Raw genomic sequence first — 57,671 nt, 5'->3', positions numbered from 1 at the left:
GGAAAAAATGGTGTGGGGAAAAGTACGTTATTTAAATGTTTGCTAAGAGTGTTGGAGCCAAGTTTGGGAAGTGTTAAAATCAATGATCGTTCGATTCAACAGTGCTCAAGAAACGAGCTTTCTCAGTTGATTTCATATATTCCGCAAAAACAACGAGGTATTTTTCATTTTACTGTATTTGAAATGGTCTTAATGGGCACAACTGCTAGATTAAAAAATTATCAGCAACCTGGAACAGCTGAAAATGAGTTGGCAGAAGCGGCCTTAGTCGCACTCAATATCACGCATTTAAAGAATCGTATTTTTTCAGAAATAAGTGGAGGAGAGCAACAACTTGTGATCATTGCTCGTTCAGTGGCTCAGCAGAGTAAAATCATTATTATGGATGAGCCTTGTGCTAATCTTGATTACGGCAATCAGATAATGGTCTTAGAAATGATTCAAACACTAGCAACGCAAGGTTATTTGATTATTCAATCGACCCATGATCCCAATCACGCACTTCAATATGCTGACTATGTCTTAGTTTTACAAGAGGGTCAACTATTACAAGGAATACCCAAAACGATTTTAACGAGCCAACAGTTAGAGGCCATTTATCGTGTACCGATCACTGTACATACAATAGCTTCAACTGAAAAAAGAATCTGTTTGCCAACAAAAAAATAAATCGATTGAAATAGAAAGGATAGAATTTTAATGAAAAGAAAGATAAATTTGCTTTTAGTATTAGGATTAGCACTAGTTACAACGATTGGTTGCACTACTAACGAAAAAAAAGCCAATGAAACTGAAAAAACGCAAACAGCTATTCGTTCCGAAAACAAACAGTCAGATGGGACACGCACTTTTGTTGATTCTGCTGGGCGTGAGGTAATCATCCCAACACAGATCAATAAAATAGCCCCTTCTGGACCACTGGCTCAAATTGTATTGTATACTAGCTCCCCTGATTTACTTGTTGGTTTAGCCAGCCCTTTTTCGTCAGAAGCGAAAGAATTTATTGATAAAAAATATCAGAAATTACCAGAATTTGGACAATTTTACGGAAAAAATGCTAGCTTAAATATGGAAGCTTTGAGTGCTGCTGAACCAGATGTCATTATCGATATCGGTGAGGCAAAAAAAACAGTCAAAGAAGATATGGATAAATTGCAAGAGCAAATCAATATTCCCACGCTTTTCATTGAAGCAAATTTAAAAAATATGCCAGAAACCTACCAGAAATTAGGTGAATTATTAGGAAACACACAAACAACAGAAAAACTTGCTTCCTATTGTCAACAGGTTATAGAAAAAGCTGATAGTGTTCGTTCTTCACTAAAAGAATCAGAGCAAAAAAGTATCTATTATGCAGCCGGAAATGCTGGACTAAACACAAATGCTGAAGGGTCATTTCATGCTCAAGTAATTGATGAGATTGGCGCAAAAAATGCGGCAACAGGTGTTGATGTTGTGTCAAAAGGTGGCGGAACCGTTATTTCGATGGAACAGCTAATTCAATGGCAACCAGATTATATTTTAGCTGAGACAAAAGCTGTCTATGATCAAATCAAAACGGATGAGTCTTGGCAAGAATTAACAGCGGTCAAAGCAGGCAAGGTTTATCAAGTACCAACTGCACCCTATAACTTCATTAGTTCACCGCCGTCTGTCAATCGGATCATTGGCATTCAGTGGTTGGGGGCGTTAGTTTACCCTGAACAATACAAACTAAATATGGAAGAGACCGTTAACGAGTTTTACAAGCTATTCTACCATGTTGAACCGACAGCAGAACAAGTCAAAATGATTCTGACAAATGCACAATAAAGAGACAAAGTACTGGGAGGGATTTTATGCAAATCAAAACAGAATTACCAGAAATAGTTGCGGAGTTCGATGATGCTAGACGTCAAGGTTTTATTCAAGTAAAAGAACTAAAAGAACAAGGAGTACCGGTTGTTGGTGTGTATTGTACTTTCATGCCAGAAGAAATCGTCTTAGCAGCTGATGCTGTCCAAATCAGCCTCTGTTCGACATCAGATGAAACGATTTCAGCTGCAGAAGAGGATCTACCTAGAAATCTTTGTCCGTTGATCAAATCCAGTTATGGTTTTGGGAAAACGGATAAATGCCCATTTTTCTATTTTTCCGATTTAGTTGTAGGGGAAACAACTTGTGATGGAAAGAAAAAAATGTATGAATACATGGAAGAATTCAAACCACTGTATTTAATGAATTTACCAAACGCACGAAATTCAGAGGCAGCGTTTGGCTTATGGAAAGATGAAATCATTCGCTTTAAAGAAAAATTAGAGTCATTTCTTGATGTGGAGATCACAGAAGAACGCATTCAAGAAGCGGTTCGTCTAAAAAATAGAGAACGAGCAGCTAGAAAAAAGTTTTATGGACTGGGGAAACTAAATCCGCCTGCAATTGAAGGCTCAGAAATTTTTAAAGTGATGTATGGCGCAAATTATACTTTTGAAAAGGAAAGTCTGATCCAAAAATTAGAGGATACAACTGCAAAAATCATCGCACAATATCCCGAAAACCATCAGCCAAATGGAAAACCTAGAATTTTAATCACTGGTTCACCAATGGGGGGTGTAACGGAAAAAGTGATTCGTGCAGTCGAAGAAAATGGTGGAACCATCGTAGGATTTGAAAATTGTACAGTAGCTAAGGCTGTTGAACGGCTAGTCGATGAAGAGAATGAAGACGTTTATGAAGCCCTAGCAGAGAAATATATCGATATTGGGTGTGCCTGTATGTCTAATAATACCAGTCGCTTTGATTTATTAAGCCAAATGATCGATGACTATCAAGTGGATGGGGTTTTAGATATGGTGCTACAATCCTGCCATCCATATTCGATCGAAGCATTGAAGGTTCGGCGTTTTTGCCAATCTGAAAAAAATGTACCGTATTTATATTTAGAAACAGACTATTCTACAGCAGATATCGAGCAAATCAATACGCGAGTGACAGCTTTTATCGAAATGTTAGAGGCACGCTCATCATGAAAGTAATTGGTCTTGATAGTGGATCGACGACAACGAAAGGCGTTCTTTTTGAACAAAACAATCTGGTGAAAAAATACTTGGTACTAACTTCAGGTGACCCTAAACGAGCAGCTGCAGAAGTTGTGACAAAACTAAGTGGAAATGAACCCTGTAAATTGATTACAACAGGCTATGGTCGCAAACTGTTAAAAGCTGATAAAGCAGTTACGGAAATCACTTGTCATGCTAAAGGGGCATCCTATCTAAGTCCTGGAATTCAAAATGTGATCGATATCGGTGGGCAAGATAGTAAGGTGATCAGAATGAACACTGACGGGCATGTCTTAGATTTTAACATGAATGATAAATGTGCCGCTGGAACAGGACGCTTTGTTGAAGTACTGATGCGGACATTAGGGGAAAGCATCGATCTGATTGATCCCTTTGTGGCCTTAGCTGAACCAGTAAAAATCAATAGTATGTGCACCGTATTCGCAGAATCAGAAGTCATTAGCTTGATTGGAAAAGGCGAAAAAAGAGAAAATATCGCTTTAGGAGTCTTGCATTCGATCGCAGCTCGTATTAGTAATCAACATCGACAGATCAATCCTGATCAAGGTCCGATTTTTTTTTCTGGCGGTTTGTCTCATAGTAAGAAAGTTGTAGATTTAGTTGCTGAATATACTCAAAAAGAAGTATACTATGATCAAGAACTATCTCAATATGCAGGCTCGATTGGGGCTGCATTGATCGGTATTCAACAAAAGTGAATAAAAAATATTTTTTTTGCTAAATAATAATTTTTAGACTAAAGTTTTATGGTATAATCATAGTGATAAAAAGCTATAATTATAACAGAAATTGAGGTGTAAAGAAAAAATGTATTCATTCGTTGTAAATGGTAAGACAGAGACCTGTGACACGAATAAAAAGTTAATGGACTTTCTTCGTGAAGATTTAAGGTTGACTGGGACAAAAGATGGTTGTAATCAAGGTTCTTGTGGTGCTTGTTCAGTATTAGTAAATGGAAGGGTTTCCAAAGCGTGTTTATTTAGCTTAGAAAAGGTAGATGGAAAAGAAATTGTCACGATCGAAGGATTGGACCAACATCAAAAAGATGTTTATGCCTATGCTTTTGCTAAGACTGGCGCTGTTCAATGCGGTTATTGTATTCCTGGTATTGTTATTTCAGCTCACGGATTATTGAACAAAAAAACAGAACCTAGTGATGAAGACGTTCGCAAAGCGATTCGTGGGAACATCTGCCGTTGTACAGGGTATGTCAAAATTGTTGAAGCAATTCAACTAGCAGCTAAAATGTTTCGTGAAAAATTGAGCATTCCAGAAGAGCCGTCAAATGGAAAGTTAGGAGAAGACTTCAAACGAGTAGATGCTGTTGAAAAAACCTTAGGAACAGGACAATATGTAGATGACATCACAATTGAAGGAATGCTTCATGCATCGGCTGTCCGCAGTGCCTATCCAAGAGCGAAAGTGTTGAAAATCGACACGAGTAAAGCCGTTGAACATCCAGAATGTGTATCAGTGCTGACAGCAAAAGATGTTCCTGGAAACAATAAAATCGGTCATTTAGAATTTATTTCTGATTGGGACGTTATGATATCAGTTGGGGATACTACGCGTTATGTTGGGGATGCAGTGGCCTTGGTTGTTTCTACAACAAGAGAAGCTTTGGAAGAAATCAAAGAATTAGTAGAAGTTACCTATGAAGAACTGACACCAATAACTTCATGTGAGGCCGCATTAGTAGAAGATGCACCGTTGATTCATGAAAAAGGCAATATTTTATCTCATGAACATCTTATTCGAGGTAATGCGGATGAGCAGTTGGCGGCATCTGGATATGTTGTAACCCAACATTATTCAGTTCCGATCAATGAGCATGCATTTATGGAACCTGAATGTGCCATTGCAATGCCTGAAGGTGAGGACGGTATTTTACTGTATAGTGCAGGTCAAAGTATCTATGATGAACAACGAGAAGTTGCTCGTATGTTAGGGGTGAAAAAGGAGAATATTCATGTCCAAGCGAAATTAGTCGGCGGCGGTTTTGGCGGAAAAGAAGATATGAGTGTGCAGCATCATGCTGCTCTTGCGGCTTGGTGTTTACAAAAACCAGTCAAAGTTTTACTTAGCCGACAAGAAAGCTTAATGATCCATCCAAAACGTCATGGCATGGAGATGGACTTCACGACAGGTTGTGATGCACAAGGAAATCTAACGGCTATGAAAGCTGTCATATATGCAGATACGGGAGCCTATGCTTCTTTAGGTGGTCCTGTTCTTCAACGAGCATGCACACATGCGGCAGGTCCTTATAAATACCAAGACATCGATGTCGAAGGGTATGCAGTGTATACAAACAATCCACCAGCTGGTGCCTTCAGAGGGTTTGGGGTTTGCCAAACAGCTTTTGCAATTGAAAATAATCTTAATCTTTTAGCCGAAAAAGTCGGTATTTCTCAATGGGCTATTCGCTATAAAAATGCAGTAGAACCTGGAGATTCTTTACCAAATGGTCAATTGGTTTCAAAAAATGCCGCATTGAAAGAAACGTTATTGGCTGTTAAGGATGCCTATGAAAATGCTGAAATTGCTGGGATTTCTTGTTTCTTTAAAAATAGCGGGATCGGTGTTGGATTATCAGATGTTGGTCGTTGCATTGTTTCAGTTGAAGACGGTAAGGTTCATGTTAGAACTAGTGCGGCATGTATTGGGCAAGGGATGGCGACCGTGACAACACAAGTTGCGTGTGAAACCTTGGATCTACCGCCAGAAATGATTATTGCCGAAGCACCAGATACGCGGCGAACGCCAGATTCCGGTACAACAACAGCCTCTCGCCAATCCTTATTTACAGGTGAAGCAACCAGAAGAGCAGCGATGCAACTACGCTATGAACTTGATATGGGGCGTGCGTTGTCTGATTTAGAAGGACAAGAGTTTTATGGAGAATATTCAGCTAAAACAGATCCTTTGATTAACGATAAGAAGAGTCCTGTTAGTCATGCTGGCTATGGTTATGCAGCAGAAGTTGCGATTCTAGATGAAAAAGGCAAAGTCGAAAAATTTGTGGCAGCATATGATATGGGGCAAGTCGTCAATCCTAAGGCAGCAGAAGGGCAAATCGAAGGTGGGATCGTAATGGGGATGGGTTACGCTTTGACCGAGAAATTTGTCATGGAAGATGGTTATGTCAAAGCAAAATACGCTACGCTAGGCTTGCTAAATGCTGCTCAAGTGCCACCAATCGAAACAATTTTAGTTCAAGCGGACAATATTCATGATGGCTTGGCTTATGGAATCAAAGGTGTGGGAGAATTAGCGACGATCCCGACAGCACCAGCTTTGGCCGGTGCTTACTATGCACTTGATGGAAAACTAAGACCCACATTACCTATGGAAGATACCTTTTATCAAAAGAAAAAGAAATAACTGAATGATTCTGTGAGGTGCTGTAAAAAAACGATACACAAAGGCGCAAAAAACGCATCCGATAAAGACAATTGGGTGCGTTTTTGTTTTTAATGATCGATGAAATCAAAAGGAGTAAACCAATGCTGAAAGTAAGTGCAATCATTATGGCTTCAGGATGTTCTGTACGAATGGGAACGAATAAACTCTTTCTTGATTATCAAGGGGAGACTTTTTTGGAGCGGACGTTAAACCTCACTAAAAAAATGCCTTTTTTTGAACGGATTTTAGTTATTTCACCTGAAAACTTGCTGGGATTAAAGCTACCGACTAATCTAAAGGTCGTTCAGAATACAGAAGCGCAGAAAGGGCAAAGTGCAAGCGTTCGTTTAGGAACAAAAGCGGCTACTGGAGAAGGCTATCTTTATTTAACGGTCGATCAACCACGATTAACGCAAGCGTTGCTTGAATCCCTTTTTTCAGCATACTCTAAAGAAAGCATCGTTTTTCCAATTGATCAAAGGGAAGCACCATGTAGTCCTATGTTTTTTGGTGAAGCATTTCGTTCTGAATTACTAAAGGTAACAGGGGGTTCTGGTGGGCGAGTTGTTCGGAATAATCATCCAGAAGCTTGGCGAAAAATTCGTGTAGATAGGCCTGAATGTTTGGTCGATATCGATACGCCAGCAGAATATCAGACCTTAATCAATCAAAGCGTTTGTCACGGTAGGAAGGGATAGAAAGATGAAACAATCTGTGTATCTAAATCATGCAGCCACTTCAAATCACAAATTTGAAGCGACCATTCAATCATTATGTCAATACTTAGAAAAAAATAATAATATAAATACGAATCGTGGTTCACAAAATATCGATGAACTTGAAGTGGTTTTTGAGGCTCGCCAATTGTTGGCGGAATTTTTCCATGCACCTGATCCAGCACATATTATTTTTACGGCAAATGCAACGACTTCACTAAATATGGTGCTAAATGGTCTGTTAAAACCAGGGGATCATGTCTTAACAACTGAAGTAGAACATAACGCCGTGACTAGACCGTTGTACCTGTTAGAGCAACGACAGAATATTTCAGTGACACGTATTCCTTGTAAATCAGATGGCAGACTTGATCCAGAGATAATTGAATCACTGATTCGTCCGGAAACAAAAGTCATAGTGATGACACACGCATCCAACGTATTAGGGACGATTTTACCTGTGAAAGAATGCTTTGAAATTGCAAAAGCACACGGTATCCTCACAGTTTTAGATAGTGCACAAACTGCGGGTTTTTTAGCAATTGATATAGAGGAGATGTTGATCGATGTTTTGGCATTTACAGGACACAAGAGTCTAATGGGGCTTTCTGGCATTGGGGGATTTGCTCTAGCACAAAATATGGAGCACAAAATCAAGCCATGGATGAGTGGTGGTACAGGCAGTGCCTCATTATCACTTGCGCAGCCTGATTTTTTACCAGATAAATTTGAACCGGGCACACAAAATATGTTAGGAATTTTAAGTTTGAGGAGTTCACTTGAATCGATAAAAGCACTTGGACTAAACAAAATCGCAGATCATGAGCGCGCCTTGACCGCGCGATTTTTGACGGGATTAAAAAAATTACCTGTAACAATTTTAGGATGTACAGAAGCAAATCAAAGGGTACCCGTTGTTTCAATCAGGTCAGCAAGGGTTGATTCTGGAGAACTTTCTCAGCAATTATTTGATCGCTATCAGATTGTCACACGATCGGGATTACATTGTTCTCCGTTGGCACACCAAACTGCTGGAACGCTAAAAACCGGAGCAGTTCGTTTTAGTTTTGGGTGGAATACGACCCTAGATGAAATCGAGTACACTTTAAAAGCCTTAAAGGAAATTTTGTCAGAATAGAGATGAAGGAGAAAGACGATGGATTTTTTATCACAATGTACGTCAGGTGGATGTGGTGCAAAGATCGGACCAAATGAATTAGCTGGTTTTTTAGGAGGCGTGCCCAAATTCTCTGATGAAAAGTTACTAGTCGATTTTAATGCATCTGATGATGCAGCGGTTTATCAAGTATCAGAAGATCTTGCACTGATATCAACAGTGGATTTTTTTTCACCGATGGTCGAAGATCCCCGCACTTTTGGCAGGATTGCCGCAGCAAATGCACTGAGCGATGTTTACGCAATGGGAGGAGAAGTGTTGTTTGCATTGAACTTAGTTTGTTTTCCAGAGAAAATGGCAAAACAAAAGCTTTCGGAAATCCTGATTGGCGGTGCTGAGAAATTAAAAGAAGCACAGGCTTCACTGGCTGGAGGGCATTCGATTTATGATCATGAACCTAAATATGGATTAGCCGTTACAGGACAAGTGGACCCAAAAAAAATCATTCATAATAATACGCCAAAAGTCGGCGATATTTTGATTCTTACCAAAGCCTTGGGGGTGGGACTAGTTCAATCTGCTGTTAGAGGAGGAGTAGCGTGTAAAACATCAGAAAAGGCAGCAATCGCTTCGATGGAACGACTAAATAAATATGCGGCTGAAAAGATGCGTGATTTTCCTGTTCATGCGTGTACAGATGTGACCGGTTTTGGCTTATTAGTGCATGCATCTGAAATGGCGGGGGCAGATGTGACGCTTGTGATTGATCCAGAACAATTACCACTTTTACCGCACGCCTATCATTATGCAGAAGAGTTTTTAGCAACAGCGGCCGGACAAAGAAATCGTCAATTTTTGGAAACTAAAATTGATTTGACCAACACTACGCCAGCATTTCAGGAGATTTTATTTGATCCTCAGACCTCAGGCGGATTACTAATCAGTGTCGCTGCAAATAAGGCTGTGGAATGTCTTGCAGCAATCCAAAAAGATGATCCAGTAGCGGCGATTATCGGGGAAGTTTGCCAGAAAGAATCAGATCAGTCGATTATTATTGTATGAGAAAGAAGGAGCAGCAATGAAAAAAATCAATGCTTTAGGCAAACCCTGTCCAATTCCAGTGATTGAAGCAAAAAAAGCAATTCGGGAAATCAAAAATGATGGTGGCCTTATTGAGATTACCGTGGATAATGAAGTTTCTGTGAAAAATATCGAGAAAATGGCTACGGGATTGGGGCTTAAAACAACTAGCCAAGCACTTAAAAACGATGAATTCACAGTTGAAATTGTCGTTCCAAAAAATCAAGATCAATTAAATCAAACAGCATCAGATAGTGAATTAGTCGTTGCGTTTGGACGTAAAACTATGGGGGACGGTGATCCAGATTTAGGAGCAATGCTATTAAAAAGTTATATTTATTCTTTGACTGAACTAGATACACCACCAGAGCATCTCTTGTTCTTTAATAGTGGGGCATTTTTGACGAATCAAGGCTCCAATACGTTGAATGACTTAAAATTATTAGTAGATAAAGGCACACAGATCAGTACATGTGGCGCCTGTTTAGATTTTTACCAAATCAAAGAAACGTTAGCGGTCGGTGAAATCACAAATATGTATGGGATTACAGAAGTAATGGCGCAGGCAAAAAAAGTCATCAATTTCTAAAAACGAGGTGGAAAAATGGAGTATCTTTTCACGTTTCAAAATACCCATTATGCGGTTCATAGTGAAAAAATCTTACTTAATAAAAAAATACCTGTTTCAGTTATGGCACTGCCGACAAGCTTAGGTGATTTTTGTGGCATTTGTTTAAGATTGGCGAGAGAAGATTTTGAACAAGGGCGAGTGCATTTAACGAATGCTAAGATACCGATCGAAGGGATATTTATAATTGAAGGAAACAACAATGAAAGGAAGTATGTCCCATGGAAACCTTGAGCGACTGTTTTGATTTTCAAGGCCAACAAGTCATTTCATTGATCGGCAGTGGTGGAAAAACAAGCTTGATGTGGTATCTTGCTGAGTATTATCGTGATCAAACTATTTTAGTCAGCACAACGACGAAAATTGGTTATCCAGTTGAACGATCGTATGATTATTTTTATAGTGAAGACTTTTCAACACTAGGTAAAGATGGACATGGAATCACATTAGCAGGTTGTTTGGCTGCCGATGGTCATAAATTGAGTGCATTGCCTCATGCTGTCTTCCAACAATCACTTGAGCATTTTGACAAGGTATTTTTAGAGGCGGATGGTTCCAAGCAATTACCCTTAAAAGGCTGGGAAACCTTTGAGCCTGTTGTGGTGCCTGAAACAACTGTTACGATCGGTTTGGTCCCCATCTCTGTTGTGGGAAAAGCTATTGATGACAGAACGATCCATCGTTTGCCGCTTTTTCTGCGTGCTACAGGGGCAACTCAAGGCGCAAAAATCCATGAAGAAACATTAGCTGAAATCATTACTAGTCCCACAGGTTTATGGGAGAAAAGTCAGGGACAACGGATTCTTTGTATCAATCAGGTGGAAACACCAACCCAATTAAAGCAGGCGAAAAAAGTCTTATCCTTATTACCACAAATGTTGTTAAAACGCTTGAGTAAAGTGATTGCCTGCAATATTCAATCGAAAGAAGGCATTGTCTTATGGGAAAAATAAAACAATCGATTTCTGAAACAATCATAGCTGTAAGAGGTGGTGGCGATTTGGCAACAGGCGTGATTCAAAAATTAGTTCATGCCGGTTTTAAAGTCGTCATTTTAGAAACAGCCAAACCTTTAGCAATCCGCCGTACTGTGGCCTTGTGTACGGCTATTTTCCAAGGAAAGCAGCAGGTAGAAGACCTAGAAGCCATTTTAGTAGCTGATGTCTCGGAATGTTCTACAATCTGGGCTGACGGGCAGATCCCTATGCTGGTTGATCCCACAGCAAGTTCATTATCTGAGTTACAACCAACCGTTTTGGTAGATGCAATTTTAGCTAAAAAAAATTTAGGAACGAACAGAACAATGGCGCCGATAACAATTGCTTTAGGACCAGGTTTTTCAGCATCAGAAGAGGTTGATGTTGTAGTTGAAACGATGAGAGGACATTATTTAGGACGCTTGTATTTTGAAGGGCGTGCTATCCCGAATACTGGTACACCAGGTGAAATTGGTGGAAAGAGTACGGAACGCGTCATCCATTCGCCAGCCTCAGGAGCTGTCAAACACATAAAAAAACTCGGTGATGTCGTAAAAAAAGGCGAAGTACTTTTTTATGTTGGAAAAGTAGCTGTACAATCACCATTAGATGGTGTTCTGAGAGGGATGATTTCAGATCAAGTATCCTGTCAAACGGGACTAAAATGTGGCGATGTCGATCCTCGTCCTATTGACCAAGTAGATTGCTTTACGATATCAGATAAAGCACGAGCGTTAGGTGGTGCAGTTTTGGAAGCAGTTCTTTGGTTGGGACGTGAAAAAAACTTGTTTTAGCACGGATGAAACCGACTTGCTAAAAATTATTTTTTTTACCTAAAAAATATTGTTTTAAAGTGGTAGTTTATGTTATAGTATAAGTGAAGTTTTTACATGATTTTGAATTAAAAAAAGAAAGCGTTTTAGCGATTTTTTTAATATGTGAAAAAGGTAATTTGTATTAAGAGATCCTTAACAGGTAAGACAGATGCGTAGTTTTATTGATATTAAGTATGAGAAGAATGAAAAGGGTTACAAATCAATCTTTTTATACTTTAAAATATTATGTAAAAAAGTTGAGAGGATGAGTAAATATGGCATTGGTTAAAATCATTTATGCGAGCATGACAGGAAACACCGAGGAGATTTCAGAAATCATAGAAAGTACCGTACAAGAAGCGGGATTTGATGTAGAAAGAGAAGAGTGTTCAGAAGTAGATGTTGACTTTTTTGATGATGCAGATGCTTGCGTGCTTGCTACTTATACTTATGGCGATGGTGAATTGCCATTTGAATTTGAGGATTTCTATGATGACTTGGAGGAAAAGGATTTAACTGGAAAAATTTTTGGCGTTGTTGGTTCTGGAGATCGTGAGTATGGTGATTTGTTCTGCAAATCAGCCCATGATTTTGTAGCGGCTTTAGAAAAATCTGGTGCAAAAAAAGTTGCCGAAACAGTTGAAATTGAAAATAATGCAGAAGATGAAGATGTTGAAGCATTAAAAAAATTCGTTCAGGAACTAACGGCTGGGTTATAGAGATAAGCAGATATCATATGAAAGAAGGAAAAATGAATGAGGCTATTCATTAACGGTAATCCATATGTATAAGATAACCAAAAAGGTTCATATTTCCAAAAATGAATATGATTTTTGGATCGAAGCTCCTCGAATCGCAGCAAAAGCACAACCAGGGCAATTTGTCATTCTCCGTATCAATGAAGTTGGCGAACGGATTCCTTTGACGATTGCAGATACAGACCCTTCTAGCGGCAGTATTCGTTTGGTGTTTCAAGTAATCGGTAAAACAACTGCTGAACTTGGTACTCTAAAGGTTGGCGATGCTATTTTAGATTTGACAGGACCACTTGGCATGCCGACCGAAATAAAAAATTACGGGACCGTAATGATCGTAGGCGGTGGGGTTGGTATCGCTGCAATTTTTCCAATTGTTAAAGAATTGAAAAAAGCGGGGAATCGAGTTATTACGATTCTTGGTGCCAAAACAGCAGAATTAGTGATTCTTCAAGACGAGTGTCGTGAATATTCCGATGAGTTGATCATTACAACAGATGACGGCACGCTTGGTATGAAAGGACTCGTAACTGAAGCAATGGAACAAGTGATTGCTAGAGAAACAGTCAATTGTAGCTGGGCGATTGGTCCTAGCATCATGATGAAATTTTGTACGATGACTGCCACAAATCACGAATTACCGATTTACGTTTCATTAAACCCAATCATGATCGATGGAACAGGTATGTGTGGTGGTTGCCGGGTAACGATCGATGGAAGTATTAAATTTGCTTGTGTTGACGGTCCAGAATTTAAAGGAACTGAGGTCAATTGGGAAGAGTTTATCAGTCGTATGAAACAATATAAGACTGAGGAAGAAAATAGTTTAACAGATTACCAAAAAGCGCAGGTGGGAAATCATGGCTAGAAGAAGCAGAACAAAAACACCCATTACTGAACAAGATCCTGCTCTTCGCAAAACAAATTTCTCTGAAGTTTGTTTAGGCTATACAATCGAAGAAGGACAAGCAGAAGCAATTAGGTGTTTACAATGTAAAAATGCCCCTTGTATCACCAGTTGTCCTGTGATGATCGATATTCCTGGATTTATCCTTGCAATCAAAGAAGGTCATATGCAAGAAGCCGCTGATGTATTAGGAAAATATACAAATCTTCCAGCTATTTGCGGTCGAGTTTGCCCTCAGGAAAAACAATGTGAGCAAGTTTGTAAATTAGGGATGGCGAAAAATTTTGAACCAGTCGCAATTGGCAAACTTGAACGTTTGGTTGCTGACTGGGCTTTAGAAAACCAAGATTTTTCTAAACAGGTTCAAAGTGATCAACCAAAAATCGGGCGAATCGCTGTGATCGGCTCTGGTCCATCGGGCTTAACGGTTGCAGGAGATTTAGCCAAAATGAACTATGAGGTCATTGTTTATGAAGCACTACATGATTCTGGCGGTGTCTTGACGTATGGTATTCCAGAATTTAGATTACCTAAAAGAATCGTAAAAAAAGAGATTGAAAGTATTGAAGCGTTAGGTGTAACGATCGAGACAAATATTGTCGTTGGAAAAACGATCACGATGGATGAGATCATGAACGATTTTGATGCTTGTTATATTTCTGTTGGTGCAGGAGCACCTAATTTTATGGGAATTCCGGGTACAGCGCTAAATGGCGTCTATTCTTCTAGCGAATATTTAACACGGATCAATTTGATGCATAGCTATGAATTTCCCAAATATGATACACCGATGAAACAATCGAAAAATGTTGTCGTGATCGGTGGTGGGAATGTAGCGATGGATGCCGCACGCTCAGCTAAACGTTTAGGTGCTGAACATGTCAGCATTGTCTACCGCAGATCACTGGAGGAGCTGCCAGCACGTATTGAAGAATATCACCACTCTGTTGAGGAAGATATTATGTATCATTGGTTGACCAACCCTATCGAATATATAAATAATGGTACCGGTGATTTAACTGGTGTGAAATGCGTCAAAATGGAACTTGGTGAACCAGATGAGTCTGGAAGACGTCGCCCTGTTCCAATCAAAAATAGTGAGTTTATTATCGAAGCTGACACAGTGATCGAAGCAATCGGTCAAGGGTCCAATAAAGTCTTATTATCCACTTTCCCAGAACTTACATTAACAAAATGGGGTTACATTGAGGCGGATCCAAAAACGGGAGCAACATCGATTCCCGGCGTCTTTGCCGGCGGAGATATTGTTACAGGTGCAGCAACAGTGATTTTAGCCATGGGTGCTGGAAAAGTTGCTGCTGTAGAAATCGACAAGTATGTACGAGAAAAAAAGAAAACGCCCGTAACAACAAAAGTTTGAGGAAAGATAAAAGGTGAGAAAAATGAAAAAAACGAAGACAATGGACGGAAATACAGCCGCAGCGTATATTTCCTATGCCTTTACTGAAGTAGCAGCGATTTATCCAATCACACCAAGTTCTACGATGGCAGAATTAGTCGATGAATGGGCAGAAACTGGCTTGAAAAATGTCTATGGACAAAAAGTCCAAGTCATTGAAATGCAATCAGAAGCTGGAGCTGCAGGTGTTGTTCATGGTTCATTAAAAACAGGTGCTCTAACAACAACCTATACAGCTTCACAAGGTTTGCTATTGATGATCCCTAATATGTATAAAATAGCTGGTGAACTTTTACCAGGTGTTTTCCATGTAGCAGCAAGAGCGATCACGACAAGTGCTTTGAGTATTTTTGGGGACCATGGGGATGTTATGGCAACTCGCCAAACTGGTTTTTGTATGTTGGCCGAATCCAGTGTACAAGAAGTGATGGATCTTTCCGCAGTGGCACATTTAGCTAGTATCGAAGGTAGCTTACCTTTCGTCAATTTCTTTGATGGCTTTAGAACGAGTCATGAATTACAAAAAATCGAAGTATTGGATTACGCTGATTTAAAAGGAATGCTGGATCAAGATGCAGTGGACCGCTTTAGAAAAAGGGGGATGAACCCAAATCATCCGACAGTTTCGGGAACAGCTCAAAATCCAGATATTCATTTTCAACAAAGAGAAACAGTGAATGCCAATTATGAAGCAATGCCAAGAATCGTTCAAAAGTATATGAATCAAATCAATGAATTACGTGGTACGAATTATGATCTTACAGACTATTATGGTGCGGATGATGCAACAGAAGTCATTATTTCCATGGGATCAGCCTCACCAGTTATTCAACAAACGGTGGATTATTTAAATGAGCAAGGTCGTAAAGTTGGCTTAATTAATATCCATTTATATCGTCCATTTCCAACAGAAAATCTATTAGAAAAATTACCAAAAACAGTGGAAAAAGTTGCGGTTCTGGATAGAACAAAAGAAGCTGGAGCTGACGGAGAACCATTGCTTTTAGATGTTCAAAGCGCGTTATATCAACATGAAAATCGTCCGATCGTAATTGGTGGGCGTTATGGATTAGGCTCAAAAGATGTGACACCTAATCAAATCAAAGCGGTCTATGATCATCTATTATTACCATTTGCTGAATTGAAACAACGTTTTACGATCGGAATCGTAGACGATGTGACCTATCGCTCATTGCCGCAAGGCGAGGTGTTAGATTTAACCCCTAATTCAACATTCCAAGCAAAATTCTGGGGCTTTGGATCAGACGGAACAGTTGGTGCCAATAAACAGGCAATCAAGATTATCGGTGATAACACTGATTTATATGCTCAAGCTTATTTTAGTTATGATTCTAAGAAATCAGGCGGCTTGACTCTTTCTCATTTACGTTTTGGAGAAGAACCGATCACTTCAACTTATTTAGTAGAACAAGCAGATTTTATTGCCTGTCATAATGCTTCTTATATTCACAATTATGATTTATTAAAAGGCTTGAAAGACGGCGGGACGTTTTTATTGAATACGATTTGGGACAAGGAAAAAGTCTATCGATTACTTCCAGCGAAGCTAAAACAATACATTGCAAAACATAATATTCAATTTTATATTATCAATGCTGTTGAATTAGCGCGAGAAGTTGGGTTGGGTCGCAGAATCAATACGGTAATGTCTACTGCGTTTTTTGAAGTAACGGATATTATGACGCGGGAAGAGTACATGCCTTTACTAAAAGCAGAAGTTCAAAAAACGTATGGCAAAAAATCAAAAGAGATCGTCGATAAAAACTACCAAGCAATTGATAGAACTTTTGATTCACTTCAAAAAATCGAAGTACCATCAGAATGGGCAACGATCGTCATTGAACCTGAGAAAAAAGATTTAAACTTACCTAAATATGTTACGAATATCCTACAACCAATCAATCGCCAAGAAGGAAATGAATTAACGGTTGGTGATTTAATCGATAATGGTATGAAAACAGGTGAAATGCCAATGGGCACAGCAGCCTATGAAAAACGTGGGATTGCTTTAGAAGTGCCGGAATGGCAGATGGATAAATGTACCATGTGTAATGAATGTGCTTTTGTTTGTCCACATGCAGCGATTCGCCCATTTTTAGCAGATGAAGCTGAGATGGAAGAAGCACCAGAAGGATTTGTTGCTAGAGAAATGCGCGGTGCTGACGGTTTGATGTATCGGATTCAAGTTTCATTAGAAGATTGTACAGGTTGTGGTTTGTGTGTTCAAGCCTGTCCCGTCAAAGAAAAAGCCATTCTAATGAAACCTTATGAAGAACAAAAAGAACAAGCAATCAACTGGGCCTTTGCAATGACTTTGCAGCAAAAAGAAAACCCAGTTCGAAAATTATCGGTCAAAGGCTCTCAATTCAATCAGCCATTGATGGAATTTTCAGGTGCGTGTGAAGGGTGTGGCGAAACACCGTATATCAAACTACTAACTCAGTTATTTGGGGATCGTATGATGATGGCCAATGCAACAGGTTGTTCTTCTATTTGGGGTGGGTCATCTCCAGTAACACCTTATACGACCAATGAATGCGGTCAAGGTCCTGCTTGGAGTAATTCGCTGTTTGAAGACAATGCTGAATACGGCTACGGCATGTATGTAGCCAATAAAACAAAACGGCAATATTTAGCGGATCAAGTGCAAGAAGCAGTCGATAAAAAACTAGGAACAGAGGAGCTTCATGCTTTAATGGAAGATTGGTTAGAGCATTATTTGGAAGGTGAAGGTACACAACAACGGGCAACTAAACTTGCAGCCGCCTTGAGCGAAGAGTATCAAACCAATCCACTTTTAGAAAAAATCTATAAACAAAGTGATTTACTTGTAAAAACCAGTCAGTGGATCGTCGGTGGTGATGGTTGGGCTTATGACATTGGTTTTAGTGGGATCGATCACGTTTTAGCAAGTGGAGCTGACGTCAATATTTTTGTTATGGATAATGAAGTCTATGCTAATACGGGTGGTCAAACATCTAAAGCTACACCAGCGGCAGCTATCGCAAAATTCTCAGCTGGTGGAAAACAAACATCTAAAAAAGATCTAGGCATGATGGCGATGACTTACGGAAATGTTTACGTTGCCCAAATTGCATTAGGTGCTAATTCCATGCAGACAATCAAAGCCATTGACGAAGCGGAACGCTACCCTGGACCATCATTGATCATTGGCTACACACCTTGTATTAACCATGGTGTTAAAGGTGGAATGATCGAAACATTGGCATTAGCGAAAGAAGCTGTTGAGTCAGGTTATTGGCAATTGTATCGTTATAATCCACAACTTATTGAAAAAGGCAAAGATCCAATGGTCATTGACTACAAAAAAGCCGATTTCTCTAAAATACGTGATTTCCTTGAAAAACAAACTCGTTTCTCTGCACTTCATACGATTAAAGACAATCAAGAAGTTGTAGAAGATCTTTTAACGAAAACAAAAGATGATGCAGAAGACCGTTCTGAAAACTATGTTAAATTAGTGAGTCAGATAAAGAAATAAAAATAGGGTCGGACAAATGACCTTAGAAGGTAAAGTCAGAGCTTCAAGAAGTTAAGGGAATCGAAAGACAGTCGACCTTTTAGGTGCTTATTAAAATCAGGAGTATGAAACAAAACTAATGTTTAGTTTTGTTTCATACTCCTTTTTAGATAATGCTAAAAATAGATAGAGGGATAGAAACCAGCTAACTACATAGGATTGATAAAGTAATCAGGTAGTAGGAGATAAATAAATCTTTTAACAAAAAAAAAGAAACTTAGTTCAATTTACTAATTGATAACGCTATCATTTCTGATATTATAATAAGTAAAGAGGTCTGACCTCTTAGAAGGGGTGGAGAGAGAATTATGGAAGAAAAAGTATTTTTGCCAAATATCAAAGTACACGCTGGAGAAATATCCAGCAAAGTTATTGTTTGTGGTGATCCAGGGCGTGCTAAACAAATTGCAGAGTTATTAGATGATGCACAAGAACTATCATTTGCAAGGGAATATCGGATTTTTAATGGGGTTTATCATGGAACTAACGTGACAATTGCCAGTCATGGAGTAGGTTGCCCAGGCGCAGCAGTTTGTTTTGAAGAGTTGATCAAAGCGGGAGCAAAAGAAATCATTCGTGTAGGAACAGCTGGTTCATATGTAGAGGAATTACCACCAGGTAGTCTGATTGTTGCTGATTCGGCAGTTCGCGAAGACGGTTTAACTTACCAATTAGTTCCTAGAGGAATGCCAGCTGTGGGGGATCTTTCTTTAGTACAGAAAGTAGAAAAAAATGCTGCAACGAAAGACATTCGCTTTAAAAGAGGAACGATTGTCACCTTAGATGTTTTTTATTCAGGAGCGGTGACATTTCCTCATATGGAATACAAAGCAGCAGGAGCACTGGGAGCTGAGATGGAGCTAGCCTCATTGTATATCATAGCAAGGATGCGTGGAGTAGCAGCGGCAGGGATCTTTGCTTTAGATGGTTATGCGTTTGCTGATATGAATGACTATAATCCTCACACTGAAGTTGTTGGAAAAGCAGTAGAGGCTGAAATTACGATTGCTTTAGAAGCTTTATGTGATGATTAATTGATTTCAACTCATTATTTTTTCTGAATATGCTATAATTTATAGACAATTATTCAGGAGGATCTAATGACAAATTTTAAAATTAAAAAACAGACATTAGCGCAAGCGACGTATCAAAAATTAAAAACATTAATAGAAAGTAAAGAGTTATCGGAAGGGGAAAAACTTTCCTCAGAGTTAAAACTGTCTAAAATGTTAGATGTAAGCAGACCTATTTTAAGAGAAGCTTTATTACGACTAGAGACGGAAGGTTACATTGTGAGAAAACATGGTGTTGGTACTTTCGTATTAGACAGTAAACCAAATTTACGCTCAGGATTAGAAAAACTCGATAGTATTACTGAATTTGTGACAGAACGTGATTATCAAATTGGCACAAAAATTACAGAAACGTTGCGCGCAGTTCAAGATAAAAAGATTGTTTCTGCTTTAGCATTGGAAGCTGATCAAGAATTGGTTTATTTTCAACGAGTCCGCACAGCAGACGGTGTTGCCTTTTCAATTGATGATGTGTATATTCCAGAAAAATATTTAGATGAGCAATTGCTGGAAGTACAGTCAAAAGAATCAATGTTAGAATATTTTGATCATGTTTTACAGCATAAAATCAAGAAGTCTGATTGTTTGCTTTATGCTGAAAATGCTGACCAAAAAACCGCAAAACAGCTAGAGATTGAAGAAAATCAAGCAGTTCAAATAATGGAACAAACCTTCTTTAATACCTTGAATCAGCCGGTTTTTTATTGTAAAACGACCGTTTCAAATACTATCTTACAGTTTTATTTTGTTCGTAACCGATAATTTAAAGAGGATTATCAATGAAAACACCACTTAAAAAAGTTGTATTAGAAACAGCTTTAACGGCTTATGAAAACGGACTAATGGCAGGAACCAGCGGCAACTTCAGTGCGATTGATCGAGAAGCTGGAGTGATGGTGATCACGCCAAGCAGTATTCCTTATAGAGAACTTCAAGAAGATGATATGAGTGTCATTGATCTGGAAGGATTACTGATTTCAGGAATGAAACCGTCTTCAGAATGGCAAATGCATTTAGAAATCTATCGAACTTCGCAAAAAACAGGGGCAATTGCCCACACCCATTCTCCTTTTGCAACAGCATTCGCTGTATTGAATGAAGTCATTCCAACGGTTTTGATTGAAATGGCTTTGTTAGGAGGCGCAATTCCGGTGGCGCCCTTTGCAATGCCTGGTTCAATTGAATTAGGGGTTGCCGTAGCGGAAACATTGAATAAATATGAAGTAAATGCTTGTCTGTTGGAAAGTCATGGTGCATTAGCCATTGGAACAACGATGGAACAGGCTTATACAAATGCTGTCTATTTAGAAGATGTTGCTAAGATTTATCATTATGCACGAGCTGTGGGACAGCCGAAAATTGTGAAAGAAACAGCCATTAATCAAATGTTGGCTAGTATGAAGGGGTAGATAGCATGTTGCAAGTAGAATCAGTCCGTTATTTAAAAGAAGAGAACCAAATTATTATTTTAGATCAAACCTTATTACCAACAAAAGAAGAATATCTAACTATCTCAACAATCGAATCACTTTGGGAAGCAATCGTTAAATTACAAGTACGCGGAGCACCTGCGATTGGTATCGCAGCAGCTTATGGAGCCGCAATGGCTGCCCAGAAGTTGGATGTAACGTCTTATGAAGCATTCAATCAGGAGTATCAAGCAATTACAGCTTATCTAGCTAGTTCAAGACCAACAGCTGTTAATTTATTTTGGGCCTTGAATCGAATGGAGCAGATCGTTAAAGATCATTCGCACCAAAGTGTAGCGCAATTAAAAGTGCAATTGATAGAAGAAGCTGATTTAATAAAAAAAGAAGATGCCCAAATGTGTAAACAAATTGGGGAACATGCGCTAACTTTATTGGAGGATGGCCAAACGGTTCTAACGCATTGTAATGCTGGGGCCATTGCAACGGCGCAATATGGAACCGCTTTAGCTCCAATTTATTTAGCGAAAGAACGTGGTATGACACTGCGAGTCTATGCTGACGAAACACGGCCACTGCTACAAGGAGCACGTTTGACTACTTGGGAATTGATGAAAGCTGGGATTGATGTCACATTGATTACCGATAATATGGCGGCGATGGTCATGCAGCAAGGGAAAATCGATGCCGTTATTGTTGGGTGTGATCGGATTGCGGCCAACGGAGATGCGGCGAATAAAATTGGAACATACGGTGTTGCTGTTTTAGCTGAAAAACATGGGATTCCATTTTACGTTGCAGGTCCAACTTCAACAATTGATATGGACACTAAAACAGGTTCAGAGATTCCAATCGAAGAGCGTGAAGCAATTGAAATTACAAACGGTTTTGGCAAACAAACGGCGCCAGATGGTGTAAAAGTCTACAATCCAGCATTTGACGTTACGCCACATGAATTAATTACAGCGATCATTACTGAAAAAGGGGTTATCGAACGGCCTGATGAAGCTAAAATGCGGGCGATGTTTGGTGAATAAAAGGAGTTAGAGAAGATGACAATCTATTTATTGATCAATATACTTGGTGTAATACTATTTATGGGTCTCGCTTGGTTATGTTCAAAAGATCGCAAAACAATTCACTGGCGGTCGATTATTGTATTAGTGTTGCTAAATATTTTTCTAGCCTGGTTTTTAACCTCATTTTCGGCTGGACGTTTTGCCATTGAAAAAGTCGCGGATGGTTTTAATTGGTTGATCGAAACCTCATTTTCTGGTATCGGTTTTGCGTTTTCTAGTATGGTGAATGTCAAAAATATGGATGTTGTTGTTAGTGCTTTGATGCCGATTTTATTAGTGGTACCCCTATTTGATATTTTAACGTATATTGGGCTACTGCCATTTATCATTAAATGGCTAGGCAAAGGGTTATCTAAACTGACCGGGCAACCAAAATTTGAATCTTTCTTTGCTGTTGAGATGATGTTTTTAGGAAACACAGAAGCTTTAGCAGTTTCTAGTGGTCAGTTAAAACGGCTGAAAAGTGCGCGAATTCTGACGATCTCAATGATGTCGATGAGTTGTGTCTCTGCAGCGATGATTGGCGTCTATCTTCAAATGTTGCCAGCCCAATTTGTGCTAACCGCTATTCCGCTAAATATTATCAATGCGATGATCGTAACAAGTGTCTTAAATCCAGTGACGATTACAGAAGAAGAAGATACGATTTATAAAATCGAAAAAACAGATCGTGAACCATTTTTCTCATTTTTAGGGAATTCTATTTTAGAAGCAGGGAAACTGATTTTGATTATTACAGCGATGATTATTTCATTCGTAGCCTTAGCAGCATTGATTGATAAAATTTTAGCACTGTTTCCAGGTGGTCTGTCTTTAAGTAAAATTTTAGGTGTGTTTATGACACCCTTTGCCTTTGTTTTAGGGTTACCTTTGAATGAAGCCTTTGAAGCAGCTCAATTTATGGGGACAAAATTAGTCACAAATGAGTTTGTAGCAATGGCGGAATTGAACCCGCAGTTAGCCTCTTTAAGCAAACACATGGCTGCTGTACTAAGCACATTTTTAGTGTCATTTGCGAATTTTTCTACGATAGGTATGATTTTAGGGTGTCTAAATGGTATCTTAAAGAAAGAGGTTTCAGATGAAGTATCAAAAAATGTTCCTTATATGTTATTATCAGGAGTGTTAGTGTCATTATTAAGTGCAGGCATGGTCGGTTTGTTTATTTGGTAAAAACATTTTGTCGATTAGAAACAGTATGACAAAAAAATAAAATCGCACGTGCATGTGAATCTGAACAATAAGGAGAGTTTATATGTTTCAATGGAAAAAACTTAGCAAAGCAGACCTAAAACGTGAAATCTTGGCTGGAACAACGTCATTTTTCGCCATTTCGTACATCATAATGGTAAATACAATGATATTAGCTGAGGCAGGCATGCCAAAAGAACTGACAGTCTTTGGAACGATCTTTATCTCGATTATCGGGTCGATTTTGATGGGATTCATTGCAGATGCACCAATCGTTTTAACGACGGGAATGGGTGTGAATTCTTTCTTTACGTACACCTTGGTTCTGTCTTTAGGCTTGACTTGGCAACAAGCTCTAGCTGTTAGTTTTTGTGCTGGTATCGTCTATCTACTGGTTGCTTTCACGAAGTTAAGTAAGCTGTTTGCAGAAGTTGTTCCTGAAACGTTAAAAACTGGAATCACTGTGGGGATTGGTTTTTTTCTAGTGCTGATTGGATTAGAAAAAGGGCATCTTATTGTTCGAGGTGAACATACTTTTACTCAATTGGCTTCATTAAGTGATAGTTTGACATTACTAACCTTGTTTTCGTTGATTTTAACTGTTTGTCTTTTTTTGAAAGGGATTCAAGGTAGTTTTTTCATCGGGATTGTTGTGGTGACGATCATTGCCAATCTCATGGGTTTAGTGGATTCAACCGAGCATTTTTCATTGAGTAGTTTAAAGAATTATACTCAAATTTTTTCAAAATTAGATTTTAGCACATTCTTTTCTAAAAGCTTTTTACTAGGAGTGTTTGCTTTATCAATGATTTTGATCTTTGAATCGATGGGATTACTGAAAGGCTTGATGCCTGAAGCAGATGAAAAAAAATATTTACGAGCGTATCGTGTGACAGGATTTATTACGCTGTTATCTGGTATCTTTGGCACAAGTCCAACTGTAGCAGCGGCGGAAAGCGCTACTGGGATCGAAGAAGGTGGTAAAACTGGAATCACGTCGATTACCAGCGGTGTTTGTTTCTTTTTAGCGTTATTAGCGCTCCCATTCCTTTCTTATATTCCTGACTCAGCACTGGCGCCAGCAATCATTATTACGGGGTTCTTGATGATTCAACAAATCAAAACACTGCATTTTGACGATTTCAGTGATTACTTTCCAGCGATGTTGATGATTGTCTTGATTCCTTTTACGATGAACATTTCTGACGGAATGGCCTTTGGGTTTGTAGCATATCCTTTGACGAAATGGATTGCTGGTAAAAAATCTGAACTTTCACTGCCAATGTGGCTGATTTCGGGATTATTCTTAATCTATTTGATTGTTAACGTATTAATCTAAACTAAAAACTTGCTCACCACATGTTCAGATGTGGCAAGCAAGTTTTTTTATCCAATAATAATTTTTTCAGATGGATATTCATACCCAATATCCCGAGTTTCTTTTGGTACAAACAACATTAAAGTATACAACATACCAATACGCCCAATAAACATTAATAGTGCAATCATTAGCTTACCAACAGTCGTTAAATCAGAGGTGATTCCTAATGATAAGCCTGTCGTACCAAAAGCTGAAGCCACTTCAACAATAATGGCGATCAGTGGATGGTCTTCAGTTGCTGTTAAAAATAAAACAGCGAAGAAGCACATGATCAAGGAAAGCATAAAGACAACGATTGATTTTTTTACATCATCATCATCGATCCGCCGTCCAAAAACATTGATCTTATCTTCGCTCTTTAAAAAGGCATACAGATATAAGCCAATGATAGCAACGGTTGTTGTTCGGATACCCCCGCCAACAGAACTAGGACTACAGCCGATAAACATCAATAGAGAAAAAACAATTAAGGTTGTTACCTGAAAGTCGCCTAAATCATTGATCTGCAAACCTGCATTTCGTGTAGTCATAGAATAGAACATCGAAGTAATCCATCGCTGAATCTCACCCATTCCGACAAATAAATGATCTTTTTCCAATAAATAAATCAAAATTGTTCCACCAACAAATAAAATCACAAAAGCTAAAACGGCAATTTTGCTAAATAACGAAAAGCGGAAAGGGAGACCACGTTTTTTCTTTTTAAAGAAAAGCCATTCACGAAATTCCATCAATACTGGAAACCCAATCCCACCGACAAAAATCAAGAACATGATCACGAGTAAAAAAAGATAATCGTGGGCAAACGGAATAATCGAATCACCAGTCACATCAAATCCAGAGTTGGTCACAGCCGAGATCGATTGATAAAATCCAAAGAAAATTGCTTTTGACCAGGTTTTATAATAGCCTGAAAAATAGAAATAAATTGAGAAAAATGTCCCAAAAATCACTTGAAACCATAAAATGATTGTAAATGTGATCCGAATCAAACGAACGATACCACTCAGTTTAGGCTGATTCATATCGGTCATGATCAATTGTCGTTGTTTTAAAGAAATCCTTCGTTTGGATAGAATGATAAAGGCGGTAGAAATCATCATGATCCCTAAACCACCGATCTGAAAGAGGACTTCCAGTAAGATCACACCACGATCATTAAAAACAGAATTAATATCGAAGGTAGACAAACCAGTAACACTAACGGTACTGATCGCCATAAAAAGCATATCAATAAACCCAACATGAGAATTTGGTTCTCTAAAAAACGGTAAACAAAATAATAAATAAGAAACGACTGTCATAATAATATAATAAGAAACAATTATTTGAATAGATGAAAAATGAGTAGAAATAAAACGTCTTCCCTTGCGTTGTGCCAGCCATAAAAGCCGAAATCGATTCATAATGGACCTCCTGAACATCGTTAAAACAAGTATAGCAGAAAATAAATGATGGGCAAACAAAGAATAAATGCTTAGAAGAAATAAGAAATTGATTAAAAAAAGCCAGAATATCGCACAAATTAATCAGAACATGCTATTTTAATTGTGAGAGAAGTAACATTCACATGTTGATTCTTTTTAAAAAGGAGTGAAATCATTTTTTTTTAACTGGTATTTACGCTTCTTATCAAATGTGAATAGAATCACATTTATGTAAGGGAGTTAAAAAAATTGTGTAATCAGGATTGTATGGGTAAAAATTACTGAGGTGGGGAAAAAATGAAAAAAGTTATTATGAGTTTACTATCATTGAGCTTATTTGCGGGAATCGCTGTAGGGTGTACAAGTGATCAAGACAAAACAGCTAAGAAAAGTAAAGAATCAAAAGAAAGCACAGAAGTGACTTCTGGCGCTTCAGCCAATGGCTATACAGATTTAAGTGAATTAGAAGACCAATACGATATCGTGATCATCGGTGCAGGTGGCGCTGGAATGACGGCTGCTTTACAAGCAAAAGAAGCAGGAATGAATCCAGCTATACTAGAAAAAATGCCTGTTGCTGGTGGAAACACGATTAAATCATCATCAGGTATGAACGCTTCTGAAACAAAATACCAAAAAGAAGAAGGCATCACAGACAGTAACGACAAATTCTTCGAAGAAACCTTAAAAGGCGGAAAAGGCACGAATGATAAAGAACTATTGCGCTTTTTCGTAGACCATTCAGCAGATGCGATCGATTGGTTAGATACAAAAGGGATCGAGCTAAGCAACTTGACGATCACAGGCGGTATGAGCGAAAAACGTACTCATCGTCCAGCTGACGGATCAGCAATCGGCGGTTATCTAGTAGACGGACTACTTCGCAATGTTAAAGAAGAAAAAATTCCGCTATTCGTTAATGCCAACGTAACTGAAATCACTGAAAAAGACGGACAAGTTAATGGTGTCAAAGTTAAACTAAACGATAATGAAACCAAAGAAATCAAATCAAATGCTGTAATCGTAACAACTGGTGGATTTGGTGCTAACAAAGAAATGCTAGAAAAATATGATCCAAAATTAAAAGATTACGTTACAACAAATCAAGAAGGAACAACAGGTGACGGGATCAAGATGATCGAAAAACTTGGTGGTGCCACAGTCGATATGAAAGAAATCCAAATCCATCCAACTGTTCAACAAGATAAATCATTCTTGATCGGTGAAGTGGTCCGTGGTGAAGGAGCTATTTTAGCTTCAAAAGAGGGAACACGTTTTGTTAACGAAATGGATACTCGTGATAAAGTTTCCGCTGCAATCACTGCCTTACCAGAAAAATCAGCATACTTGGTGTTCGATCAAGGTGTTCGTGAACGTGCCAAAGCCATTGATTTTTATGATGAACAAGGCTTTGTTGTAGAAGGTGAAACAATCGAAGAACTAGCGAAAAAAATCGATATGCCTGAAGCAAAACTAAAAGAAACCATTGAGCAATGGAACAAAGATGTCCAAGCAAAATCTGACACTCAATATAACCGTGCAACAGGTATGGATCACGATTTATCAACTGGACCTTATTACGCAATCAAAATCGCACCAGGAATCCATCATACAATGGGTGGTGTGAAAATCAATACCAAAACAGAAGTATTGAAAGAAGATGGCGCACCAATCAAAGGCTTGTATGCCGCTGGTGAAGTAACCGGTGGACTACATGGTGCAAACCGTATCGGCGGAAACGCTGTAGCGGATATTATCATCTTTGGTCGTCAATCAGGTACAGAAGCAGCGAACTTTGCTTCAGCACAAAAATAAATAGTTTGATTAAGCTGACAGATATAACACTTATGTGTATCTGTCAGTTTTTTTATTAGAGATTGTGAGAGTGTATAAATAACGTTATACTATAAATAAAATCAGAATTCGGAGAAAAAAATGAAAGATTTTACAATAGTAAAAATAAAAGAGTATCCTGAGCTTCTACTAGAGGCAGCTGAATGGTTTCATCAAAAATGGAAGATACCAATTGAAGCGTACATTCAAAGCATGGAAGCATGCATAAATTCAACTGCTTCTGTTCCACAATGGTATATTGTTTGTGATGACAAAAAAATTGTAGCAGGTATCGGAGTCATAGAAAATGATTTTCATGATCGAAAAGATTTAACACCTAACATATGTGCTGTCTATGTTGAAGATTCTTATCGAAATCAAGGGTTAGCAGGAAACATGCTTCAATTCGTTTGCGATGATTTCAAAAACAAAGGAAACGATTATCTTTACCTTATAACGGATCATTCTACATTTTACGAGAGGTATGGTTGGAAATTTATAGGTATGGTTCAAGGCGATGGAGAACTTACAAAAACTAGGATGTATAGGCGCGAATTATAAATAAATAGTAGATGATTCTAAAGGCTTAACCTATTTCTTAAATGTTGATAGTGACAATTAACGAGAGCGGTTAAGTAAAAAAGCAGTTTTTCTTTTCTATTTTCGTTTACGGATATGGTTTCTTTTCAAAAACTAAGAAAGCAATTTTTCAAAAATACTGCTTTTTTATCAAAAATATAGTAATTTTTCTTTTCTGATAAACGAGAAGAGTAAAACAGAGCAATACCATTGATAAAATAATGTTTTTGAAAAAGAGATGTCCAGTTGAGAGCATGAAAGATGCAGGAAGTTTTATAAGAGCAGGTATATTATAGCAGGTATATTTTTTTAAGAAAGATTTGACTACAGTTGTAGATAGAGGTATCATCCTTATACAAACAAAGAAAGGTGTGTGGTCGAGATGTCTACAACTAGCAAAGTACTAAAAAAATTATATACAGTATTGGGGGAAAAAAGTGAGGGAATTACAGTAAGTGAATTTTGGAATTATCTTTTTGAAGACAAAGAACTTGCTAAAGAATTAGTGTTTGATGGGGAACGTAGAGAAGGTATTGTTGTTGGATTACAAACTCGTATTAAAAAAGGTGGTAAGGCAGTTGAAGGAATTAAAATTATTAAGAATGTAGAAGGGAAAAATGTATTTATTTTAACCAACAATAACTTGAACTATTTAGCAGGTATATCCAATAAATATTTGCAAGAGGCGATAAGTATCAAATTAGAGGTACAAGATTATGCTTTTAATAAATCAGAGCAAGCTATTATTGATAAATATGGAAAGGCTTTGGAAGAATTAGAGCGATTAAATTCTGATTTAGAGAAAATAGCAGATAAAATTTCCGAAAAAATAATAAAAACGGACAATTTGAAGAATGAGAAAACAAAAGAAGAAAAATAAGGTCAGGTTTTCGTTCTGGGTGGTTTTACAAGAGGAAGGTATAAAATTGTATAACCACATTTTGAACTTGATAGAACGTCTTTTAGGGTGTTTAAAAGTATATGAAGTGTCAGTAGTTGTGAATTATAATTATGTACATTTTTTTATGAAAAGAACGTTTGAAGAGACTTTATAAAAAAATGAAAGCAAATTTTGCTAGATATTATATAGCTTGATTGCACATCAGAGAAAGAAATCTAGAAAGATGATAACACTTTTAAGACAACAACATAATTTTGATGTTAAACTTAATTTAAGTTAAGAGTCATAAAGTAAAAAACAAAAAGATTAAACCAAAACTTACAGTATCAATTAAGAGTAAATACTGAAATAATATGTATGTTGAAATGAATAATTATAGAATGGAGATGATAAATAGAATACAGGAGATGATTTAAGATGGCAAAAACCATAGCATATGGAAGAACGAGCACTAATAAACAGGATTTGGGAATAGAAGTACAGTTAGAAGCATTTAAACCTTTTAAACCAGATAAAATTTTTACTGAGCAGGTATCTGGAAGAAAAACTGATAGAGAAGAACTAACTAAAGCTTTGAAAAAATTGGAAACAGGTGATACATTTTTAATTTATCGGATAGACAGATTATCAAGAAGTGTAAGGCAATTAATAAATCTAGAGGCGGATTTAAGAGAAAGAAATATCCATCTAAAAATAATCCATGAAAATATTGATACCAGTACTGCCATGGGTAGGTTAATATTTAATATTTTAGCAACATTTGCCGAGATGGAAAGTGAAAACGTATCATTACGTACAAAATCGGCATTACAGCAAGCAAAAAAAAATGGTGTGATTTTAGGTAAAAAACGAATCGATGAAGAGACTGAGCAGAAGATAGTAGAAATGTATATTAGCGGGAATTATATCTTACAAGAAATAGCAGAATATTGTGATGTTTGCCTTAAGACTATATACAATGTACGAAAAAGAAACAATTTGTTAAACTGAAATTGATTTAGGACTTTTATTTGAGTATAGTCCATGTTAAACTAAATATGTGGTTAAATAAAAAGCGCAAAAAAGTTAGTAAACAGGTAATAAAAGAACGATAGTTACCTTACATAGATAAAAAAATTTATACATATCGAAAAGCTGATTTAAATGGATTTCCAAATCCGTTAAATCGGTTTTTTTGTGCATGTTCATGTCGTTCTTTTATTACCTATTAAAAAGTAAGGAGACTTAAGGCTAAATATGGATATTAAAGGATTTGCACAAGCTATTAATGAGAGTAAATTAGTGATTGAAGAAGGGCGTATAGTGATAATTAATCGGTTCGGGGAAAGGGAAGAATACAATTTGGATACTGAAATCACTTATAATGATGGATTTTTAGCAAAAACTCTAGAATTTAAATCAGAAGGAAGACAAGTTAAAAAAGATATCTATCATATAAAATCAGTAAATGGGATATTAAAAGACAAATTTAAGTAAGGAGTAAAATATGGAAGAATTAAGTTTAAAAGAAATTGAAGAATTACGGTTATGGGCAAAAAGAAAAGAGACAAACAGCATCACAACGTATTTTTTAGTGGCTAGTATGTTGCCTTGTGTCTTATTAAATGGTGGATTTTACTTTATCATATTTTTGTTTGTAATCCTTTGTATCAAATCATTTTTGGGAATGTATTTTGAGGATAAAAATCAAAAAGCATTTATTATATGTGTGGTATTAACTAATATCTATTATTTATTTAGTTTGATGATTCTGAATAGAATTGCAGGTAATTTAAAAGCAGAATTAGCCAATGAAAATAAAGAACTATTATAATTTAAAAGAGGAGAATTTTAAAAATGACAAAGAAAAAACGTTTACAAAAAGCATTAACGGAAGAAAAATACAAATGCCGTATGGTTAAATCTAAAAAAAATTGGGTTATAAAAGGTATGTTATTCTCAACTTTATTGGTTAGTGGAATGTCGATTCAAACCAATGTTTATGCGGATGAATGGTTTGCCAATAGTCCAGAATCAATCCAAATTGAAGAAGGAGCAACTTCCTACACCTTAAAAAGTGGGGATACTCTATGGGCAATTTCGCAAGTAACTAACATAAAAGTGGAAACGTTAGCAGAAATTAACAACATTAATTTAACAAATGGTGACCATTATGCCCTTGAAATTGGAAGAGTTATCCATTTTGATGGCAATCATATAACAATTTTAGATAAAGATGGTAACGTTGTAGCTGATAAAGTCTTGGATGATAATGATAAAGTAGATAGCAGCAAGTCATTTGCAAATCAAAATTCTGATATTCCAAAAAATCCTGTATTAGCAGATACGGATGGTAATGTAAAAACACAAGTAGAAACTAATTTGAATCAAAATTCAGATGAAAATCTAAACTCTAAAAATAATATGAGTGGAAATAACCAGAATGGCAATTCAAATCAGACAGATACTGGAAATAATAACGGTCAAGAAATCAATAAACCAACCAATCCAGAAAAACCAACAACGCCAGAGAAACCAGTAAATCCAGAAAAACCAACAGAACCTGAAAAACCAGAAGTAAAACCAGAAGTAAAACCAGAAGTAAAACCAGAAGTAAAAGAATATAATGTGACGGTTATTTACAAAGATACTGAAGGAAATGTGTTGGACAAAGATGCGGATGTGAAAGTAGAAGAAGGCAAATCATTTACAGCAACTGCAAAAACATTTGAAGGATTTACGTTGCAAGGTCAACCTACACAAACAGTAAAAGTAAATGCAGATAAAGTAATTACATTTACGTATAAGAAAAATGCAGAAACACCAATTCCTGCGGAAAAATTCGATGTAACAATTATGCATGTGGATACTGATGGCAACACTATTGCAGATACAAACACAGTTAAAGTAGAAGATGGAGAATCTTATACAGCAACTGCAGAAACTATCACTGGATATACTCTACAAGGAGAAACTACACAAACAGTGGTGGTTAGCAAAAATACAACAATCAAATTTGTATATAGTAAAAATACTGCACCAGTAGAAAAATTTGATGTAACAGTACAATATTTGGATGAAAATGGAGAAAATATTGCTTATACTTCTGTATCAGAAAATATCGAAAAAGGACAAGTATTTACAGCAACAGCAAAAACTATTGATGGTTATACAGTAATTGGGGATACTACACAAACACTAACGGTTACTGGAAATACAACAATTAAATTTATCTACAAAAAAGATGCAACACCAGTAACTAAATTTAACGTAACAGTAGAATACAAAGATGTTGAAGGAAATGTATTGGATACAGATACACCAGTAGAAGTAGAAGAAGGAAAAACATTTACTGCAAGTGCAAAAACAATTACAGGATATACTTTACAAGGAGCAGATACACAAACAATTACTGTAAATGGAGATAAAACATTAACATTCGTGTATGAAAAAGATGAAACACCTGTAGTAGTAGATAAAACAACACTACAAACAACAGTAAATAATGTAAAAGATACTCAAAAGAGTAACTATACTAACGATAGTTGGACAGAGTTTGAAACAGCATTAGGTGTGGCTAATAGTGTGTTATCTGATGCAGGAGTAACACAAGCTGAGGTAGACCAAGCAAACACAAATTTACAAAATGCTTACAATAATCTAGAAGAAAAAGCACCAGAAGTAAACAAATTTATGGTAACTGTAAATCATAAAGATACAGATGGAAAAATGTTGGAAACAGAAGTACCAGTAGAAGTAGAAGAAGGAAAACAGTTTACAGCAAATGCAATGGCACTTACAGGTTATACATTACAAGGAGCAACTACACAAACAGTAACAGTAACTGGGGATACGACAATTACTTTCACATATAAGAAAGATGAAGTAATTCCACCAACAATGGTTACAATTGATGTAGAGCATGTGGATACTGAAGGTAACGTATTAGGAACGAATGTACCCGTACAAGTAGAACAAGGAAAAAGTTTTACAGCATTATCAAGTACCTTTGCAGGATATACAGTACAAGGTGAATATACACAAACAGTAACAGCAGATGTTGATAAAACAGTAACATTTGTTTATAAGAAAGATGTGGTAACACCACCAGAACAAAACGTATCAGAAGTAGAACAAGCAATTGCAAGCCAAGCATTAGGTTTAATCAATGCACACCGTCAAAGCAATGGATTAATTGGACTTAATAACCAGTCAGCACTACAACAAGGAGCAGATGTACGGTCTGAGGAAATCTTTACCTTGTACGAACACACTCGCCCTAATGGAGAAGATGGAGCAGATGCACCATATGATTATGGCTACGAAAATGTAGTATTTGCCGAAAATATTGGGATGTATAACAACCCAAGTAGTTTGGAATGGTTAGCCCAAAACGGTGCAAGTATCGTAGTTAATGCATGGATTAATAGTCCAGGGCATAATGCCAACTTGCTATTAAACGGAATCAATGAAGGTTCAGTGGGTATCCATTTAGAAGAAAATGGCAGTGGTAAATATACAATGGGAAGTGTATTTTTAGGAGCTAAAAATTACTCAAAACCAACAAAAACACGTAGCGTAACTGTTCCAAAAGAACAAAGAGAATTAAAATTCAACATCCAAGAAACAGTAGAAATTCCAGAAGAATTGCCAAAAGAAACAACACAAGAAATTGAAACTACTGAGGAAACAAAAGTAGAACAAACAGAAAGTAGTAAACAAGAAGCAACTGAGGGCACAATTGAAACTACTGTTGAAGTAACAGAAGAAACTACTGATACTGAGGCAAAACAAGAAGTTGAGGAGCAAGTATCAGAAATTGAAACAGTAAATAAAAGTCAACTGCTAGAAGCTTACAATTTAGCATTAACACTAGATGAATCAAACTATAATGTACATTCTTGGTCAACACTAATGATTAAATTAGCCGATGCTAAATACGTATACGACAACCCTGATGTTTCGCAATCAGATATTAATAATGTTGTGTTAAAATTACAACAAGCAATTAATAATCTAGTATAGTATCAATAATTAGGAGGTGCAAGTGTCAATACTTGTGTCTTCTTTTTTTACAAAAAAATCAAAAGGCTCTGGGAGGCTCTCTAGGGTGTTTTGTAAGTTTTTGGTACAAATATACCAAATCAAATTTTAAAACCCTTAGAACTAATCTGGCGGCTTTTTATTGGTGCTTAAAATAACTATATGGACAGATTGAAATAATATTAAAAAATAAAAAATGAAATAAATCCAATTTAAGCCCAAGAGTTAAAAAAGTTAATAATAATCACGAAATTATATGTATACCAATTTTGGATATAATCATTAATGTCTTAAAAGTAAAGGCTAAACGCTGTTTTTGTAATATCTAAAGATGTCTATTTAAATTTTACAAAAATAGACCAATAGATTAAAATTAGAGTCAACGGATGGGATGGATATATACTAGATTACATACATAGATGTGATAGTACAGATAATGTACTAAGGATTATAAATAACGGGAGGGAGGAAATGGAACATCATATACAAGTAAAATATTATAAAGACAGAGAAAAAGACATAATTGAATATAAGGGAGTTAAGAAGAAGAATAGTAAATATCTAATACATAAAATAAGATGGAAGGAAATACATAGTGATAATATCAAAATGGATAGTGTGGCATATTTATTGCATTGCTTAGAGCATGATATCGTTAAAGATAATAGGATTAAAAACACTGATAGGGTAACGGTTTATCTATCCCTCGATAAATACTACCTAGATATATTAAACAAAGCAAAACAGGGTAAATCAGCATACAGTAACCTAAAAACTATTACTAATGGGCAAGATAGAAAATACCTGATAAAATGGCTGAAAATAATCCAAAAAATCTATGTAAAAAAACAAGTTAGTATAGATTTTAAATGCGATACAGGGATTGATATGAATATTTTTAAACTACAAAAAAACTATACAAATAAATATAAATCGTCCTATATAGTTGAGCAAGCAAAAAATACAACATCAGAAGAAAAAGAAGCAAGAAGAGAACAATTCAAAGTTGCGTTTAAGCAAAAAAAATTAAATTATGATGACCTAATCAATAGGTAGGTAACTACTAATTTTTAAAATAAATAAAATCGGATAACAAATTACAACATGATTACTATTAGCATGGTAATCTTATTATAGATAAAAAAATAACTAGAGGTGGAAAGGATGATGACAGAAAAGGAAGAAGAAATGTTAAGGATATGTATAGATATAGTTGAAACGGAGACAGACAAAGATTCAAGAGGTTATCGTGAGGCTATACAGTACATACAAAATATGGTCGAAAAATATTTAAGATAAAATACATAGCAAACCTAGGAGTCCAAAATAATGGACTCCTTTTTTATGAATTAGTGTCAATAGTTGTGCATTAAAAAAGTAGAAATGTTACCCCACATGGACAACAAATATTTTGTGAAACAAAACAGAAACTGAAACAAGTAATTAAATTATATAGGAGGGGATGAACATGGATTTATATACAATAAAGTTTGGTTTAGATACAAAAATTAGTATGGCATATATAATGTATGTGATTGAAAATGAAGAAATACCAGAAATGGAACAAGAATTTATAAATCAATTTACTCGAAGGGTTTTTAAGAAACTGTTGGAAAACAAAGATAAACATGCAAAAAATCTAAATCAAGGAGGGGAAGGTGAATGTTAAGCAAAAAAGATAAGCAATTAATGTATGAGTTAATAATTAAAATGGAGCAACAAGATTATTTAAGTGGAAAGTTAGAAGAACGTAATATTAATAAATTTGTAATTGGTATATTCAAAAAAATACTAAAAAATTTAAAATAATACATAGTAACATAATTTGACACGTCATATAGAGGTGTCTTTTTTCTTTATTTAAAATATTCTATATGTCCGATTTAGTGAGGTGATATCAGGGATGACATTTTAGATAAGAATAAAAAATCAGACAAAATTTTATCTAAAAACGGAACTGTTTATACCTTAAAAGCGGAAATGTCACCAATGATTAAAATTTAGAGATGACATTTTACATTAATGTCTTAAACGCAAAATTATTCTTTTTGTCTAGGGGCATTTACTGAAACAAAAGCATTGTTGAAACGGACAATAAGATAGTAGGGAGGAGGTGAATAACATGAACAATACGCCAAAAATAATACCACATAATCCAATTTATTTAGTCAAAAGTAAAGATTGTGGATATGATAGTATCAGTGAAGAAGAATGGAATAGGAGAAAGAAAATAAAAAAAGGAATGCAGCAATCAATAAAAAAAATGGGGAGACCTTCTAAAATTGATGATGAAACACTAAAAAAAGCCTATGGTAAATGGCTAAGTGGGACATTAACTCAAAAACAAATTGCAGAAATATTAGGTGTATCTGAAAGAACTGTTAATCGAAAGTTCAAAAAATTAAGAGAAAGATAACAAGTGAAAAACGAATTTTTAAGCGTTATATGAAAAGCAATTAACTAATGATAAATGATTTTTACTATATTCAAATAAAAGACATTTATACGTATATATATATATATGGAAAAGTAATTATAGTGTATAATAAATTATTATTTGAATGAATAATAAGACTTTAGAGGTTATACAAAAATTTTGCGAAATGGAGATTAGTATAGTGGACTTATTAACGTATGCGTATTTTATTAAAAATAATGATGAAGAAAAGATAAAGGAATTTAATAGGCGAATGATGATTGATTTAAAATTACATGAGATTAAATCTGTAGAATCATTAATTGATACTTTAAGTTTAAGTTACACCGAAGAATGGATATCATGGGTTACAGAGGGGTTTCTTTTAAGTTATAAGATACCGCAGATTGGTGAAGAATTTGATTTATTGAAAATGGGTAGTAACTACCATATAAATATTGAATTGAAATCAGATTTGGATTTGGATAAGATGAAAAAACAACTAATAAGAAAAATGAGCTATCTTTCAGCTTTAGATGTGGAAAGTTACTGTATCTCTTTTTCTTCCGAACAAAATAGATTTTTTCAATTGAATCAAGACTTCTTATTGGAAGAGATAAGTGTCGAAAAACTAGCTGAAATTATTAACAAACAAGAGTATGAAAAGTTAACTTTAGAGAATATTGATGCATTTTTTGAGCCAAGTAATTATCTAATTTCTCCTTTTAATACAGTAGATAAATTTATCAATGACGAATACTTTTTGACAAATCATCAAGAAAAAATAAAGAAAGAAATACTAAAAAAAATAGAAATGGATGAATATTTCTTTATGTTAGAAGGAGGAGCAGGAACAGGAAAAACTTTACTTTTATATGACATTATTAAAAACATGTCAGAAAATGAGTTAGTTTTGCATGTAGGTAATTTGAATGATGGTCACCTAAAATTAAGGAATGAATATGGTTTTAATATACATCCTGTGTATAAACTTAACGAAAATATAAATGAAAATATCAATATTATATTTGTTGATGAAAGTCAAAGAATTAGAGAGAAGCAATTGAAACAGATAGTTCACTATTGTACATTAAATAAAGTACCATGTATATTCTCTTTGGACAAGGAACAATGTTTGCATAATAGTGAGATAGAATATGATGTGAAAAGTAAGCTGGAATCCATAACAAACAAAGGAAACAAATTTAAACTTACTGAAAAAATTAGGTCAAATGAAGAATTAGCAAATTTTATTAAATTATTTTTAAAAACTCCTATCAATCAAACAAAAAATCTCTCGAAAGATGATGTCAATTCATGTTTTGAAACTTTTTTGGATTTGAATATTGATTTTAGTTCGGATGATTTAGCTAACTTTATCAAAACTGTAAATAGAATAGCAAAAAATTATGATGGTAAAATTAGTGAGAAATCTTTTTCGAAAGATTTTGTGAAATTTATCAATTCTTTACGTCAAGAAATTAATATTTCAGTGCCGAATAGATATAATAATATAGAAATAAAGTATTTTTCAAATATGGATAATGCCAAAAAATATGTTTCATTCAAATCAAAAAATGGTTTTAAACCTTTAACATATGCAACTAGTCAATATGGGAAAGAACCATTAGATAGATTAGTGACAGATGATGAAACACCACATAAAGTTATTGGACAAGAGTTTGAAAATGTAATAGTTATATTAGATAAAAATTTTGGATACAAACCTAATTCTAACGGAAAATATGAAGTTTTTACTGGAACTAGCAATTCATACTATCATTCAGTTAAAATGTTTTTCCAGAATATTACTAGGTCAAGAAAAAAAATATCAATAGTTATTGTAGACAATATGGAACTATTCAATATAGGGACGAGTATTTTAGAAAGATTTTAGGCCAATATTTTTGTCCATAATAAATAAAAGAGTTGCTTTTTAAGGATGGTCAGTCAGAGGGGGGCTTAGTTAAACAAACCTTGCAATTGTATTAACGGCATTTAAATATAGTAAGTTAATGGTCAAATTAAGTGGTCAGTTTAAAATAGAGGACAGAGGAGGGAGTGATGATGGGCAGAATAGCATATATGAGAGTAAGTAGTGATGATTTAAGTATAAAAAATCAAAGACAAGTTTTAGAAAAGTATAACATAGAAAAATATTTTGAAGATGATGCAGTTAGTGGTAAAAGTTTGGATGGAAGAAATGGTCTAAAAGAATTGTTAAAGTATGTTCGAGAAGGTGATTTTATTTATGTTGTAGCATTAGACCGTTTAGCAAGAAATCAAGTAGACCAAGAACGTATTTCAGCGGAATTGAGTATAAAGGGAGCAGTTGTTGTTCCTTTAGATTTGTTAGATATGTTAGGTTTAAAAGAAGTTCCAACTGAAGGTGTTCTAAAAATGGTATGGGATGTGATTAATGTTGTAACAAGGTACAAAGCTGAACAAGAAAGAAAAGATATGTTAAGAAGGCAATCTGAAGGAATCAAAAGAGCTAAGAAAGAAGGAAAATATAAAGGAACGTTACCTAGATACAGGTCTGATACAAAAAATAGAAAAGACAAAAATACATATTTTGAAGTACTAAAACGGTTAGAGAATAACCAACCAATGTTAAAAATAGCAGAAGAATTAGGTATAAGTAGGAATACTGTCAAAAAAATAAGACTAAGGGCAAAAATATAATTGATTAATTTGTATAAGCAATTAGTTTCAAGTGTAATAAAAAGAATTATAGATATAAAGTAGGGTGAGAATGTAAATAACTTTAGGATTTAACTTAATTTTTATAGAAAAAATTGCTATACTGAAACTGAGGTGATTGAAATGAATCAAGTGAATCTAGTAAAAGTTTTTATAGCTTCTCCTGGGGATGTTTTACAGCAAAGAGATGAAATAGAGAAACTAATACATTATTGGAATAATGAACATACTGACCAGACTAATACCATATTAATGCCTATTAGATGGGAAAAAAACTCTCATTCAGAGTACAGAGAAAATGCTTCAGGTCAAACAATTATTAATCGTCAAATAGTTTCAGATAGTGATTTGATGATTGCTCTGTTTGGTTACACACTTGGAACACCTATAAATAACAGTAGGTCAGGTACTGTGAACGAAATTGATTATTTTTCTAAAAAGACGAATGCTCGAATTGGAATTTTTTTCTTAGATACAGAATTTATTCCAAAAATCAATAGTGAAACTATTAAAAATGTAGAAGCATATCAAAGAGAACTCGAAGAAAATAATAAAGGTCTATATGCTAAATATAGCCCAGATAATATAAGACAATTTTTGACAAAAGAAGTTAATAGATTATTAGATAATGATGTCTGTGAAGAACCATTGATATCTCAATTAAAAGAACCATTAAATTTAGAAACTTCTAAATTGTTTGATGAAATGGATTTTGATGATGATGAACGACTACTATTGATATTCTCAATGGAAGAGGCGGTTCGAACATTTACACTATCAAATCATACAATACATCGTATTATTGATTGGGAGAATAAAAATAATTTAGAAAAATATCTTAGTGAAAGATATTATGATACTTTAGATAAATTAGAAGAGGTTGGAATATTAAAAGCAGATATAAATGAAGAAGTAGGTCAGATAATTTCATATAGTATTGAACGAAATCAAAGGATTGAAATTAAGAAAGTTCTTAAGGAAAATGTAGCGAAAGTCAATGGAATTAAGTTAAAGAAAAAGAGACCACCAATAATAGATTTTAAAGATGATTCTTTACCTTTCTAGAAATCTCATAATAAAAAGTTTATTTGAACTTGTATATCCAATATATATTGAAACTAAGGGGAAAGATATTGATATATTCATAGCACAAGTTAAATGTGTTACGAAAGAAATTGATTAGTTTGAGACTTGAACTCTAAATAGTGAGAAGTGGGTCTCTACAAAGACCCACTTCTGTTGTTAAATTACCTGAAATGGAACAAATGTATAATTTAAAAATAAAAAATATTAAAAATTCACAATACTATAGCATAAGCAGAGAAGCATTGTGTACTTACATCAAAAAATATGAACGAGAAAAGGTAGTAATATCTCTAGAAAAGAAAGAAGGTTGAGAAGTGAAAAGGTTTAATGAAATTGAGTTGCCGGTTTTAGTTCCAAATGAATTACTTGATGATTATCACGATTATATGAATGAAGATTTAAGGAATGTTTTGCGAGCTACCACGATAAGACGATATCTAGAAGGTATTGTTAACCTTTTTTTTAAGGATAAATTAAAAGAAGAATACAATTTATCAAATGCAATGTGGGGTAGAGATAAGTTAGATAAAAATATTAATGCCATAAGAGATTATTATGATGAAGAAATTGGTAATAAACTTCATAAGGTAAGAGTGATTGGTAATAAAGGTACGCATTTTGGTAAAGTAGAACCGACTATGGAAGAAATTAAACAAGCTATTAATATAATAACTAACATTTTTGAAGATATGATAATTAACTATTTCAAGAAGAATCCTTTTGAGGGGTTACCGTTGCACATTTTAAGCTATCTTCCTCCGCATAACAGAATCAAGATTTTAACTGAAATTTGGAAAGCAACTCCAATCGGAACAGTTGCTGATTTAATAATCATTGATAAATTATCGATGGCGTATTTGAAGAATTTAGAACCTGAAAGAGCATTTAACTTTATAATTGTTTTATATGAGAATAGTACGATAACGAAAGAATTTGCTATACAACAGTTAGAAAAATTAAAGCTACTAAATTCTAATCTTCCGCAATTTAATATCTCGAAAAATGTAGTTGATACAGCGAAGGTGTTTAAAGATTTAATTGAAGAAAAAGAATTGAAAGAATATTCTGAATTCGAAAAAATATTTTTTATTTTAATAAAAGGCTATATATCAAATACACAAGAAGAAAGTGATGAAGGATGAAAAAATGGGAAGTAGCAAGATATATGATAGACGCTAAAAAGAGTGTGGATAGCATTATGTTCATTAATATAAACCATTCTGAACTTCAACACATCGATTTAAGAAAGAAAATCAATGATTTAAGAGATGATTTTTATATTAAATGTGCTATTGTTATAGATAAAACTTTTACTAATCGTAAAGAAAGAAGCAATTTGAAAAATAAAGATGAAATTCTTGAAAAGATATTTAAGGAGAGAGATAAAAATTCTGCTCACAAAGATGAAGACTATATCCCGAAAGAATATAGTTCAATGAGTGATATAATTGCCGATATGCAAAATGAAGTAATTCAAGTCAGGAAAATATGTGCTAATAATTTACCTGATGTTCTTTCATTGGACTTTGTTCCATATGATAGAGAATTATTTAGGTCAATCCACCGAATTACAAAGAAAGAAGAAGATGCTATAGTAGAGAAAAAGATAGCAATAAATCAATTAATATTTAAAGATGAAATTGATTTTGATAATGAAGCTACTGGCAGTAACTTCATGAAAATCTTCTCTGATACTGAAGATTTAAAGTTGATTGATGAGAATGTTAAATCTGATTACGTTGTTATCTTTGAGAATGGATTAACCCTTTATGAAGGTATTCAAAATAGACAAGATTCATGTATTAAGCTTAATGTATTGCACAATACCGACATTTGGGTAACTATTAATAAGAAAAATTTAGATGAGATAATGGAATTAAAAGAAATTGGATTTTTGAATGAGTTTGATGCGCCTGATTTCGATTTATTTTTAGATGGAAATTATGAGGAAAAGATGGATGAAATAATTTGTAGCTTTATGAAAAGGAAAAATCCTAGAAGAGGACTTGCTCTTTAGAGTTATTTTGAAACATACAACAATTATTGAGATACATGTTGTATATAGAAAATGATTTAAAAAGTAATACTGTAAATTTAGAATAAAAATGTCATAGTTATGATGTTAAAAGTAGAAATTCAACATGCTTTTAACATTTTTTTGTGTACAAATTTTATGCTTTAAAAAGCTGATAAAAACAGGCTTGAGGAATTACTAAGATGATGGTTAAATTTTCAATGTAAGTTAAAATTGAGTTTGATTTGTTACTAGTATCTTTGTATATAATAAGTCGTATTGTATATAACAACAAGAAGAAATATACACAGAAAAAAGAAAAGATAAAATGATAAAGAAAGACTTGAACAATAAAAAAAACGAGTTATACTAGTGATGCTCAGATGAATAAGATAACAAATTTCACTAAATTAAATATAATACATAATTACTTTTTTCATTGGAAAGTAAAAATTTAAAAGAAAGGAATTAATAAAAATACCATGTACAAAAAAATTAATTAGGAGGAAATAAAATGAATAGTGAAATTTTAAAAGAACAAATGGTGGTATTAGGAATGTGTATTTATGGTGCGAAGAATTTTGTAGGTATGGACATGGATTACAAAGAGTATGATAAAGGTAGTAATTTTCTTGAATATACTGGTGGAAGCTTATCAGTAGCGCTTAATTCTGTTGATTTAGATGAGTATGATGAAAAGTATTGGGTAGACTCTTTACTTGAGGGAATCCGTATTTTATTGAGTTTAGAAGATGTGTTTGCAGATACTGAATGTTTATTAATTTCTGTATCTTCTATACCTTCAGATATTCTAGAAGGTTTATCATTTTATCCAAAAGATACTGTGGCAGAAATTATTAAAGAAGAAATTAAAGATGAACGTTTTAAAAACATAAGAATAGATTTTATATAAAATAACACAAGTAGAAAATCTACTTGTGCATACATAGAACATTTTAAAATAGATAAAAGTGTCAATAGTTGTGATGTGAAAAAAGTTAATATCTTTATAAAATATTAAAGTAAAATAGTTAGCGTGCCGAGAAAAGAAAGAATGTTCATTTAAAATGGATGTATTAGTAGAAATAGGTAATTCACTAAATAGAGGTAGTGATTTTGTGTAGGTACAATTATCCTTTAGACTCTCTTTTAATTTTTTACATAGAAACAATTGAGTTTTAGAATGTAAGAAAATCTATTATTAAATTTATCCTTCAAAAGGAAATGCAGTATGAGGCATATTGTCTCTAAAACCGTTTAAGCGCTTTAAACTACGAATAACTTGTTCTTCTTCATACTCAAAGGCAATATACTTTCTATTTAAATCTTCTGCTACCATTGCTGTTGTACCAGAACCAGAGTAGATATCTAGGATTAAATCATTGGGTTTAGTAAACCTTTTAACCAAATCTGCCCACAAAGAGATGGGTTTAGGTGATACATGTTTGGCATTATCGTAAAAGATAGTTTTAGAATTGTATGGTGAGGTTGCATAGTATTGATTATCCGAGTTTAGATTATCATCCCAATATTGTGGGATTTGCGAAATTTTCTTCGGGTTAGAAATGGTCATATTGTTAGCAATCAAAGCATATTCTGACCAATCTAATGTATTAATTTGTTGATTAGGATTCGTTTTTTTCCATTCTAGATATGTAGTATACCATCTTGAATTTGGCTGAGATTGCTCTTTAGAAAGTGCGGAAAGCTTCCATTCTTCTGCAGTAAAATTATCTTGAGATAAAACATTGTTAATGGTATCTAGATTATGTTTTCTATTAAATATAATCAAGGTACCGTCTTTTTTTAATTTAGGAAGAAGAACAGTAGTCATATTAATAAAATAAGCCTCTACTGCTTTTAAGTATTCTTTTTTTGCTTGTGTTTTGTTTAAAATACCAGATTCTATCTTTCCAATAGTAGCAGCATCTAATAAACTTTTAGAAGAATCCCATTCTTTTCCTTTAAACCCTCCTGAACCATTCAGAAAGTAAGGTGGGTCAGTTAATAATAAATCAATAGAGTGGTCATCAACTTGATTTATTAGTTCAAAAGAATCTCCTTTTGTAATCGTATTCAATATTTTATTCATAGTATTTTCTCTTTTCTGATATACTTAATAGTAAGATTATATCATAGGAGAAACGTATGGATAAATTAAATGTGAGAGCAAAACAAATTACTGCTGATTTGATAAAAATTTGTTCTAAAGTAGAGTTTGATGAAAAAGTTGTGAACTTAAATAATGCTATTCAAATTTTAGAAGCTCGAATAGAGTTGAGGTTTGAGGAAATAGAGGATGAACAAGAAGCAATAGAGCTAGTAAAAATCTGGATAAACAGTGAAAAATCTGTTCAAGAAAATTGGGATGTTGCCTTCCTATTGTCTAGATACCGAGTAGAAGATACTTCTATAATGCAAGAATTAGCCTATAAATATTTAGGTCTAGACACTTCGGATAAGAATTTATTATATGAGATATTTGGTTTAATACCAATTAGGTATGCCGACTATGAAGTAAGAAGACGGTTATTAAGGTATTATCGCAAAGCATATACAACAAGAACCTTTTTCAAAAAAGATAGTCAAACTATTAAAGTAGACAATGTGCAAGAGGAAGTGACTAAAACAGAGTATCTATTATTATTAAGACAAGACTTACAGCATTTGGAAGATAAATTTAGAGTTCCTCTTGCTCATCAAGTTGATGAAAAGGAAATTGATAAAGTATGGGAAGGCTATCTAAATTATCTTAGTATCACTTACTATGTTTTACTGATGACTGAAACAGAAGAACGTTTACTTATTATTTTGGAAAATTTAAGTGGTATACCTTATAATTCATTGGGGATGGAAGAATTTGGTAAACAATTAAAGGAATTTAATCATGAACTTTATCAAAAATATTCGGTTACAGCTTATCATTTGTATCTATTTTATGTTATTCAACTCCTTTCAAAATTTGATAGTAATAAAAATTACTATATATTATCGGCAATAAATCAAGCAAATCAATGGATGGAAGAATATGAATTAATTGAAAATAAGCTCAGTCATTTATCTAATAAACAAGCAAAAGAATTAGACTGTTTAACTATTTTCTTTCCAGAAAAGGTAGCAAACTTTTTAAAGTTGAAAGAGGTAGATTCAAAAAGATATGAACTAACTGTGTTGTTCAAAGCAGCATTATCAAAAAGTTCTTCTAGTTCCACAAAACTTAGAAGGGCAGTTGGAGTGCTGAAAAGGAATGAACATTTAAAAAGTAAAAAAGAATCTACAAAGAATGCGGGTGAAAAAATCCATAAAGAGTTACTTAAAGGTAATTCAATTAAAGGAATTGCAGATAAATTAGGTATTAAGAGAGAAACAGTATACAAACGGTTGTATGCTTACTATTACAAAATCTATGCCAAAGAAGAAAAAAAAGTAGAAAATATCCATTTGAATCAAGATGAAATCCAAAAATTATTGTGTGAGACTCATCAAATCCGAATGAATCACTTAACAGGTGCCATAAAAAGATTTGGGAAATCAAATTAGGAAGTGAAAAAGTGTCCATACTTATGACGTTAAAATATCCTGAAATTAGGTGTTTTAACGTCTTTTTTGTATACAGGAATTAAATTAGATAGGGAAATGATAAAACGATGTGGAAGCATTACGATTATGATGGTGTAATGTATTTATCTTAATCAATAAAGGAAATTATTCAATCCGATAACAAGATGATAAAAATCAGTGGAATGATTACGATTAAGATTATAAGATGAGTTTACAAATAAAAAGAAAGGAGTATTCAATGGGAAATAATGGGTTAATGGTTATATTAAGTGATGAGCAACAAAAACAAATAATAAAAGAGTTAGCAATTGAATTGAAAGATTTAAATATGAAATCAATTAAAGAAGCAAGTAAATTTCAATATGTAACAAAAACTCAATTAGCAGAACTATTAAATGTATCGGAAAACACTATTATGCGTATGCGAGAGCAAGGAATGCCATATTTTAGTTTTGGTAAAGTAGTTCGTTATAATTTAATTGAAGTACAAGAATGGATGAGAAACTATAATAAGTAAAATTAGAGAGGTAAACTAGAGAAAAAAACAAAAATAAGAGAGGGAAAAAGTTACATGTCGGTATCGAAATATAAGGTAAAGAAAGGCTTTCGATGGAAATTTGTAATTACAATCAGAGAGCCAATAACAAAAAAAAGAAGAGATATTTGTAGAGGAGGGTTTCGGACGAAGAGTGATGCTAGGTTAGCAGAGGCAAGATATAGGGATGAAATGGAAGATATTGTAAAAATCAAATTTAATTATGATTCTACAGTAGATGATGTTTTCGATTACTGGATTGAGTTAACCAGAAAAAAAGATGTGAAATTACAATCAATTATGGGGTATGAAACGAGATATAAAACAGGTTTTAAAGATAAATTAGGAAATAAAAAAATAAGAACTATCAATTCAGCAGTCATACAAGAATTGATTGATGAATTAACACCGAAATATACTAATATGAATAACCATTTAAGTATGATTAAATCAATTTTTGAGTTGGCAAAAGATGCAGGAATAATTAGGTTAAACCCTGTAAATATTGTGGTTGTACAAAAATCAAAATTAAAAGCTAAGAAAAAAGAGGAGGAAAAGTATTTGACAGCAAAAGAATTAAACGAATTTTTTAAAGGATTTGAAGAGCAAACAAAATTAAAGAAGGGTAGCGATAGCCGAGTAGCGCAATACAAAGCATTATTTAGTTTATTAGCAATGACGGGAATTAGAATAGGAGAAGCATTAGCATTAAACTGGTCAGATATCGATTTTAACAAAAAGACATTAACAATTAATAAAACACAAGTAGAATTAAAAAGAAAAGTGACTGTTTCAACACCTAAAACTGCAGATTCTAATAGAGTAATACCAATTACTTCAGATTATTTACTAGAGTTATTAAAAGAATGGAAAGTGGCACAGAAAAAAACAGAAGAAAAATTTAACCGTGAAAATAGTGAGTATTCAGGTGTGGTTTTTTACAATATCGCACAAGAAAGAAGATACATTAACAGTACAATAAATTACAAATTAGAAGTGTTGTGTGAATCAATGGGAAGAGAAAAATTTACTGCACATGCCTTTCGACACACGTTTATTACACTACTAACAGAATATGAAACAACCAAAAATAAACTAAGTAAATATGTAGGTCATGTCAAAAAAGATAAGAGTATGACAGATAGTTACACCCATACAAGTCCTAATTATATAGTAGAAATAGCTAACAAAGCAGATGAGATAATTGTTCCACTGATTAAAGTGGGATGATTATTTTTACAGTCCTTGTAAAAAAAGGAGCAGGTATGACTGCAGATATAGAAATTTTTAGGTAAGTGAAAACCCTTGATACATAAGCCTTAAATTTACCACTGTAAAAAACTTCGGTTTTATAGTAAAATACGAGAGGAACTAAACGAGAGGTGACGACGAAGTAATGGCACAATTATTTTTTAAATATGGCGCAATGAACAGTGGGAAAACCATTGAGATCTTAAAAGTAGCACATAACTATGAAGAACAGGACAAACCTGTTGTGATTATGACAAGCGGACTTGATACTAGAGATGGCGTTGGTGTCGTTTCAAGTCGTATCGGACTTAGAAGAGAAGCAATCCCGATTTTTAAAGAAACAAACGTTTATCAATTGATCCAAGAGCTAGATTATAAACCCTATTGTATTTTGGTTGATGAATCTCAATTTTTAGGAAAACAACATGTGATCGAATTTGCTCGCGTGGTGGATGAATTGAATATTCCAGTCATGGCGTTTGGCTTGAAAAATGATTTTCGGAATGAACTATTTGAAGGCTCAAAATATTTGATGCTGTATGCAGACAAACTAGAAGAGCTAAAAACGATTTGCTGGTTCTGCCACAAGAAAGCGACAATGAATTTACACTATATCGATGGGCAACCAGTTTATGAGGGGACGCAAGTGCAAATCGGCGGTAATGAAGCCTATTATCCCGTATGCCGTAATCACTATTTCCATCCACCGATCGATGGTGAACAAGTAACAAACAATGAATAAAGTAAAAAATGAAAAATAAAATAGACTTATTACTTAACTAAAAAAGGAGCAACTAACTATGTACGATCAGTTACAATCAATTGAAGATCGCTATGAAGAGCTGGGCGAATTATTAAGCGATCCAGAAGTGATCAGTGATACGAAACGCTTTATGCAATTATCAAAAGAAGAAGCAAACACTCGTGAAACTGTCGATGTTTATCGCCGTTACAAACAAGTCGTCGAAGGGATCAGCGATACAGAAGAACTATTAGGTGAAAAACTAGATGCTGAGATGGCTGAAATGGCGAAAGAAGAACTTTCAGAACTAAAAAAAGAAAAAGAAGTGTTAGAAGAGCGTATTAAAATATTACTATTGCCGACAGATCCAAATGATGACAAAAACATCATCATGGAAATCCGTGGTGCCGCAGGTGGCGATGAAGCAGCTTTATTTGCCGGTGACTTATTCGGTATGTATCAAAAGTATGCAGAATCCCAAGGTTGGAAGACAGATGTTATGGAGGCCAATATTACGGGGATTGGTGGCTATAAAGAAGTCATCATGATGATTTCTGGAGACAATGTCTTCTCTAAATTAAAATACGAAAGTGGCGCACACCGAGTTCAACGAGTTCCTTCAACAGAATCCCAAGGTCGTATTCACACGTCTACTGCAACGGTTGTTGTATTACCAGAAGCGGAAGAAGTAGAATTAGATCTTGCTGACAAAGATATCCGTACTGATATTTACCATGCCAGTGGTGCTGGTGGTCAGCATGTCAATAAAACCGCTTCTGCTGTACGTTTGACTCACATTCCAACAGGGATTGCGGTTGCAATGCAAGATGAACGTTCTCAAATCAAAAACCGTGAGAAAGCGATGAAAATTTTACGTGCCAGAGTCTATGACCAAATGCAACAAGAAGCGCAAAGCGAATATGATGCAAATCGTAAATCTGCTGTAGGAACTGGAGACCGTTCAGAACGAATCCGTACCTATAACTTCCCGCAAAATCGTGTGACGGATCACCGTATTGGGTTAACGATTCAAAAACTAGATCAAATTTTAGCTGGGAAATTAGATGAAATCGTCGATGCTTTAGTTTTATACGATCAAACATCAAAATTAGAAGAGATGCAAAATGGGTAACCGTTATTTTGAAGTCCTTGAACGGGCTTCTTCTTTTTTAGAAAAACAAGGGATAGAAGGATACAGTATTCTATTTGTCTTTCTTGAAAGAAAAGGCTGGACTAAAACGGACTGGTTACTTCATTTAAAAGAAGAAATCTCACCAGAAGAGGAACAGCAAATTACGGAAGATTTAAAGCAACTTGGGCAGAATTATCCGCCACAATATTTGTTAGGCTATAGCGATTTTTTTGAGCATCGGTTTTTAGTGAATGAGCATACCTTGATTCCTAGACCTGAAACAGAAGAACTAGTTGATCGTTGTCTAAAGGAAAATCTAAATCAGCCGTTAACTGTTGTGGATGTTGGAACTGGAACGGGCGCAATTGGAATCAGTTTAAAATTAGCTCGACCTGATTGGCAGGTAATAGCAATCGATATTTCTGAGGAAGCACTAAAAATAGCAGAACAAAATGCGACACGTTTGGGAGCTACGATTGATTTTATTCATGGTGATGGACTAAAACCAATCAAAGCGACCAAAATCGATATCTTGATCTCAAACCCTCCCTATATCAGTAATGCCGAATGGGATTTGATGGATAAAAGTGTCCGCACCTTTGAACCAAAAACGGCATTGTTTGCGGAAAACGACGGTTTAGCGATTTATCAACAATTAGCTGAGGAAGCAAAAGAGCGGCTAAATCCAAATGGTAAGATCTATCTAGAAATCGGTTTTCAGCAAGGGCAAGCTGTTAAACAGTTATTTCAGCAAGCCTTTGCGCACAAACAAGTAGAAATTGCCCAAGACTTATCTGGTAATAATCGAATGATCATCGTTTCATAAAAAGAGGAGGGATCAGCAAGTGAAAACAAAACAATTTACAGCAGATGAACTTGAGCAAGCAGCAACACTCATTCGCCAAGGTGAATTGATCGCTTTTCCCACTGAAACAGTCTATGGACTGGGTGCAAATGCATTGAATGAAGCTGCGGTGAAGCAAGTATATGCGGTTAAAGGACGTCCTAGTGATAATCCACTGATCGTTCACGTAAGTGATTTTGAAATGGTCAAACAATATGTAGCAGATTTCCCAGAGCAGACTGAAGCATTAGTAGATACTTTTTGGCCGGGGCCATTGACGTTGATTTTTAATGTAAAACCAAATGCTTTTTCCACCACTGTAACTGGTGGGTTGAAGACCGTTGCTTTTCGGATGCCTAATAATGCTGAAACATTGAAGTTGATCAAAATCTCTGGAGTGCCGTTAGTTGGACCCAGCGCTAATACTTCTGGCAAACCTAGTCCGACGACAGCTCAGCATGTTTATCACGATCTTCAAGGGAAAATAGCTGGTATCGTCGACGATGGTCCAACACAAATCGGTGTGGAGTCAACGGTGTTAGATTTAACCGCGAAAGATGGTATTCCAGTAATATTGAGACCAGGTGCAATCACGAAAGAACGTTTAGAACAAGTGATTGGTCAGGTAATGATCGATCAGCATTTAATTAGTGAAAAAGAAACACCTAAAGCGCCCGGAATGAAGTATAAGCATTATTCTCCAGATGTACCCGTGTGGATCGTAGACGGTGATCAGAAGGTGTTTAAAAAGGCCATCACTTGGGCTAAAAATAACAATCAGCGAATCGGGTTATTTGCAGATGAGCAAATAACAGCAACATTTTCGGCTGAAGTTGAGGCAGTCTTTTCTTTTGGCGAGCATTCAGTTGAACAGGCGACTAAATTGTTGTTTGCTGGACTTAGAAGTTTAGACGAACAAGCGATAGATGTGATTTTTGCTCAAGCTTTTCCTGAATCAGAGTTGGGAATTGCCTATATGAACCGCTTAAAAAAGGCAGCAAATCAAAATATTTTAAAAAATGATTCGATTTTCAAGTAGAGCGCATTTAATTATGATACAATCGATACAAACAAATGAAATGGAGGCTTGTTTAATGGATTATAAAACATTTGATCCTGATTTATGGGATGCAATTGCGAAAGAGAACGATCGTCAAGAAAACAATTTGGAGCTGATTGCTTCAGAAAACGTGGTTTCTAAAGGTGTTATGGCGGCTCAAGGCAGTATTTTAACAAATAAGTATGCAGAAGGATACCCAGGTAAACGTTACTATGGTGGTTGCGAATTTATCGATATCGTTGAAGATCTAGCAATTGATCGTGCGAAAGAATTATTTGGTGCTAAATTTGCCAATGTACAGCCTCATTCAGGTTCGCAAGCAAATACAGCAGCTTATCTTTCATTAATTGAACCAGGAGATACCGTTTTAGGAATGGATTTGTCTGCGGGAGGACATTTAACTCATGGTTCACCAGTCAATTTTAGTGGTAAAACCTATAATTTTGTTAGTTATGGTGTGGATCCAACAACTGAAGTGATCGATTATAATGTTGTACGTATTTTGGCTCGTGAACATCAACCAAAATTAATCGTAGCAGGAGCTAGTGCGTATTCTCGCACAATCGATTTCGAAAAATTCCGTGAAATCGCAGATGAAGTTGGCGCTAAATTAATGGTAGATATGGCTCATATTGCTGGTCTTGTAGCTGCTGGTCTACATCCTAATCCAGTACCATATGCTGATATCACGACATCTACGACACATAAAACATTACGTGGACCACGTGGCGGTCTTATTTTAACAAATGACGAAGATCTAGCGAAAAAAATCAATAGCAATATATTCCCTGGTATTCAGGGCGGACCATTAGAACATGTAATTGCAGGTAAAGCAGTTGCGTTTAAAGAAGCATTAGACATTACGTTTAAAGAATACAGTGAACAAGTTATTGAAAATGCCAAAGCGATGACAAAGGTTTTCAATCAAACACCAGAGGCTCGTTTAGTCAGTGGTTCTACTGATAATCATTTATTATTGATCGATGTGAGTGGTTTTGGGTTGAATGGTAAAGAAGCAGAAGCGATTTTAGATAGTGTCAATATCACGGCCAATAAAAATTCAATTCCATTTGAACAACTTAGTCCATTCAAAACAAGTGGGATCCGTCTTGGAACACCTGCAATCACAACGCGAGGATTTAAAGAAGATGATTGTGTAGAAGTAGCGAAATTGATCGTGAAAGTCTTAAATGACCACGAAAATGAAGCAACTTTAACAGAAGTTCGGACAGCTGTTAGCGAGTTAACAAAAAAATATCCACTTTATAACTAAAAGTTTCGAGTGATTGACTAGTCAATCGCTCGATTTTGTTTTACAATAGGAAGGAATAAATTATTGAAGGAGAATGAGCATGGGAAAATTCCAAGTTATTGATCATCCACTGATCCAACACAAATTAACAATCATTAGAGATAAGGATTGTGGAACAAAGGTTTTTCGTGAAGTTGTTAATGAGATCGCAATGCTTATGGCATATGAAGTTTCAAGAGATATGCCTTTAGAAGATGTTGTTATCGAGACACCGATCTGTAAAACAACACAAAAAACATTATCTGGTAAAAAGGTTGCAATCGTACCGATTTTACGCGCAGGTATTGGAATGGTAGATGGTATTTTGGAATTGATTCCAGCAGCAAAAGTTGGACATATCGGTTTGTACCGTGATCATGATACATTAGAGCCTGTAGAGTACTTTGTAAAAATGCCTGAAGATATCGATGCACGTCAATTATTCGTAGTTGATCCAATGTTAGCAACTGGAGGGTCAGCAATCATGGCGATTGATGCATTGAAAGCGCGCGGCGGCAGCAATATTAAATTTGTTTGTCTAGTAGCCGCTCCTGAAGGGATCAAAGCCTTACAAGAAGCACATCCAGATATTGATATCTATACTGCAGCGTTAGATGAGTATTTGGATAAAGATGGTTATATCGTTCCTGGTTTGGGCGATGCTGGTGACCGTTTATTTGGAACTAAGTAATAGCAAAAGAACGGATAAAAACATCTTCATGTTTTTATCCGTTCTTTCTTTTAAAACAAAAAATCCATCCAGTAATTATGGATGGAAAAATCTATACTTTTTTAAGTTTTTTGTAATTGATGACGATCACACCATTACTTTTAACCATTAAATCGGTGTTATCAGAATTCTCATCAATTTCCACTACAGCAGAATTATTTAACTGTTTTGTGATAATTCCCGTTTGTGGCTGACCATGCATCAAGAAAGTGACCTGAGTATCAACAGTGAATAAATCCCCTTCTGCAGAAGGCTCAACAGGACGATTAAAGTTACCGAAATTAGACATTCAAAAAAACTTCCTTTCTTAACTTATTTCATTATACCATAAATGAAGAAAAATTTCAGAAAACTAATTTTATTTTAAAAAAAGGAACCGTTTTGCCTTTACAAAAGGTAGGTTTAGTCTTATAATTTTGAATGTATTGCCAGCTTAGCTCAGTTGGTAGAGCAATGCACTCGTAACGCATAGGTCACAGGTTCGATCCCTGCAGCTGGCATAATGATAAGGCCCGCCCCATCAATGTTTTAGCCGTTGATGGGGTGGGCTTTTTTATTTTGTCTCTAAATATAGCTAAAAAATAAGTCGTTTTTGAAAATGCTCTAATTTTTTATTCTACGAAAATAAAAAAACACCTTAGACCGTAATGCTGTGTTACGATTCTTTTGGTAAAAAAACGTGGATGAGGGATAAATGATGAAAAAATTGTACTACTATACAGGACTTTTATTTTTAGGATTTTTGCTGCTAGTTTCACCATCTGTTTTTGCTCAAGGAAATACTTCTAGTTCAGCAATCAAAACGTCAGATGATGGAACCGACTATGTTATTGTAGGAAAAGCTTTTCACGATATTTTCTCTGAACCAACGATGATCGATTTAAATCAAAATAAGACGGTCTACTTTCAACAAGAAATAATTGTAAATCAAGGTACGATGTCAAAATATTTAGCAAAATTTATTAACCAGGATGCGACAGGGAATTTTTGGTTTCAATTTACGTCGTACCCTACCGTTACAAAGGGAAATGCCAAGCTAACCTATACAACGGATGGAATTAATTTTAGCGAAGCACTTCCCGAATTAAGTAATTTACTAGGATACAAAATGGAGCTTACTCAAAATATCGTTCATCCAGAAGATGAGACTAATTGGGATGCAGATTTGCTTATATCGTTTACTATGGCGCCAAGGAAAGCAACGATTCTAGAAAATGGTGCTTTAGGTCAGGACATCGTCCCTTTTAGTGGTGGTTATGACTCGGGAGGCTATGGCACATATTATGATTGGAGATTTGGTAGAGGCGTGAACTTTACGAACACTCCGATCCCAGCTGAAGCTGTCGAAGTTGTTTATGAAGACGAAAATGGAATGGAAATTCATGATTCCCAAATAATCGAAGGGAATATTGATGAGGAGTACGATGCAGGGACAGAACAATATAAAGTAGAAATTCCTGGCTATACACTAAATCAAGATAAATTGCCTCAAAATATTATTGGTCATTTTACCGATCAAAAACAAGTCGTAACCTATGTATATAGTAAGGATCCAGTAAAAGCGGCAGACGTGACTGTTAACTATCAAGATACAACCGGTCATAAGTTAACAGAGGATATTGTCTTGTCAGGAATGCTTGGAGAGCAATATAGCACGGAACAAAAAGAAGTTGATGGGTATGTTTTTCAAGAAGTACAAGGAAATAAAAATGGATTGTTTACAGAAGAACCTCAAACAGTCAGCTATATCTACACCAAAACAGCCCCCAAAAAATCAACTATTACTGTAAAATACGAAGATAGCACTGGGAATAAGTTAGCGGATGATATCTTGGAATCAGGAATAATTGGAGAAGTTTATAACACCGAGCAAAAAGAAATTGTTGGCTATACTTTTAAAGAGGTAATTGGACGTCCCAAGGGTGTATTTATGGATGAGAACCAAATTATTACGTATATTTACGAGAAAAATGTAATACGAAATTCCAGTAATAAGACTAGTAATAGTTATAAACTAACGATACCAACATCTACACCCACACTTCCAAGGACAGGAGAGAATGATCGGAATTCAGCTAATTTAGCTGTAATCGGAAGTCTATTAGCTGGATTTGTTGTTACAGTTTTGTTAAGGTCCAATAGAAAGAAATGGCAAGAATAATAAAGTCTTAGTTAGAGCACAGGGATTATTCAACATTTCTTCTTCAAGATACGCGTAATTTTTGTATATTTACAAAAAAGAGCCTAAACTGGTTATATAACTAAGTATATAGGAGGAATGCATCATGTCAGAAAAAATTGATAAAATCACTAAATTAGCTAATGAAGCAAAAAAAGAAGTTGAACGTTTAGAAGACAAACGTCAAGAAAATCTTGGAAACTCGATCAATTATATTGAAAATGAATTGCAGATCCAACGTTTATATGCACAAGTTGAAGCGTATGAAAAAGTATTAGATGTTGTAAAATAATTCTATTCTTATAATGATGTAATTTACAAATATGGTTTCAAGACCAATAGACTAAACAAAACGATTTAAGTTTTGTTTAGTCTATTTTTGTTATTGAGATTCAATAATATTTGGTGTTTTATTAACTCAACATTTTCAATTATTAACGTCATCATAAAGAATAAATTTTCTTCGGTTGATTAAATCAGTAGCACCTAAAAATTCATTCGTTTTTTCATAACGAAATGTGATGTAAGGAATCTGTTCTTTATTTGGGTATAACGTACTGGCAGTTTTGTCTTGAACTAGAAAACCAATCGTATCCATATATTTTTTCTTCACATTATTACGTTCATACTTTACATCTAAGGGGACTGTTACTAGTAAACTTCGGTAACTATGATATTTTTTATCAATATTGATAATCATATCTTCAGACAACGCAACGATTTCTTCTAAAAGAGCGGGCATTGCACTGTTGATTTCTTCTTCTACTAACTTATCTTCTTCCTGTTTAGCAACAAATTTACTATAATCAACTTTAATCTGATATTGAATCTTTTCTTTTTCTTTGTAGGATGAAAATGATACATCAGTTGTAGGTTCTTTGCCATCTATAAAAATATTTCTCCAAATAAATGTCCCATCTTTATCTATTTTGAGAACACCTCGTGTTCCTTGTGTACGAACACCATTTTTATTTTGGAAGATATTAGCAGAAAAACTGCTATATTTGGCTTTTCCTGTAATCTGAAATTGGCCATTTTCATCAGATTCAATTGTATCTGTATCAAGTGTAATCCAAGGTTCGTCTGAGTTTCGCGCTTCGTTTTCAGTATTGGTCTGTTTCTCACAGCCACTAAGCGATAAAAGAAACAAACTAATTACTAACAAATAAATCTTCTTCAATCCTATTCATCTCCCTTTAAATTTTATTATATAGTTTTGTAGTGCATCAAAGCAATATGTAATTAAATGAACATAGAAAAGTTTGTTGAAAGGATACACTTAAACTTGTACTTTAAAGTTTTTCCAAAATCATCAAGACTATACTTTCTTTTCTCCCTATAGAAAGTTATAATAAAAAGCGTATGATTTAAGGAAAAGGGATGACGAATGAATAAAAATAAACTAATGCGAAATTTAGATAATAGAATTGATTATGGTGTGATTTTACCTGTGTTCCTTCTATCGATTATCGGGATCTTGTCACTTTATGTGGCCTTAAGTAATGATCCGATGCGACCAGAGATAGGCAACATGTTGATGAAACAAGGGCTATGGTACTTAGTTGGTGGCGTCAGCATTGTTGTGGTCATGAATTTTAGTTCAAAATTACTATGGCGCTTGACTCCGATTTTTTATGCGATTGGTTTGATCATGATGGGGTTATTATTAAAATTTTATGATCCTTATCTAGAATCACAAACTGGATCTAAAAACTGGATCAGTATCGGTGGGACGACTTTTCAACCTTCAGAGCTGATGAAAGTAGCATTTAT

The 57,671-nt window shown here is 34.9% G+C and carries 56 protein-coding genes and 1 tRNA gene (2 of these 57 only partly in view); 53 read left to right on the top strand and 4 right to left on the bottom strand.

The window, feature by feature from the left end; genetic code table 11:
• The 22 genes from ATZ35_RS15710 to ATZ35_RS15605 form a co-directional block, all read left to right on the top strand.
• Window positions 1-669 carry the 3' portion of an ABC transporter ATP-binding protein gene (locus tag ATZ35_RS15710; RefSeq protein ID WP_208928067.1) on the top strand. 99 nt of this gene lie to the left of the window's left edge, so only the last 669 of its 768 coding nucleotides appear in the window; its start codon lies off the left edge, out of view; it ends in the stop codon at window positions 667-669.
• Window positions 670-699: 30 nt separating this feature from the next.
• Window positions 700-1,812 (top strand): ABC transporter substrate-binding protein, encoded by a 1,113-nt coding sequence (locus ATZ35_RS15705; RefSeq protein ID WP_208928066.1) that lies wholly within the window; start codon window positions 700-702, stop codon window positions 1,810-1,812.
• A gap of 26 nt (window positions 1,813-1,838) precedes the next feature.
• Complete coding sequence (locus ATZ35_RS15700) at window positions 1,839-3,008, top strand: double-cubane-cluster-containing anaerobic reductase (protein ID WP_208928065.1); 1,170 nt, start codon at window positions 1,839-1,841, stop codon at window positions 3,006-3,008.
• Window positions 3,005-3,757: an acyl-CoA dehydratase activase gene (locus ATZ35_RS15695; RefSeq protein ID WP_208928064.1), complete on the top strand. Its 753-nt coding sequence runs from the start codon at window positions 3,005-3,007 to the stop codon at window positions 3,755-3,757. The genes ATZ35_RS15700 and ATZ35_RS15695 overlap by 4 nt, the downstream gene beginning before the upstream one ends.
• A gap of 109 nt (window positions 3,758-3,866) precedes the next feature.
• On the top strand, window positions 3,867-6,443 hold the full coding sequence (gene xdh / locus ATZ35_RS15690; RefSeq protein WP_208928063.1) for a selenium-dependent xanthine dehydrogenase: 2,577 nt from the start codon (window positions 3,867-3,869) through the stop codon (window positions 6,441-6,443).
• A gap of 122 nt (window positions 6,444-6,565) precedes the next feature.
• Window positions 6,566-7,162 (top strand): NTP transferase domain-containing protein, encoded by a 597-nt coding sequence (locus tag ATZ35_RS15685; RefSeq protein ID WP_208928062.1) that lies wholly within the window; start codon window positions 6,566-6,568, stop codon window positions 7,160-7,162.
• A gap of 4 nt (window positions 7,163-7,166) precedes the next feature.
• Window positions 7,167-8,318 carry a selenocysteine lyase SclA gene (gene sclA / locus ATZ35_RS15680; RefSeq protein WP_208928061.1) on the top strand — a complete coding sequence of 384 codons (1,152 nt, stop codon included), beginning with the start codon at window positions 7,167-7,169 and terminating at the stop codon, window positions 8,316-8,318.
• Between the two features lie 18 nt (window positions 8,319-8,336).
• Complete coding sequence (gene selD, locus ATZ35_RS15675) at window positions 8,337-9,359, top strand: selenide, water dikinase SelD (protein ID WP_208928060.1); 1,023 nt, start codon at window positions 8,337-8,339, stop codon at window positions 9,357-9,359.
• A gap of 16 nt (window positions 9,360-9,375) precedes the next feature.
• Window positions 9,376-9,966, top strand: a complete 591-nt coding sequence (yedF, locus tag ATZ35_RS15670) for a sulfurtransferase-like selenium metabolism protein YedF (protein ID WP_208928059.1) — start codon at window positions 9,376-9,378, stop codon at window positions 9,964-9,966.
• Window positions 9,967-9,981: 15 nt separating this feature from the next.
• The gene (locus tag ATZ35_RS15665) at window positions 9,982-10,239 is read left to right on the top strand and encodes a putative Se/S carrier protein (protein ID WP_208928058.1); all 258 of its coding nucleotides are present in this window, start codon (window positions 9,982-9,984) and stop codon (window positions 10,237-10,239) included.
• Window positions 10,227-10,958 carry a selenium cofactor biosynthesis protein YqeC gene (gene yqeC, locus ATZ35_RS15660; RefSeq protein ID WP_208928057.1) on the top strand — a complete coding sequence of 244 codons (732 nt, stop codon included), beginning with the start codon at window positions 10,227-10,229 and terminating at the stop codon, window positions 10,956-10,958. The genes ATZ35_RS15665 and yqeC overlap by 13 nt, the downstream gene beginning before the upstream one ends.
• On the top strand, window positions 10,946-11,776 hold the full coding sequence (yqeB, locus tag ATZ35_RS15655; protein ID WP_208928056.1) for a selenium-dependent molybdenum cofactor biosynthesis protein YqeB: 831 nt from the start codon (window positions 10,946-10,948) through the stop codon (window positions 11,774-11,776). Before yqeC ends, yqeB begins: the two co-directional genes overlap by 13 nt.
• 296 nt (window positions 11,777-12,072) lie before the next feature.
• Window positions 12,073-12,516, top strand: coding sequence for a flavodoxin (locus ATZ35_RS15650; protein WP_208928055.1), 444 nt, complete (start codon window positions 12,073-12,075; stop codon window positions 12,514-12,516).
• 64 nt (window positions 12,517-12,580) lie between these two features.
• Window positions 12,581-13,420: a sulfide/dihydroorotate dehydrogenase-like FAD/NAD-binding protein gene (locus ATZ35_RS15645; protein ID WP_208928054.1), complete on the top strand. Its 840-nt coding sequence runs from the start codon at window positions 12,581-12,583 to the stop codon at window positions 13,418-13,420.
• Window positions 13,413-14,840 carry an NADPH-dependent glutamate synthase gene (gltA, locus tag ATZ35_RS15640; RefSeq protein WP_208928053.1) on the top strand — a complete coding sequence of 476 codons (1,428 nt, stop codon included), beginning with the start codon at window positions 13,413-13,415 and terminating at the stop codon, window positions 14,838-14,840. The genes ATZ35_RS15645 and gltA overlap by 8 nt, the downstream gene beginning before the upstream one ends.
• A gap of 22 nt (window positions 14,841-14,862) precedes the next feature.
• Window positions 14,863-18,402 carry a pyruvate:ferredoxin (flavodoxin) oxidoreductase gene (gene nifJ, locus ATZ35_RS15635; protein WP_208928052.1) on the top strand — a complete coding sequence of 1,180 codons (3,540 nt, stop codon included), beginning with the start codon at window positions 14,863-14,865 and terminating at the stop codon, window positions 18,400-18,402.
• Window positions 18,403-18,749: 347 nt separating this feature from the next.
• Entirely contained in the window at window positions 18,750-19,475 is a 726-nt protein-coding gene (locus ATZ35_RS15630; protein ID WP_208928051.1) for a nucleoside phosphorylase, read from the top strand.
• A gap of 66 nt (window positions 19,476-19,541) precedes the next feature.
• Window positions 19,542-20,276, top strand: coding sequence for a GntR family transcriptional regulator (locus tag ATZ35_RS15625; protein WP_208928050.1), 735 nt, complete (start codon window positions 19,542-19,544; stop codon window positions 20,274-20,276).
• Between the two features lie 17 nt (window positions 20,277-20,293).
• The gene (locus ATZ35_RS15620; protein ID WP_208928049.1) at window positions 20,294-20,923 is read left to right on the top strand and encodes a class II aldolase/adducin family protein; all 630 of its coding nucleotides are present in this window, start codon (window positions 20,294-20,296) and stop codon (window positions 20,921-20,923) included.
• Between the two features lie 5 nt (window positions 20,924-20,928).
• Window positions 20,929-21,978, top strand: a complete 1,050-nt coding sequence (gene mtnA / locus ATZ35_RS15615; RefSeq protein ID WP_208928048.1) for an S-methyl-5-thioribose-1-phosphate isomerase — start codon at window positions 20,929-20,931, stop codon at window positions 21,976-21,978.
• Between the two features lie 21 nt (window positions 21,979-21,999).
• Window positions 22,000-23,193, top strand: coding sequence for a NupC/NupG family nucleoside CNT transporter (locus tag ATZ35_RS15610; RefSeq protein WP_208930515.1), 1,194 nt, complete (start codon window positions 22,000-22,002; stop codon window positions 23,191-23,193).
• An 82-nt stretch (window positions 23,194-23,275) separates the two neighbouring features.
• A complete protein-coding gene (locus ATZ35_RS15605; RefSeq protein WP_208928047.1) occupies window positions 23,276-24,550 on the top strand; it encodes an NCS2 family permease in 1,275 nt (424 codons plus the stop codon).
• Window positions 24,551-24,597: 47 nt separating this feature from the next.
• Here ATZ35_RS15605 and ATZ35_RS15600 read toward each other — a convergent pair whose 3' ends face one another.
• Window positions 24,598-25,998 (bottom strand): TrkH family potassium uptake protein, encoded by a 1,401-nt coding sequence (locus ATZ35_RS15600; protein WP_208928046.1) that lies wholly within the window; start codon window positions 25,996-25,998, stop codon window positions 24,598-24,600.
• A gap of 318 nt (window positions 25,999-26,316) precedes the next feature.
• Here ATZ35_RS15600 and ATZ35_RS15595 point away from each other — a divergent pair, with 318 nt between their 5' ends.
• The 18 genes from ATZ35_RS15595 (at window position 26,317) to ATZ35_RS15515 (ending at window position 43,486) form a co-directional block, all read left to right on the top strand.
• The gene (locus ATZ35_RS15595; RefSeq protein WP_208928045.1) at window positions 26,317-27,834 is read left to right on the top strand and encodes a flavocytochrome c; all 1,518 of its coding nucleotides are present in this window, start codon (window positions 26,317-26,319) and stop codon (window positions 27,832-27,834) included.
• Window positions 27,835-27,954: 120 nt separating this feature from the next.
• Entirely contained in the window at window positions 27,955-28,413 is a 459-nt protein-coding gene (locus tag ATZ35_RS15590) for a GNAT family N-acetyltransferase (protein WP_208928044.1), read from the top strand.
• A 400-nt stretch (window positions 28,414-28,813) separates the two neighbouring features.
• Window positions 28,814-29,311, top strand: a complete 498-nt coding sequence (locus ATZ35_RS15585; protein ID WP_208928043.1) for a hypothetical protein — start codon at window positions 28,814-28,816, stop codon at window positions 29,309-29,311.
• Between the two features lie 438 nt (window positions 29,312-29,749).
• On the top strand, window positions 29,750-30,322 hold the full coding sequence (locus ATZ35_RS15580; protein WP_208928042.1) for a recombinase family protein: 573 nt from the start codon (window positions 29,750-29,752) through the stop codon (window positions 30,320-30,322).
• Between the two features lie 246 nt (window positions 30,323-30,568).
• Entirely contained in the window at window positions 30,569-30,808 is a 240-nt protein-coding gene (locus ATZ35_RS15575; protein WP_208928041.1) for a hypothetical protein, read from the top strand.
• 10 nt (window positions 30,809-30,818) lie between these two features.
• A complete protein-coding gene (locus ATZ35_RS15570) occupies window positions 30,819-31,145 on the top strand; it encodes a hypothetical protein (RefSeq protein ID WP_208928040.1) in 327 nt (108 codons plus the stop codon).
• Between the two features lie 23 nt (window positions 31,146-31,168).
• Window positions 31,169-34,336, top strand: coding sequence for a MucBP domain-containing protein (locus tag ATZ35_RS15565; RefSeq protein WP_208928039.1), 3,168 nt, complete (start codon window positions 31,169-31,171; stop codon window positions 34,334-34,336).
• A 489-nt stretch (window positions 34,337-34,825) separates the two neighbouring features.
• Window positions 34,826-35,410 (top strand): hypothetical protein, encoded by a 585-nt coding sequence (locus ATZ35_RS15560; protein ID WP_208928038.1) that lies wholly within the window; start codon window positions 34,826-34,828, stop codon window positions 35,408-35,410.
• Between the two features lie 108 nt (window positions 35,411-35,518).
• Entirely contained in the window at window positions 35,519-35,653 is a 135-nt protein-coding gene (locus ATZ35_RS16895; RefSeq protein WP_279614913.1) for a hypothetical protein, read from the top strand.
• A gap of 169 nt (window positions 35,654-35,822) precedes the next feature.
• The gene (locus tag ATZ35_RS15555; RefSeq protein ID WP_208928037.1) at window positions 35,823-36,023 is read left to right on the top strand and encodes a hypothetical protein; all 201 of its coding nucleotides are present in this window, start codon (window positions 35,823-35,825) and stop codon (window positions 36,021-36,023) included.
• The gene (locus ATZ35_RS15550; protein WP_208928036.1) at window positions 36,017-36,163 is read left to right on the top strand and encodes a hypothetical protein; all 147 of its coding nucleotides are present in this window, start codon (window positions 36,017-36,019) and stop codon (window positions 36,161-36,163) included. Before ATZ35_RS15555 ends, ATZ35_RS15550 begins: the two co-directional genes overlap by 7 nt.
• A 313-nt stretch (window positions 36,164-36,476) precedes the next feature.
• Window positions 36,477-36,770, top strand: coding sequence for a helix-turn-helix transcriptional regulator (locus ATZ35_RS15545; protein WP_208928035.1), 294 nt, complete (start codon window positions 36,477-36,479; stop codon window positions 36,768-36,770).
• A 202-nt stretch (window positions 36,771-36,972) separates the two neighbouring features.
• Entirely contained in the window at window positions 36,973-38,667 is a 1,695-nt protein-coding gene (locus ATZ35_RS15540; protein ID WP_208928034.1) for a DNA/RNA helicase domain-containing protein, read from the top strand.
• A gap of 167 nt (window positions 38,668-38,834) precedes the next feature.
• Window positions 38,835-39,455, top strand: a complete 621-nt coding sequence (locus ATZ35_RS15535) for a recombinase family protein (RefSeq protein ID WP_208928033.1) — start codon at window positions 38,835-38,837, stop codon at window positions 39,453-39,455.
• A gap of 141 nt (window positions 39,456-39,596) precedes the next feature.
• Window positions 39,597-40,538 carry a DUF4062 domain-containing protein gene (locus ATZ35_RS15530; RefSeq protein ID WP_208928032.1) on the top strand — a complete coding sequence of 314 codons (942 nt, stop codon included), beginning with the start codon at window positions 39,597-39,599 and terminating at the stop codon, window positions 40,536-40,538.
• Between the two features lie 335 nt (window positions 40,539-40,873).
• On the top strand, window positions 40,874-41,701 hold the full coding sequence (locus tag ATZ35_RS15525; protein ID WP_208928031.1) for a DUF4145 domain-containing protein: 828 nt from the start codon (window positions 40,874-40,876) through the stop codon (window positions 41,699-41,701).
• A complete protein-coding gene (locus tag ATZ35_RS15520; protein WP_208928030.1) occupies window positions 41,698-42,576 on the top strand; it encodes a hypothetical protein in 879 nt (292 codons plus the stop codon). Before ATZ35_RS15525 ends, ATZ35_RS15520 begins: the two co-directional genes overlap by 4 nt.
• 511 nt (window positions 42,577-43,087) lie before the next feature.
• Window positions 43,088-43,486 (top strand): hypothetical protein, encoded by a 399-nt coding sequence (locus tag ATZ35_RS15515; protein WP_208928029.1) that lies wholly within the window; start codon window positions 43,088-43,090, stop codon window positions 43,484-43,486.
• Window positions 43,487-43,780: 294 nt separating this feature from the next.
• Here the strand turns inward: ATZ35_RS15515 and ATZ35_RS15510 are convergent, their stop codons facing one another.
• The gene (locus ATZ35_RS15510) at window positions 43,781-44,665 is read right to left on the bottom strand and encodes a DNA-methyltransferase (protein WP_208928028.1); all 885 of its coding nucleotides are present in this window, start codon (window positions 44,663-44,665) and stop codon (window positions 43,781-43,783) included.
• Between the two features lie 56 nt (window positions 44,666-44,721).
• On the opposite strand from ATZ35_RS15510, the gene ATZ35_RS15505 reads away from it, so the two are divergent.
• From ATZ35_RS15505 to upp, 9 genes are all read left to right on the top strand, one after another.
• A complete protein-coding gene (locus tag ATZ35_RS15505) occupies window positions 44,722-46,113 on the top strand; it encodes a hypothetical protein (protein WP_208928027.1) in 1,392 nt (463 codons plus the stop codon).
• Window positions 46,114-46,372: 259 nt separating this feature from the next.
• Window positions 46,373-46,651 carry a helix-turn-helix domain-containing protein gene (locus ATZ35_RS15500; protein WP_208928026.1) on the top strand — a complete coding sequence of 93 codons (279 nt, stop codon included), beginning with the start codon at window positions 46,373-46,375 and terminating at the stop codon, window positions 46,649-46,651.
• A gap of 54 nt (window positions 46,652-46,705) precedes the next feature.
• A complete protein-coding gene (locus tag ATZ35_RS15495; protein WP_208928025.1) occupies window positions 46,706-47,899 on the top strand; it encodes a site-specific integrase in 1,194 nt (397 codons plus the stop codon).
• Between the two features lie 166 nt (window positions 47,900-48,065).
• Entirely contained in the window at window positions 48,066-48,662 is a 597-nt protein-coding gene (locus ATZ35_RS15490; RefSeq protein ID WP_208928024.1) for a thymidine kinase, read from the top strand.
• 58 nt (window positions 48,663-48,720) lie between these two features.
• On the top strand, window positions 48,721-49,794 hold the full coding sequence (gene prfA / locus ATZ35_RS15485; RefSeq protein ID WP_208928023.1) for a peptide chain release factor 1: 1,074 nt from the start codon (window positions 48,721-48,723) through the stop codon (window positions 49,792-49,794).
• Window positions 49,787-50,620: a peptide chain release factor N(5)-glutamine methyltransferase gene (prmC, locus tag ATZ35_RS15480; protein WP_208928022.1), complete on the top strand. Its 834-nt coding sequence runs from the start codon at window positions 49,787-49,789 to the stop codon at window positions 50,618-50,620. The genes prfA and prmC overlap by 8 nt, the downstream gene beginning before the upstream one ends.
• A gap of 19 nt (window positions 50,621-50,639) precedes the next feature.
• Entirely contained in the window at window positions 50,640-51,677 is a 1,038-nt protein-coding gene (locus tag ATZ35_RS15475; RefSeq protein WP_208928021.1) for an L-threonylcarbamoyladenylate synthase, read from the top strand.
• Between the two features lie 55 nt (window positions 51,678-51,732).
• Complete coding sequence (gene glyA / locus ATZ35_RS15470; RefSeq protein WP_208928020.1) at window positions 51,733-52,971, top strand: serine hydroxymethyltransferase; 1,239 nt, start codon at window positions 51,733-51,735, stop codon at window positions 52,969-52,971.
• 79 nt (window positions 52,972-53,050) lie between these two features.
• Window positions 53,051-53,680 (top strand): uracil phosphoribosyltransferase, encoded by a 630-nt coding sequence (gene upp, locus ATZ35_RS15465; RefSeq protein ID WP_208928019.1) that lies wholly within the window; start codon window positions 53,051-53,053, stop codon window positions 53,678-53,680.
• Between the two features lie 91 nt (window positions 53,681-53,771).
• Here upp and ATZ35_RS15460 read toward each other — a convergent pair whose 3' ends face one another.
• Entirely contained in the window at window positions 53,772-54,008 is a 237-nt protein-coding gene (locus ATZ35_RS15460) for a hypothetical protein (protein WP_010763354.1), read from the bottom strand.
• Window positions 54,009-54,146: 138 nt separating this feature from the next.
• Between ATZ35_RS15460 and ATZ35_RS15455 the strand changes: the two genes are divergently transcribed.
• From ATZ35_RS15455 to ATZ35_RS15445, 3 genes are all read left to right on the top strand, one after another.
• A tRNA-Thr gene (locus ATZ35_RS15455) sits at window positions 54,147-54,219 on the top strand.
• 194 nt (window positions 54,220-54,413) lie between these two features.
• Window positions 54,414-55,880 (top strand): MucBP domain-containing protein, encoded by a 1,467-nt coding sequence (locus ATZ35_RS15450; protein ID WP_244148180.1) that lies wholly within the window; start codon window positions 54,414-54,416, stop codon window positions 55,878-55,880.
• 124 nt (window positions 55,881-56,004) lie between these two features.
• Window positions 56,005-56,190 (top strand): hypothetical protein, encoded by a 186-nt coding sequence (locus ATZ35_RS15445; RefSeq protein WP_208928018.1) that lies wholly within the window; start codon window positions 56,005-56,007, stop codon window positions 56,188-56,190.
• A gap of 135 nt (window positions 56,191-56,325) precedes the next feature.
• Here the strand turns inward: ATZ35_RS15445 and ATZ35_RS15440 are convergent, their stop codons facing one another.
• On the bottom strand, window positions 56,326-57,078 hold the full coding sequence (locus ATZ35_RS15440) for a hypothetical protein (RefSeq protein ID WP_208928017.1): 753 nt from the start codon (window positions 57,076-57,078) through the stop codon (window positions 56,326-56,328).
• 207 nt (window positions 57,079-57,285) lie between these two features.
• Between ATZ35_RS15440 and ATZ35_RS15435 the strand changes: the two genes are divergently transcribed.
• A protein-coding gene (locus ATZ35_RS15435; protein ID WP_208928016.1) for an FtsW/RodA/SpoVE family cell cycle protein crosses the window boundary here: on the top strand, window positions 57,286-57,671 show its 5' end (the start). It continues 799 nt past the right edge of the window; 386 of the gene's 1,185 nt are visible here — the first part of the coding sequence; its start codon is at window positions 57,286-57,288; its stop codon lies off the right edge, out of view.

The organism is Enterococcus rotai (assembly GCF_001465345.1).
GTDB lineage: Bacteria > Bacillota > Bacilli > Lactobacillales > Enterococcaceae > Enterococcus_L > Enterococcus_L rotai.
Note: the sequence above shows the minus strand (reverse complement) of the source record. Positions and strands in the feature narration are given on the sequence as shown.

Bases quoted from the DNA above. Each gene is read 5' to 3' on its own strand.
- ATZ35_RS15705 (WP_208928066.1), top strand. From the start codon at position 700: ATGAAAAGAAAGATAAATTTGCTTTTAGTATTAGGATTAGCACTAGTT.
- ATZ35_RS15700 (WP_208928065.1), top strand. From the start codon at position 1,839: ATGCAAATCAAAACAGAATTACCAGAAATAGTTGCGGAGTTCGATGAT.
- ATZ35_RS15695 (WP_208928064.1), top strand. From the start codon at position 3,005: ATGAAAGTAATTGGTCTTGATAGTGGATCGACGACAACGAAAGGCGTT.
- xdh (WP_208928063.1), top strand. From the start codon at position 3,867: ATGTATTCATTCGTTGTAAATGGTAAGACAGAGACCTGTGACACGAAT.
- ATZ35_RS15685 (WP_208928062.1), top strand. From the start codon at position 6,566: ATGCTGAAAGTAAGTGCAATCATTATGGCTTCAGGATGTTCTGTACGA.
- sclA (WP_208928061.1), top strand. From the start codon at position 7,167: ATGAAACAATCTGTGTATCTAAATCATGCAGCCACTTCAAATCACAAA.
- selD (WP_208928060.1), top strand. From the start codon at position 8,337: ATGGATTTTTTATCACAATGTACGTCAGGTGGATGTGGTGCAAAGATC.
- yedF (WP_208928059.1), top strand. From the start codon at position 9,376: ATGAAAAAAATCAATGCTTTAGGCAAACCCTGTCCAATTCCAGTGATT.
- ATZ35_RS15665 (WP_208928058.1), top strand. From the start codon at position 9,982: ATGGAGTATCTTTTCACGTTTCAAAATACCCATTATGCGGTTCATAGT.
- yqeC (WP_208928057.1), top strand. From the start codon at position 10,227: ATGGAAACCTTGAGCGACTGTTTTGATTTTCAAGGCCAACAAGTCATT.
- yqeB (WP_208928056.1), top strand. From the start codon at position 10,946: ATGGGAAAAATAAAACAATCGATTTCTGAAACAATCATAGCTGTAAGA.
- ATZ35_RS15650 (WP_208928055.1), top strand. From the start codon at position 12,073: ATGGCATTGGTTAAAATCATTTATGCGAGCATGACAGGAAACACCGAG.
- ATZ35_RS15645 (WP_208928054.1), top strand. From the start codon at position 12,581: ATGTATAAGATAACCAAAAAGGTTCATATTTCCAAAAATGAATATGAT.
- gltA (WP_208928053.1), top strand. From the start codon at position 13,413: ATGGCTAGAAGAAGCAGAACAAAAACACCCATTACTGAACAAGATCCT.
- nifJ (WP_208928052.1), top strand. From the start codon at position 14,863: ATGAAAAAAACGAAGACAATGGACGGAAATACAGCCGCAGCGTATATT.
- ATZ35_RS15630 (WP_208928051.1), top strand. From the start codon at position 18,750: ATGGAAGAAAAAGTATTTTTGCCAAATATCAAAGTACACGCTGGAGAA.
- ATZ35_RS15625 (WP_208928050.1), top strand. From the start codon at position 19,542: ATGACAAATTTTAAAATTAAAAAACAGACATTAGCGCAAGCGACGTAT.
- ATZ35_RS15620 (WP_208928049.1), top strand. From the start codon at position 20,294: ATGAAAACACCACTTAAAAAAGTTGTATTAGAAACAGCTTTAACGGCT.
- mtnA (WP_208928048.1), top strand. From the start codon at position 20,929: ATGTTGCAAGTAGAATCAGTCCGTTATTTAAAAGAAGAGAACCAAATT.
- ATZ35_RS15605 (WP_208928047.1), top strand. From the start codon at position 23,276: ATGTTTCAATGGAAAAAACTTAGCAAAGCAGACCTAAAACGTGAAATC.
- ATZ35_RS15600 (WP_208928046.1), bottom strand. From the start codon at position 25,998: ATGAATCGATTTCGGCTTTTATGGCTGGCACAACGCAAGGGAAGACGT.
- ATZ35_RS15595 (WP_208928045.1), top strand. From the start codon at position 26,317: ATGAAAAAAGTTATTATGAGTTTACTATCATTGAGCTTATTTGCGGGA.
- ATZ35_RS15590 (WP_208928044.1), top strand. From the start codon at position 27,955: ATGAAAGATTTTACAATAGTAAAAATAAAAGAGTATCCTGAGCTTCTA.
- ATZ35_RS15585 (WP_208928043.1), top strand. From the start codon at position 28,814: ATGTCTACAACTAGCAAAGTACTAAAAAAATTATATACAGTATTGGGG.
- ATZ35_RS15580 (WP_208928042.1), top strand. From the start codon at position 29,750: ATGGCAAAAACCATAGCATATGGAAGAACGAGCACTAATAAACAGGAT.
- ATZ35_RS15575 (WP_208928041.1), top strand. From the start codon at position 30,569: ATGGATATTAAAGGATTTGCACAAGCTATTAATGAGAGTAAATTAGTG.
- ATZ35_RS15570 (WP_208928040.1), top strand. From the start codon at position 30,819: ATGGAAGAATTAAGTTTAAAAGAAATTGAAGAATTACGGTTATGGGCA.
- ATZ35_RS15565 (WP_208928039.1), top strand. From the start codon at position 31,169: ATGACAAAGAAAAAACGTTTACAAAAAGCATTAACGGAAGAAAAATAC.
- ATZ35_RS15560 (WP_208928038.1), top strand. From the start codon at position 34,826: ATGGAACATCATATACAAGTAAAATATTATAAAGACAGAGAAAAAGAC.
- ATZ35_RS16895 (WP_279614913.1), top strand. From the start codon at position 35,519: ATGATGACAGAAAAGGAAGAAGAAATGTTAAGGATATGTATAGATATA.
- ATZ35_RS15555 (WP_208928037.1), top strand. From the start codon at position 35,823: ATGGATTTATATACAATAAAGTTTGGTTTAGATACAAAAATTAGTATG.
- ATZ35_RS15550 (WP_208928036.1), top strand. From the start codon at position 36,017: ATGTTAAGCAAAAAAGATAAGCAATTAATGTATGAGTTAATAATTAAA.
- ATZ35_RS15545 (WP_208928035.1), top strand. From the start codon at position 36,477: ATGAACAATACGCCAAAAATAATACCACATAATCCAATTTATTTAGTC.
- ATZ35_RS15535 (WP_208928033.1), top strand. From the start codon at position 38,835: ATGATGGGCAGAATAGCATATATGAGAGTAAGTAGTGATGATTTAAGT.
- ATZ35_RS15530 (WP_208928032.1), top strand. From the start codon at position 39,597: ATGAATCAAGTGAATCTAGTAAAAGTTTTTATAGCTTCTCCTGGGGAT.
- ATZ35_RS15520 (WP_208928030.1), top strand. From the start codon at position 41,698: ATGAAAAAATGGGAAGTAGCAAGATATATGATAGACGCTAAAAAGAGT.
- ATZ35_RS15515 (WP_208928029.1), top strand. From the start codon at position 43,088: ATGAATAGTGAAATTTTAAAAGAACAAATGGTGGTATTAGGAATGTGT.
- ATZ35_RS15510 (WP_208928028.1), bottom strand. From the start codon at position 44,665: ATGAATAAAATATTGAATACGATTACAAAAGGAGATTCTTTTGAACTA.
- ATZ35_RS15505 (WP_208928027.1), top strand. From the start codon at position 44,722: ATGGATAAATTAAATGTGAGAGCAAAACAAATTACTGCTGATTTGATA.
- ATZ35_RS15500 (WP_208928026.1), top strand. From the start codon at position 46,373: ATGGGAAATAATGGGTTAATGGTTATATTAAGTGATGAGCAACAAAAA.
- ATZ35_RS15495 (WP_208928025.1), top strand. From the start codon at position 46,706: ATGTCGGTATCGAAATATAAGGTAAAGAAAGGCTTTCGATGGAAATTT.
- ATZ35_RS15490 (WP_208928024.1), top strand. From the start codon at position 48,066: ATGGCACAATTATTTTTTAAATATGGCGCAATGAACAGTGGGAAAACC.
- prfA (WP_208928023.1), top strand. From the start codon at position 48,721: ATGTACGATCAGTTACAATCAATTGAAGATCGCTATGAAGAGCTGGGC.
- prmC (WP_208928022.1), top strand. From the start codon at position 49,787: ATGGGTAACCGTTATTTTGAAGTCCTTGAACGGGCTTCTTCTTTTTTA.
- glyA (WP_208928020.1), top strand. From the start codon at position 51,733: ATGGATTATAAAACATTTGATCCTGATTTATGGGATGCAATTGCGAAA.
- upp (WP_208928019.1), top strand. From the start codon at position 53,051: ATGGGAAAATTCCAAGTTATTGATCATCCACTGATCCAACACAAATTA.
- ATZ35_RS15460 (WP_010763354.1), bottom strand. From the start codon at position 54,008: ATGTCTAATTTCGGTAACTTTAATCGTCCTGTTGAGCCTTCTGCAGAA.
- ATZ35_RS15450 (WP_244148180.1), top strand. From the start codon at position 54,414: ATGATGAAAAAATTGTACTACTATACAGGACTTTTATTTTTAGGATTT.
- ATZ35_RS15445 (WP_208928018.1), top strand. From the start codon at position 56,005: ATGTCAGAAAAAATTGATAAAATCACTAAATTAGCTAATGAAGCAAAA.